The organism is Ruminococcus flavefaciens, assembly GCF_900108555.1.
Taxonomy (GTDB): domain Bacteria; phylum Bacillota; class Clostridia; order Oscillospirales; family Ruminococcaceae; genus Ruminococcus; species Ruminococcus flavefaciens_P.
Map to the genome: position 1 here is coordinate 1 of NZ_FNWV01000015.1, position 57671 is coordinate 57671.

A 57671-nucleotide genomic window follows, 5' to 3' on the forward strand; every position below is an offset into this window, starting at 1 on the left:
TTCTACCTTGCCGTTCAGGAAATAACGGAGAGAAAATTGCTGTTTACTCCTAAGCGTTCTGGGTGGAGCAAAGATAGTGAGGGCCACTTGCTTTTCGCTTCGGCTGAAATAGTGAATCCTCAGTATATGTCTTGCTATCCGACCGATGTTCGTGAAAGACAGTTGCTACCAACAGATAGGGCTATCGTGGATATTGCCAAGGATTACTCTATGGTACTTCCGAGAATTTGGCAGTACAAACTTCTTATTGCTCTTAGAATTGCAAGCTTACTGCTGTACTTTTTCGAGAAAGAAGGCATTAAGCCGGATCAGCTGATTATTGTTGAACCTGCATGTCCTTCAGCTGCAAAAACAGCGATTGCATTGCTAAAAACGCAAAATTATAGCTCACAGGTTGTTAAATCTTTAATGTCAACAAAAAGCGAACTGAAAAAGGCTTTTCGTGATTCAAACGACAGCATGGTTGTTCTATACGATGATGCTCGCATTGAGAATGGCAAAAGACACGACGAGCTGCTTAAGGTCGTGGTTGATGATCTGCAAGGAACGAATGGAATTGAGGATAGTACGAGGCATTTGACTTCGATTATCTGTGAGAATCCATGCGTAATCCCTGAAGATACGCCGGCGATGTATATTAATCTCTGCGAAAAAGTAAATATCGGAGATCCGGATAAGCTTCAGAGATTTTCAGGTGAGTTCGATTCTGCATTGATACAGGCTATCGTAAACGATCCTACAAATATGCTTGCATTTATAAAAAATGCTCTTAAGGCTGCTGACATTGAAACTCTGACAATCCAGAATTCTGAGAATATCAACGCAAAAAAAATGATAAGAGTAGCGATTTCAATAATGTTTTCTTACGGTTTGATATCCGAAGAGGAGACCAAGAGTATTCTGACATGGATGAAGTCGGGTAGTGATAACCGTGACGACTCGGTTACGGCTATTTTTAACGATTTTATTAATGTTTTGAATGAGCTTATAGCAACTGGCATCTTTAAGATTACGACACAGAAAGGTTTCCCGTATTATAAATTACAGAGTAAAACAATCGTTTACGACGGTTTTTGGCTGAATTTTGAGCCTGAACTCTGGGATTACATTTTGATGCGCATGCGAACCTGTAAGAAAAAATACAAGATTCTTAAAGCACTCGAAAAATGTATGGAAAAAAATCATAGACAGAAAGAGTACAAGCGGAATATAGATGTAGATATAGCTCCTAAGATTCAAATATCAATAAGTGTCTTTAGTATACCGAGTATAATTCTATATCCTTCCAATTTAGAAAAGGTCAGAGAGTTAAAGTATGCCGGTTATCAGTTAACGAAGGTTGAAGCGGCGAATATCAAACTCAGACCTTTGGTAATGAACCGAGCAGGTACTTGCCTGTATGGACAGAATATGGAACCGGATTTGAATTATCATCAGTTGATTTCAGGAGATTCTCGTAGTGGCAAGAGCACGTATGAAGGCGAGCAGGCTGTAGACGCTGCTATAAATGATGAACAAGTTCTAATTGTAGATAATGATGGATCATGGTCAGAGCGTGAGGTAAGGAAGCGTCTTCCAGAAAGTATAATTGATAAGTATTTTTCCTTCTGGAGCATCCCAAAGATGGGATTGCCAGTTAACCTTGCCGACGTTAGCGACTGTGATGATGTTACCGAGAAAAAGGATCGCATAAAAAGCGTTTTATCCTGTGCGGCAAGAAGCCTAGGTGATAAGCAGGGAAAAGTGCTATACAAACGCATAGGCGTAATGTTAAAGGATAAAAATGACGATATAAATATATGTGATATACTTGCTTATCTTGAAAAAAAAGATGAAGTTCAAAAGGCTTTACGCGATAAAATTGAAGGTGTCCTTGAAGATTTTGAAGAACTACCAACTCCAAAGACTTCATGGAGAGAATTCTTCTCTTCCAAGAAGAAGATAGTTGTAATTTCCACAGGCTTTGATAGTGTAGCTAAAGGTTCCTATGTGACAGATATGTTACTTGCGAGCTATTACGCCTACAAGCAGCATTTTCCTGAGACTCGTAATACAATAATTCTTGATGAAGCGCAAGATCTGGATATAAGCACTGATAGCGCAATTGACAAATTGCTGCGCAAGGGTGCAAAACATGGTATACGTATGTTAATAGCAACACAGCACTTTTCAGCTGTTAAGGAAAAACTTGGTAAAACATTCGGTAACTGCAGAACGCTGATTATCTTTCGTCCGGAATATGTTGATTTCGCGGACATCTCCAAGCTAACAGGTGTTGATTCAGCTACTCTTGCAAGTCTGGAGCAGGGGCAGTGTCTGGTTTACGGTCTGCTTTATGACAAAACGACAGGCAAAAACAAGCAGGCTACTGTCATCGGCTGGACTTATAAGAATCCGGCACCGAAGGCTGTAATGGCTAATGAGCCATGTTCCATCTTGAGAAAGCCTAAATTTAAGTAAATCTCATTGGCGCCCATCGCGGCGCTACAACTTAATCTAATTATAATAGAACCATTAATTGCTGTCAAGCATAAGAAAGTGAGGTGATCATAGTGGCTAGAGTCAAGCATATTCCGCTTTATAAGACTCTTTGGGCAAAAATAAGATTCTGGCAAGCGGTTTCAGATATTTCTGACAAAGAATTGGCGGAATGTTTGAATGTTGGCGAGCGCACTCTACATGCCTACGATCAAAATGCCAAAAACATAACCCTTGAGAGAGTGGAACTCTTTGTGACCAGGTATGGCATTGACCTTAGTTCTTTATTGTCAATGTAAATAACTATGATTAATCATATGGCGCATAATAATTAATTATTATGCGCCAAGTTATATGAAAGGAGTTTGCTATGAAAGCGACAAAATTGCCAAGCGGCAACTATAGGACACAGGTAGTAGTTGGAATAAATGATAAAGGTAAGAGGATAGTTAAATCATTTACTGCTGCGACGGAATGGGAATCATTAAAGCTTGCCGCTGAGTTTATGGAAGATAACGCTATAGGCATCGATTATAAAAATATGACAGTATATCAGGCCTTTACGCAATATATAAATTCAAGAAGCAATATACTTTCACCTTCAACAATAAGGGGATATAGAAATATTCAGCAATACAGGCTGCAAGTAATAATGGACATCAAGATCAATAATCTTAGAATAAACGACGTACAACGTGCTGTAAACTTTGATGCAGCACGACTTGGAAGAAAATCGATAAAATCAGCACTGTCACTTTTGAAATCTGTCTTAGAGCTTCAGGATATAACTATAAATATGAAGAAAATAACTATTCCAAAAGAACGTCCAAAATCAGTTGAGCTTCCCCCGGTTGATAAACTTTTTAAAGTAATAATTGGCAGCGAGCTTGAGCTCCCATGCATGTTAGCAGCATGGTTATCGCTCCGCGTTAGTGAGGTAAGAGGTTTAAAATTTTCCGATATATCTAATGATGGTAAATATATCACAGTAAGACGAGCGAAAATCTGCCTAGACAATAGAGATGTAGTTCGTGAACAAAATAAAACAGTTGAGAGCACAAGAACAATTCCTCTACCTCCCTATCTGTATAATATGATAAAAAAGGTACCGCATAATACGGAAGATGATTACATAGTACCTCTTCGGTATGAGTACATAAGAAAACATTTTAAAAAATTAATGGAAGATAATGGCTTTTCAATAACCTTTCATAAGCTCAGACATGAATTTGCTACTGTTTTAAATGATCTTGGTATCCCAGATGAATACATACAAAAACTTGGTGGATGGTCGTCGGACATTATCATGAAATCTGTATATACACATACAACTTCAAATAAAGAAATTGAATATCAAAGAATAATCGATGGTTATTTTAACGGCATAATCAATAAAGAATCAGAAAAATAGTCACACGTTTCAAAATTGCCGCTCAATAAACGGCTATAAATAGACAAAAATATTCAGAAAATGTTGTGTGTTCAAATCCCTCATGTCTCACCACTTTTTATTTATGCCAATATTTCGGTAAAACGTCGGAATATTGGCATTTTCATTTTTTTTAATTAGCCAATATATGTGACAATTATACTGTGTAATCCCAGTAGAAAAAAAGCGTATTAAGTACTGATATTATTATGTAAGATATGGCTTGTCTTGACAAAGTATAGTTAAACGAGTATAATAAATAGGTATATTATAATAGGAGGGATCAACATGAAAAGAAAACATATCCCAATTAATGCTGCATTTGCAATTGCTGTAGGAATGATTTCATGCAGCATATCTGCACACGCAACAACGGTTGATGATGTTGCAGCAGTTGCAAGATCGTACGGATATTCTGAAGAAGATATTCAGGCAGGTTATAACGAATACTATTCGCATCCAGGTGATTACCCGTCAGAGCGTCTTGATTTGGCTATTGAAAAGCTTCATGTTGCAGGCAGTCAGATAATAACAACAGGTCCGCAGGTAGTTAATCCTGAAGTAACAACGACTGTTGCTGTAACTGATGCAGAAAACAAGCAGTCTGTTTCTGATCCTGATCTTATTACACTTACTGCGTCAGACGGCTCTACATTTACAAGAATAAGCCGCGAAGCGTTTATAAAAATGTCATATGACGAAAAAATGTCATATTTACGTACATTTACACCTGTTCAGCAGCAGGCTTTTATAGATGATCTCAGCCCTGAGGAGTACAGAAGCCTTATGAAGCAAAGTCCTGCTGAGCAAAAGATACAGATAGTCGACAAACTGTCTCAGGCTGCTGAAGAAATGGGACTAAACATCACTGTTGACGAGCTTACTGATGATTCTCTTACGCTTGCAATGCGTAATGAAAAGGGTGAACTCGTTAACGTTTCTACAGCAGGCGCAACTGTTGAAGATACAGGCTATGACCGCAGAGGTATTCTTGCAGCAGCATGTGGACTTATCGGTATTGCTATAACAGCTGTTTATCTTTTGATGCGCCGTATGAGGTCCGAGGAAACGGAGTAATAGATGGAGAAAAAAACTAAAAAAGGCAGCGTCCTTGTCCACGTAATAACCCCTTTTATTTTGCTTTCATTGTGTGTCGGAATACTTCTGATCGCCATTATAAAGCCATATGACAAGCTTAAAGTATATATTAATCTTGCATTTATGGATGATTTTAAAACTAATCCCGAGTCTGCCGGTTCAGGACTTGTTTTAAGAGATAATGATATCGTTGAGGATTACAGCGGTGATACATTCGATGAGGGCGAGTTTGTCCGTCCTAAATTTGGCGAGATGTATGCTGTACTGAAATGCTCGGCGTTTGATATCTCTGTTCCTGTATACTGGGGAAGCAGTTCTGAACTTTTTGAACATGGTGCTTGTCAGTCATCAGGCTCGGTCATAATCGGAGATACCGGAAATACTGTTATCAGTGCTCATGAAGATACCTATTTCTCTGAGCTTTATAAGCTGAAAAAAGGTGATACTGTAACTCTTAATACTACCTATGGTGAATTCAAGTATAAAGTTACCGAAAACATTTCGTTCAATAAAAAGGACGGAAAGTATGTATCACCATCTGAAGAATCTAAGCTTACACTTTACACCTGCAAACGTAATGTACTCGGAAGTGCAGATGAGCGTATCGGTGTTATCTGTGAACCTACAGAAAAAAAATTCTATAATAAAGCAGGGGAGGAGATAAAATAATGAAAAAACCTTTCACCTACCTGTTTTCACTTATTTTTTCGGTTTTTCTTGTGTTTATGCTTATTGCAGGCTCGGCACTTCTTCTTGTTGATATCAATGTTTCGGAGAAAAAGCTTATTGATCTTGCTTCAAAGAAACAACTTGAGTCAAAGATCTATACTGAGATCGAAAAGTATTATTCTGACAAATACAATACCACAGGAATTCCTGCTGATGTGTATATGAGTGCGATAGATACTGTGTACATCAAATCGTGCGAAGAGGCATATATCCATAATGCTTTTGAAGCTCTTAAAAGCCGCTGTAATATGAATACGTCACCTCCGAAGAATGAAAAGCTCGAAAAAAGCATTGAGACTTTTTTCAATGATTTTGCCGATAAAAATGGATACGAAAAAGATGACAAATTTGAATTGAAACTCAGGACAAGCAAAGACGATGCTTATTCATCTATCGGTTCATTCTGTGATGTGTATAAGTTCTCGGCAATGGATAATCATGGCGTTCTTTCAAAGCTTTCAAAAGTTTATGCATACAGAATGCCTATGACAATTGCTGCGATATCAGCAACTATCATGATCATTCTGCTTCTTATTTTAATAAACCGCAAAAAGAAAATAACTACGATGTATTGGTGCGGCATTTCAGCTTTGATATCAGGTATACTCGGCAGCTGTCCAAGCATTTATCTGCTTGCAACAAGTTTTTATGATTCATTCTCTATAAAGCAAGCAGCTGTATTTACTGCGTTTACAAGCGCCATGTACAGATTTACAGAAGCTTTTATGGCTGTCCACATCGCTTTTATTGTTATCGGAATAACTCTGATCGTGATATACGGAGTTATCCATGATAAAAAAACTTATCCAGGCACAAAACCAACTGAAATATGAACGAAGCAGCTGTATTTTACAGCTGCTTTTTCATATTAAATATATATGAATTTTTTTCGCTGAAAACATTGACATTAATGTATAAAAGGTGATATAATCTACTTATCGGATAACCCATTTTAATTTATTAAGGAGGAATAAAAATGGAATCAATCAAAAAGTATATTGCAGAAGTTATAGGAACATTCGTGCTCGTACTTCTCGGATGCGGTACAGCTATGCTTGTCGGCTGTGATGCTGTTAACGGATGCGGCTATATCCTTACAGCACTTGCGTTCGGTCTTGTAATTGTAGGTATGGCTTATTGTATCGGAAACATTTCAGGCTGTCACATAAATCCTGCTGTTTCTCTGGGTGTATTGCTCAGCGGTGGAATGACGTTTACTGATTTTATCGGTTATGTTGTTTCACAGTGCATAGGTGCAGTCGCAGGTGCAGGCGTTTTAAAGGCTATATTCGATCTTGGCGATGTTGTTGACAAGACTGGCGGATACGGCGCAAACGGTCTTGCAGGTGTTAACGGCAGCGCAGGTGCAGGTCTTCTCGTTGAGATACTACTCACATTTATCTTTGTTATGACAATTCTTGGTGTAACTTCAAAGAAGGCTAATCACGGTTCATTCGGCGGACTTATCATTGGTCTTACACTTACACTGGTTCATATTTTCGGAATAGGTCTCACAGGTACTTCTGTAAACCCAGCAAGAAGCTTCGGACCTGCTCTTTTCGCAGGCGGAGATGCTCTCAGTGATCTCTGGGTATTCATCGTAGGACCTTTCATAGGCGCAATACTTGCTGCTTGTGTATACAAGTTCCTCGAATCATCAAACAAAAAAGTTCCGGAAAAGGCTGCTGCTCCTGTTAAACCGGTTTCAGCAAAGCCTGTTCAGAAGAAGAAAAAGAAGTGATCCTATCAAAGCTCCCATAACGGGAGCTTTTCTTTTTCGGCACTTTGTATCAATAAAGCAAGCTGTTTTCGTACAAAATATAGTTGACTAATAGTCGAATTTGTGATAAAATAATTGTATAAAGTCTGCTTGTTAACGGATTGGAGGATAAATTCATGAAAAAAAATACCTTTGAATATGTATGGACAGATAAAAAACGTTCTTTTTTAGGTCTGCCGCTTACATTTACTCGTTATTATCTTACTGAATCTAAATTTATAACTCGCACAGGCTTTTTAAACATTGATGAAGATGAGATAGACCTTTATAAAATAACAGATAAAAAAGTAAAGTATCCGTTTTTTCAGCGACTTGTAAATTGCGGTACTATTATAATCTACAGCCGTGATGCTGATACTCCTTCAAAGGAAGTACACTGTATAAAGAATGTCAGAAAGGTTTCTGAGCTTATTGACAAGTATCTCAATATAATGCGTGATAAATACGGCATTAGAGGCAGAGATATGATGAGTATGCACGCACACGATCATTGCGATGATAGTGATGATGTGAATGATCATGACGGAGATTATTAAGTTCAGAGGTGATTGGAAGAATGCTCTCGTTTATAACAGAAAAACAATCCAGCTGGGACAGGCTAAAAGCTGAAAAACGTCCTATTTTTATCTACGGAATGGGAGACGGTGCATTAAAGATAATGTCTGTTTTCCGTGAAAAGAATATAACTGTAGCAGGTATCTTTGCAAGTGATGATTTTGTACGCGGACATTCTTTCGAGGGTTACAGAGTCCATAAGCTTTCTGAAATAGAAGAAGCTGTCGAAGATTTCGTTGTTGTGCTTGCTTTTGCAGCAGGTTATCAGGAAATAGTTGATAAGATACACATGATAGCTTCAAAGCATACCCTTTATGTTCCTGATGTACCTGTCGTTGGCAGGGGACTCTTTACCTATGAATACTGTATGGAAAATGCTGATAAGATACAGCAGGTATATGACAGCCTTGCAGACGATTATTCAAGAAAAGTATATGCTAATATAATTAACTTCAAGATAAGCGGAAAAATCGAATATCTATCAGCTGTTACTTCTTCAAAAGCTGAGATATACAAGAAGATCATTAAGCCAAATCTTAATGAAGTTTATGTTGATCTCGGTGCATATAACGGAGATACAATAAAAGAACTCCTTGAGTTCACTCATGGTAAATATGTTTCAATATATGCGCTTGAGCCTGACAAAAAGAACTTCAAGAAGCTTGCAAAATTTGTTGACGGTATGCCTCATGTTTTCGCTTTTAATTCAGCTGCATGGTGCATAGATACAGAGCTTCCGTTCGCCGCTAAAGCAGGAAGACAGTCTGCTATCACTGCGGGTTCGGAGAATATGGTAGGTGCACTTTCTGTTGACAGTGTACTCGGTAAAAAGCCTGCGACTATTATAAAAATGGACGTTGAAGGTTTTGAGCGTGAAGCTATATGGGGAGCTGCATTAACTATTTCTCATTATGCCCCCAAAATGATGGTATCTCTTTATCATAGAAACGAAGATATATTTGAGCTCCCATTACTTATAAAGAAGCTTAATCCTTCTTATAAGCTGTATATCAGACATCAGCTGTATATACCTGCATGGGAAACAAATCTTTACGCAACAGTATAAAATAATAAGCGATAGACCTATGTGCCTATCGCTTTTGTTATTGACACAGGAGAATTTTTATGAATGTAAATGATTATCTTAAAATTATTCATACAGCCGAAAGGCTGAAAGATACTTTAAGACATTGTACAACATCAAAAAGGAGAACAGAAAGCGTTGCGGAACACAGCTGGAGAATAGCACTCATGGCGATGCTTTTGAAACATGAATTCACTGATGTTGATATTGAAAAAGTTATTAAAATGTGCCTTATACACGATATGGGGGAGTGCTTTACAGGTGATATCCCTACATTTATCAAGTCTGATAATGACAGAAGGATCGAAGATACGCTTTTGTATAAATGGATAGAAACTCTTCCTGAGAATATATCAAAGGATTTTACAGCATTATTCGATGAAATGAATGATCAGAAAACGAAAGAAGCCAAGCTCTTTAAATCGCTCGATAAACTTGAAGCTCTGATACAGCATAATGAATCTCCAATAGATACGTGGTCAGAAAATGAATATGAATTAAACAAAACCTACGCTTTTGAAACAGTTGCATTTTCAGAATGGCTTACGGAACTGAGAAAGGAAATACTTGATGAAACTCTTGATAAAATTGAACGTGAAAAGAACGATGGAATAATGTAAAAAAATCCGTACAGCATAAACTGTACGGATTTAATGTTATATAAGCTTTCTTTCGTCGCAGTATTCACATTCGAGGAGAGTTTCGTCTCGGCTTGCACGGAAACTCTTAGGAAGATATTCCTCATGGTTAGTGATGCACTTAGGATTTGAACATTTTACGCCTGCAAATATCTTGCCTTTAAGTGTTTCAGACTGCTTTTTCTCTTTAAGAATAGTCATTATAAGAGCCATTCTTACATACATACCGTATTTAGCCTGTTTAAAGTACATTGCACGGGCATCTTCATCAACTTCAACTGTAATTTCATCAACACGAGGAAGGGGATGCATAACGATCATTTCATTTCTTGCAAGCAGCATCTTTTTCCTGTCAAGCACATAGGTATTTTTCTGAGCAAGATACTCTTCTCTGCTTGCGAAACGCTCCTGCTGTATACGAGTCATATAAAGAACATCAAGTTTGCCGATAGCGTCCTCAAGAGTGTTTATTTCTTCATATGTACTTCCGTTAGCCTTGATTATATCCTTTATATATGCCGGCATTCCCAGTTCATTAGTTGAAATGAACACAAATTTGTTATCAGGGAACATACTCAATGCCTTACAAAGAGAATGAACAGTTCTGCCGTTGAGAAGATCACCGCACATACCGATAGTAAGTCCTGAAAGAGTTTTCTTTTCAATCTTTAATGTAAGAAGATCGGTGAGAGTCTGAGTAGGGTGGAGGTGTCCGCCGTCACCGGCATTGATAACGGAACAATCAGCAGTAAGTGAAGCAGCTTTAGCTGCACCGGCAATAGGATGACGAATAACAAGTACATCGGCATAATTGCTGACGATCTTAGTTGTATCCTTGATAGTCTCACCCTTTGAAACTGATGAATTAGCAGGATTATCAAAACCGATTATCTGTCCGCCGAGTCTTATCATAGCTGTCTGGAATGACATCTGTGTTCTTGTGGAGGGCTCATAAAACAATGTTGCCATTATTTTGCCGTCACATACGTGAGCAAATTTTTCAGGAGCATTGTATATCTCTTCTCCGAGCTCTACCACCTTTTTCCACCAGGATACAGGATAATCGTTAAGATCAATAAGATGCTGATATTCCGATAACATATTAAAACCTCCGTTATATTATTACAGTATTTTGCTGCCATTTATTATCATTTCAAACTGTACACCGAGGAACTTCGACGCTCTTCTGCACAGCAGCATACGCTCCATAAATATCTCAAAATACTCAAGAACAGATGATATTTCCGTATCTATTTGCAGTTCAAGAATAATAGATGTTTTACTGTCGTTAAAAACTACCTTTGAGTTTTCAACAGCATAGTTCACACGGTCATGGATATCAAATGTAAGAAGATCGTGATTACGCACTCTGCTTCTTCTTACATCTGTTTTATCTCCGATTATCATAGCCGCAGAAATAGCATCGAGCGGCTGGCCTGTTCCTTCATCATGATTGCCTATGGCAGAGATGATAGAGCATATTTCATCGGCAGGCATACTGAGGTTATCAAGGAGTCTGAAAGCCATTACAGCTCCGCTCTGTGCATGATCGACTCTGTTGATAACATTGCCGATATCATGCATGATAGAAGCTATTCGAGCAAGCTCAACTGTTCTTTCGTCGTATCCAAGTGTTTCAAGGATATAAGCGGAAGTATGAGCAACTCGTTCAACGTGCGGAAAGGAATGTTCCGTATAGCCGAGAGCTTCAAGAGCTTTGTCCGCACGCCTGATATACTCCATAATATCAGGATTTTGTTTTATATACTTATAAGTAACGATACTTGGCATATTTTCACCTTAAAATCAATATTTTCCGTCATTCTCAAAGTAGACTTTATACCATACAAGGAAAATGAATACAGTCCAGATTTTACGGCTGTTATCAGCTTTTCCCTCACGGTGATCGTCAAGAAGCCTGAGCAGGGGAGCGGTATTGAAAAACTCCTTTGCACTCTCGCTTTCAAATGTATTTTTTACTCTTTCATAGTATTTGTCCTCTTTGAGCCACACTCTTATCGGAACAGGGAAGCCCAGCTTCTTTTTTGCAGCAGTTTTTGCTGTCTGCTCAGGGGTATCTTTTTTAGCAGCAAGACGCATTGCGTATTTTGTAATATATTTGGTCTCATCTGTACCTTTATCATGAGTTACACGATATTTTGTAGGTATTTTTTCAGCGAGAGCCAATACTTCCTTATCAAGGAAAGGTACTCTGAGCTCCAGAGAATTTGCCATACTCATTTTATCAGCTTTAAGAAGTATGTCTCCAGCCATCCACATATGCAGATCAAGATACTGCATCTTAGTAACATCATCTTTATTTCTGACATTATCGTAAAAAGGCTTTGTGATAACAGTCGGGTCGGGGGCAGAGGTCGATATCTTCAAAAGTTCTTTTCTGTCCTTAGGAGTAAACATATAAGCATTGCCGATAAAGCGTTCTTCAACGTCTTTGCCTTTACGAACAAAGAAATTAACACCGCGTTTTGCAGGAAGTTTTGAAGCAACGCTGCCAATACCGCGCTTTATAAAACGAGGAAGCTTGTCATAAGCTGTACCGTTCGGATCACTGTAAACATTATAGCCGCCGAATATTTCATCGGCACCTTCGCCTGAAAGAACGACTTTGAGCTTTTCAGAAGCGATATTACATACAAAATAAAGTGCAACAGCAGAAGGATCGGCAAGAGGTTCGTCCATATGATACTGGATCATTGAAAGACTGTTCCAATACTCTTCAGGTGTTATGACCTTGCTTGTGTTTTCTTTTCCGATAGCCTTTGAGAAGTTCTTAGCCCAGCCTATCTCATTATATTTTTCATCAGAACCAAATCCGACAGTAAATGTCTTGTCGACATCAGCTATAGCAGCTACATAGCTTGAATCTACACCGCTGGAAAGGAATGAACCGACTTCAACATCGGCGATTTTATGGGCTTCAACAGAGTTATGGAAAGTATCTGATATTCTGTTTACCCAATCGTCAAGAACAGGTTGATCATCAGCATCAAAACGAACGTCCCAGTAACGCTTTGCGACAAATTTACCGTCCTTGAATTTGAAGAAATGTGCAGGCGGAAGCTTGTAAACATTTTTAAAAAACGTTTCCGAAGTAGGGGAGTACTGGAAGGTGAGATAATTCTCAAGAGCAGCAGTATTAAGCTCCTTAGTAAATTTAGGGTGATCGAGGAAAGACTTTATTTCTGAACCAAACATCAGTGTACCGTTCATATTTGCGTAGTACATCGGTTTTATACCGAAAAAGTCACGCGCACCAAAGAGTTCTTTATTATTTTTGTCCCAAATAACAAAGGAAAACATACCTCTTAATCTATTAAGAAGCTTTTCTCCGAATTCTTCATAACCATGCAGTAAGACCTCAGTATCGGTATTTGTACTGAATTTATGACCTGCATTTATAAGTTCTTCGCGAATTTCCTTATAATTATATATTTCACCATTAAAAATGATAACGAGTGAATTATCCTCATTAAAAATAGGCTGATCTCCGCTTGAACTAACGTCGATAATACTAAGTCTGCGGTGACCGAGAGCAATATTATCATCTACGTATTTACCTTCGGCATCAGGACCTCTGTGCTTGATACGATCCATCATTTTACCAAGGACTTTATCAGCATTGTCGATATTGTTCGTAAAACCTACGATTCCGCACATAAATATGCTACCTCCGAATTTTCCGTGTATTAAATCTCCCAAAATATTATACTACAAATCAATAGCTTTTGCAACAAAAAAATGATTTATTCTTTATTATCGTCAGAATTATCTGATTTGATTTTGGCAAGGGGATTGCTTTCTACAGCATTACGAACATTTTCGTCGTTAAGATGAGTATATATCTCCGTAGTGGCAATACTTGAATGTCCGAGAAGTTCTTTTAAGGTAAGTACGTCTGCATCACCATATTGATACATTAATGTTGCAGCGGTATGACGAAGCTTATGTGTAGTTATACCTTTTCCGTCAAGCTCAGCCTTTTGCAAGGTTTCTGCAACGATCTGCTGAACACGTCTTTTGGATATCCTTCGCTTTTGATTGCTGATAAAAAGAGCAGGTTCTCCCGAAGCTTCTGGGATATTATTTCTAACAGCAAGATATTTCTGCAACGCATCAATACAAGCAGGATTAAGGTAGACCATGCGTTCTTTGCTGCGCTTGCCGAGAACTTTTAAGCGATTTTCAGTAAAATCAATGTCTCGGATATTGATTCCGACCAACTCACTGAGACGCATTCCGCAGTTCAAAAATAATGTGATAATACAATAGTCGCGCTTTGAATCAGCACTATCGGCTGTTTCAAGGAGTTTTAAGCTTTCATTCAATGAAAGAAATTTTGGGAGACCTGTTTTTGGTACAGGTACATCAAGATCTTTAGTTGGATCATTTTCAATTATATGCGCAACTTTTTCGAGATACTTAAAAAAGCTTCTGAGAGATGAAATTTTACGGTAACGTGCGCGGTCTTTGTTATTTCGTTCATCAGATGTGTAAAAGATAAAATTATATATATCGGTTATTGATATTTTTCTGATGTCATCTTCGGTCATTTTGCTTATATCAATATCTTCGAGACTTTGACCTGTGTTATGCTGGCTTTCATATATATAGCGCAAAAAAAGCCGTATATCTGTATAGTATTCTTCAATCGTACGCTGAGCAAGCAGCTTAACGATTTTAACATGGACAAGATAATTATTTAAAAATTCGGGATTTGCAGGTGAATTGTAGTTATTCATAATAAACCGTCCTTTATAAGTAATTCAAGAACTTTTGCTTCGCGTTCGATCAGCATCGCATCATAGTCGGAATGATCATGTGTTCGATTAATTTTTATAGCTTCATTTGCAGTTACATATCTGAGTTCAAATCCTTCATCTAATTCGTATTCATCTAATGATTGAGAATGGATCGAGTTTTCAACATCGCACAGATAATAAAAGTTTTCCTGCTCAAATATTTCATTTTCAGTAAAACGGCTTTTTTGAATTCGTAATACAGAACCATAATCGTGTATAGAGTCTGTCAAAACGCGTAGTCCTGTTTCTTCGGAAATTTCTCTAATAAGTGTATTTACATGATCTTCATTATTTTCAATACCGCCGCCGGGAAATTTATAATAGTCATATTTATGGCTATAAACTAATGCGACTTTTTTATCCTTTATTATAATTCCGCGTACAGACGGACGCTTGAATCTTGAAAAACTATTGTCATAATCCTTTAAGTCGATTGCAAAAAGACGTTTCATAACTTTTCCCTCTTTTTATCACACAAAGTTTCACCAAATTTACATTTGGTGAAACTTTGTCTCTTTTTTCATTATAATGATTATATCACTTCTCTGTGCTATTTGCAAGTAAATCATACTTCCAATTTATAAAGCACTTCTTGACAATGTAGTCGGTAAGCTTGTAGTGGAGTGACCGACTACATTTTTATTTACTCATACAATTATATTATACTCATTGCATTTCTGAACTATTTGTGCTATAATTAAACAGTATGTTTAATTATGTTGGAGGTGTTTTTTTGAATTCTCTAAATCTTATATTATGTGCCGCAGCTATTGCCGCACTTGATATATGTATTTTTGTTCTTATTATAACAGCATATTGCGAAAAAAGATCATCAAAGCGAAACTGGCATGAACTTGCACATGACATGGAGCTTGCCGAACAGGATATAATATATGATCTCGGCTGTGATGAAGTTCTTATAGGTCGTCATGCTTCGGCAGATATACGATTGCCAGATCTTTCGGTTTCACGTTATCATGCTATGCTGACTGTTTCAAATGGTATATGGACCATTAAGGACATTGGCTCAAAATCAGGAGTTTTTGTAAATGGAAATCTGATACACGAAACTATTCTTCATGAAAATGACGTAATAAAACTCGGTAATCGTCGCTTGATTTTCAGAAAAAGGAGGCAGGAACGTGTACGCTAATCCCGTTGCATACGTATTTTCATGCATTTTTGTAATATTTGCCCACTCTGCAATGCTTGTCAACATCTGGTTCAACGGTAATTTCTCAGAACCTCGTGATATAGCTATTCTTGGTGCGGCTGTAATAATACTTGATATAGCTTATTTTGTTTTTATTCTGTTTTTTAAACAAATGTCATATGTTCTTGATTTTTTACTTGTACTTATATTAAATATGAGTGTTATTTTTCAATCATGTTTCATATGTAAATTCAATTTTAAGCACTATATTACCTGTATTGTCTGTCTTGCAGCAAGTAAGTGCGGATATATCCTTTGTAAAAATCACAAGATCTTACAGGACAAAAAGAAATATATATATGGTGGAATAGGTTTTCTGCTTCTGTTAGTACTTGTTGTTTATTTTGCAAAGCATGATATGTGGATACGTATAGGTTCGTTTACATTACAGCCTTCTGAATTTATCAAGCCTCTTTTTGTGCTTGCCTGTGCTACTTCAATTGCAGACCAGCAAAAAAAGCACAAGATACTCTGCTTTAGTGTTGTATATGAAAATATCGCACTTTTCGGATTAATGGCGGCTATATGCCTTGTTCAGGTCAAATCGCACGACTACGGCAGCCTTCCTACGTTTATAAGCATATACTGCGTAGGTTTCATACTTAGAATATGCTATCCCAAAGCTAAATTCTCAAAAAAGAAGCTGATAGCTGTTATAGCTGTTATTGTTGTATTCTTGATCATTGGTCTTAAATATGCTCCTGAATATGTCCAGCATCGTCTGCACGTTGATATATGGAGCGATAAAACTGGGGACGGATATCAGCAGTCACAGGCACTTATTGCTATCGCAAATGGCGGCTGGTTCGGAGTTGGTCCAGGAAAAGGCTTCCTTTCCAATATTTTTGCATATGATAATGATATTGTATTTGCCACTGTCAGTGAAGAGTGGGGACTTTTGTATGCACTTATGATGGTACTTACTATAATCATAATTACAGCTATTCCCCTTTTCAATCCGACAAGATCATATTATCATGCTACAATGTCGTCTTGTATCTGCGCTGCATTTATAGTACAAATGGCTCTTAATATTTTCGGTTCATGCAATCTTATACCGTTTACAGGTGTTACAATACCCTTTATTTCCTCAGGAGGAAGTTCGCTTCTTGTAAGCGGATTTATGACAGGTATGCTAATGGCAGGACAGTCCCCTGTTTTTAATGTAGCAAACAATCCAAAGTCAAAATCTAAGCCTAAAAAACAGGAACAAGCTGTTCCCGCATGGAGGTGGAAGGAATGAAAAGCATAAAAAGGACTCAGCGCGTTACAAGTCTTATTATCCTTCTGTTTATCATAGGTATGGCAATACTTGTTTTAAAAATACTGCACGAGTCATCATTTTACATGATGAATTCAGATCAGCTTCAGCTTGGCTTTGTATATGACAGAAAGGGCGATGTACTCTATGACGGTACAGGAAAAGGCTCTTATCCTGATAATTATTTCATTGATGTCGGAAATATCATTGGTGATGAAAAGGGACAAATGGATAATACTCTTGTTGCCAGAAATCTTGAAAAGCTAAACAACTATAATTTCTCTGACGGATTATTAAAAGACGGCGGAAAAGCTGCTATATATACAACGCTTGATCATGCTGCAAACCGTGCTGTATTTGATGCATACGGTTATATGAAAGGCTGTGTATCGGCTTATAACTATAAAACAGGTGAGATGCTCGTTTGTACAAGTCTCCCCTCTCTTGACGTAACAAAAGGATATGATAATATCCAGAGTTTTGAATCGGCTACGCTTCTTTCAAAAAACCTGTACGGTACTGTTCCGGGCTCTACTCAGAAGGTCTCTACGATTATTTCCGCACTTGAAATAATGGGAAGCGGACTTCTTTATTCGAAAAGCTACACCTGCAATGGAAATTACATAAACCAGACAGGCGGACAGATCGACTGCCATAACCCTTACGGTCATGGAACTCAGAATATACAGGAAGCCTTTGAAAACAGCTGTAATCCGTTTTTTGCCCAGCTTATCGAGGACAGTGACCTGCCATTTGAAAGACTGAAAAAGCAGTATGAAAAGCTCGGATACGTTCTCAATGGTGATAAGCCGAAATATCTTGATATAGACGGTATTCAGTGTGAAACAGCTTCTACAACACTTGAAAATCCTCTTGAATTCAAGACTCAATGGGGCTGTATCGGTCAGGGAGACACGCTTGTAAGTCCAATTCAGCTTATGATGTGGGAAAGTGCGATCGCAAATGAATCAGGCAAAATGACTATGCCTTATTTTATAGATCATGTAACAAATACAAGAGGTGCTGTCAAGGAAAAAGCAAAAACAAAGTACAGTGACAAGATCTTTTCTGAGAGTACTGCATCTGCCACAAAGCAGATAATGCTCACAAACGGTTCTGACAGGTATTCTTATCTTATATCAGGATATAAAGTCGGTGTAAAGAGCGGTACGGCACAGGTCCAGGAAGGTGCTAAGGAAAATTCACTGCTTGTTGGCTTTGTAGATGATCCCTCATTCCCTATTGCTTTCTGTATTCTTATTGAAGATAAGGACAGCGGCTGGATAACAACAGAAAATATTGCACAGGTACTGCTTGATAATTTAAAAAACAATTTCTGATGTCATATTAAACAAATAAAAGGATAACCTTTGTGCATTTAAACAAAATTAATAAAATTCTCTTGTAACCTCACCAATATTATGGTATAATATAACCATAAACAAATGCTTTGCTTTAGAGCAAGGCGCAAAGGAGGACCAATATGAAAACAACTATCACAGCTAAAAAAATGCAGATCCCTACTAATTTTACTGAATATGCTGAGAAAAGGATCGATTCTCGTCTTGGTAAGTTCTTTGGAGATGAAGCTGATGCAAAGATCGTAATTTCTGAGATCAAAACTCAGATCATCCTCGAGCTTACTGTTAAATACAACAGTATTATATTCCGTGCAGAGCGTTCTGCTGAAGACAAATATGTGGCTCTTGATGACGCTATCGACAAGATCATAAGACAGATTCGCAAGAACAAGACAAAAGTTGAGAAGAAACTCAAGGATACAGCTTTCAAGGAAGCATTTGCTTATCCTGTACCTGAAACAGTTGATTACGAAGTAATCAAGCATAAGAAGTTCAAGATGAGACCTATGGATATTGATGAAGCTATTCTTCAGATGAATATGCTCAGCCATGAGTTCTTCATGTTCACAAATGCAGATTCAGGACAGATAAACGTTGTATACAAGCGTGATGACGGAAATTACGCTGTTCTCGAGCCTGATATGGAATAATTTTAATTTAATGTATGCGGGACATATTTGTCCCGCATACTGATTTTATAATAGTTGGAGTGATAAAAATGGATAATAATAAGAAAACGATAATCGAAAAGCGTATCGCAAAAGTCGGCGAAAATCTCAAAAAGAACAATATGGAGTTTTACTACGCTGAGACAAAGGATAAAGTTGCTGATGTAGTAAAGTCACTTATCAAAAAAGGCGATGTTATTACAAACGGCGGAACAATGACAATGGCTGAATGTAATTTGGCGGAGCTTCTTAGCTCCCCTGATTATAATTACCTTGACAGATCAAAAATGACTCCGGAAGAAGTTGCTGAGCTTTATATAAAGGCTTTTTCTGCTGATGTATACATTTCAAGCTCAAATGCAATAACTGAGGACGGCTGTCTTTATAATGTCGACGGAAACAGCAACCGAATTGCTGCAATTGCTTTTGGACCTAAATCAGTCATAATTATTGCAGGATATAATAAAATAGTAAAGGATCTTAATGAAGCTGAGATAAGAGTAAAAAGAGAGGCTGCTCCGCCAAACTGTGTACGCCTTAATTGTCCGACATACTGTGCTGAAAAAGGTGAATGTCTATCACTTTCAAAGGCAGACAGACAGATGACAGACGGCTGCGGCGGTGACGGAAGGATATGCTGTAATTACCTTATTTCCGCACATCAGCGTCATAAGGGGCGAATAAAAGTAATAATAGTCGGAGAGGAGCTTGGCTACTAAGATATGAATGAAACTGCTCTAATGCTATATAAAACGGCGAGTTTCTTTGTAATATATGCTTTCTTTGGTTGGTGTCTCGAAGTTGTATATCAGGCTGTTGAGCACGGAAAATTCATAAACCGCGGCTTCTTGAATGGTCCATACTGCCCTATTTACGGCTTTGGCGTAATTATAGTCTATAATGCACTTGAACCACTGAAAGAAAATATACTTATCCTTTATTTCGGAGCAGTTTTTCTTACTACAGCCCTTGAACTTATAACCGGATTTCTGCTGGAAAAGATATTTGCTCAGAAATGGTGGGACTACTCGCACGAACATTTTAACTTCAAAGGTTATATCTGCCTAAAATTCTCTTTACTATGGGGAGTTGCCTGTCTTATAACTGTCAGGATCATTCAGCCTATGGTAAATAAGTTCGTTGATAAACTTCCGCATTTCATTGGCGTTCCTGTTCTTATTGTATTTTTCATAGGCTTTACAAGCGATCTGATAATAACAGTTCTTGCTATTATCCATATCAAGAAGAAGCTGAAACTGCTTGACGGTATTTCTGATGAAATGAGAAAAATATCCGACAAAACAGGCGAAAGGATTTTTGATAGTGTAGAATATGTAATGGAAATGAAGAATTCATTAGACGAAAAGACTTCTGAACAGCGTAAAAAGCTAAATGAGCTCGCTCAAAAGTATGCAAAACTGCGCGAAGAAAAGAGTTTCACCATATCACGTCTGTCCAAAGCCTTTCCTAAATTGACTATCTATCAGCCTAAACGTTTTAAAGAACAGCTGAACGAATTAAGGAACAATTTAAGGAAATAGCGTATTTCAAAGCATAAAAATACCGTACAGTTTATCTGTACGGTATTTTACTTTTATTCATCTTTGTTCTGAGGCGGACGTCTGCGCTTCTTCTTGTCATTCATCTTTGGAACGGCATATATTGGCTTCATAGGTTTTGCCTTGCTCTTAAATACTATATAGGAGTAAATACATATCAGAATATATATTGCACAAAGCAAAAATGATACCAGAAGAGCCTTATTGAACCACGTTGACTTACGGAACATTTTTGCTGCATAGATATTATACTTTGAAGTTGAACGTTCAACATTGTTTACAGCTACGATCTCAACCGTTCCAAGTTCTTCGCCTGAGTATTCGAGTGTAACTTTTCCAAGCGGTTCGCCTTTGGCAACAGGTGCTTTAAGTGTATTTTTGTACCATACTACTTTATCACGGCTTATAGTAGAAATATCAATATCATCATACCATAAAAGCGTAAATTCTTCCTTTGGTCGGGCAAGAACATAATCATTTCCCTCTGCAAGTTCTACAGGAAGCTCACCTACTTCCGCTGTATCAGCGAGTATTACCTGATATGAAAAATGATTGAAAGCCCAGTTGAAAAGTGACTTTGCATCAGTGATATGATAAAAAGTCGTTTCACCGTCAGCATCATTCAAAGGCGATTTCATAAGCACTGCAAGGTACTTATTTCCGTCACGGCTTGCCATAGTTACGATATTTCTTCCTGCAAGTTCGAGATTGGCGGTCTTTATTCCTTTAGCTCCGTTATAAGTATAGTCACCGTCAGGTTCCATCATGATATTTGAATGTGTCCACACCCATTCGGTAGCCTGATTTGGATGACTTTTAAGATTAGGAACTGACGGCGTGTATGAATACGTCGTGGAAATATTTTCAAAATACGGTACGGACAGTGCGTACATGGAAAGTGTAGCCATATCGTTGGCAGTTGTATACTGATTGGGATCATACATTCCTGTAGCATTTGTGAAGTGAGTATCGTTAAGACCGAGTTCAGCTGCCTTCTCGTTCATCATATCCACAAATTTAGCTGTACTGCCGTCCCCTACTTTATACGCAATAGTCTCAGCTGCTTCAACGGAAGAAGTAAGCATCATAGCATAAAGCAGGTCTGTCATAGTAAGGACATCTCCGTCAAGTATCTCAGCAAATCGGAGATCATCAGGATATTCTATATTATAGAGATAATCAAACACCGACTCATCTATTGTTATCTCTTTGGAGAGATCGGGAAAATTCTCAATACAGACAACAGCTGTCATTATATTGACAAGAGGTCCAGGCATCTGTTTTCTGTCAGCATTTTTCTGATGAATTATTGTTTTAGTGTCAAGATTTACAAGCACAGCCGATTCGCTCATAATGCTCATATTGGACTTGAGCGGGAAATTCACTGCCTCAGCTTTTGCTGTACACAAAAACGGTAAAACAATTATCATTGCAGAAAGTACACAAAATAATCTTTTCATATATTCTCCTTTATTTAAAGCGCGAAATGCACCATAATGTCTTTTAGAAACTCCGCATTATATTATACCAGATATTTTTGCATTTTAAAAGAGTTTTCAGAAAAATTTTTTTAAATTTCAGAAAATTTTTTCTATGGTCTTTACCTTTTCATTAAAATGTGATACAATAGTAATATACAAAACGAAAGCAGCATAGAAAAAAACAAGCTGCTATAAAATTGAACAGAAGAACGGAGGTTTTTAATGTGATCTACGTTACAGGAGACACCCACGGAGATATTACTCGCTTTAAAAGCCCTGAAATGAAAAAGGTAGGGCGAGGAGATACTCTTATAATTGCCGGAGATTTCGGTTTTTTATGGGATAATTCCAAGCAGGAGGCTGCTGCACTGAAAAAGCTGGCTGATAAGAATTTTACAATTGCTTTTCTTGACGGCTGCCATGAAAATTTTGATATGCTTGAGAAATATCCTATTGAAGAGTGGAAAGGCGGAAAAGTACATATCATCGCGCCTAATATTATCCACCTTTTACGCGGACAGGTCTACACTATCGAGAAAAGTAGAATATTCACATTTGGCGGCGGGCATAGTCAGGATATCGAATTCAGACGTGATAATGACTGGTGGGAGCGTGAACAGCCTTCACATGAGGAAATAAAAGAGGGCATCGCTCATTTACGTGAAAACAACTACAAATTTGACTATATCATCACTCATGAACCGCCTGCATCTTTAAAGGAATGCCTTGGAGTTGACGTTCTCGAACGTCTTGAAGTCCATGCATTTTTTGAGGATATTATCAAGACCTGCAAATACAGGGAATGGTTTTTCGGTAAATGCCACATTGATAAGCATATCCCCATAAAATTCCATGCTGTGTTTAATAGCGTGATCCCACTGAAATAAGTATAATATGAGCAGATCCGACATAGTATATACTATCAAACAAAAGAGGTATAGCTATGAAAAAAATCAAAATTACGGATCTGCTTATCTTTATTGTGACAGCAGAACTTGTCGGAGCATTGTCTGCTCTTCTGTCAGGAGATTATAAATCATTCTACTCAGAATATATACGTCCCCCACTTATGCCGCCTGCATGGCTTTTTCCTGTAGTTTGGGCTGTTCTATACGCGCTTATGGGAATATCAGCATATATTATATGGAACTCTAATGGCAGCGAGATAAGAAAAGCAACCGCATTAAAGCTTTATTTCCTACAGCTTGCAGTCAATTTCTCATGGAGCATAATTTTCTTCCGTTTCAGATTACTTGAGACTGCTGCAATCATAGCGGTTCTGCTGCTTGTTCTTGTTGTATTAATGGTTATTTCATTCAAAAGAATAAAAAATGCTGCGGCATGGCTGAATGTTCCGTATATCATATGGCTTATTTTTGCCTCGTATCTTGCTGTCAGCGTTTATATCCTCAACTGACATTATATGTAAAAATTACTTCCATTGTTTTAATATTGATTTAACTATCGCCCTCTGGTATAATTAAATTATCCCGAAAGGGACAATATCTACAGGAGGGAAACACTATGTGCTGCAACAATATCTGGAAGATGCTCTGCGAGTTATTCGGCATCTGCTGCAAATAAGCAAAAAACTGCACGGTCCTAAATTGCCGTGCAGTTTTTTATATACCGAAAAATCTTTTTGTATTTTCTTTCAGCGCGGAAGTAAGTTCTTTCTCGCTGACACGCATATTACGGGCAAGCTCAGCCACTACATATTTTATGTTCTGAGGTACATTTGTGCGATCAAGTCCCTTGATATTTCGTGGAGTAAGATACGGAGCGTCTGTCTCCGCCATTATCTTGTCAAGAGGAATGAGCTTTACAGCCTCACGAAGCGAACCACCTCGTCTTTCATCGCATATCCAGCCGGTAATACCAATATAAAAACCCATATCAAGATATCTTTTCAGTGTATCCTTATCACCTGTAAAACAGTGAACTACTGATCGTTTACAGATATCACCATGCTTTTTGAAACGCTGTATAAAGTCGTCTGCTGCTTCTCTTTCATGTAAAAAGAGTGGTTTATCGAGTTCTTCCGCAATTTTAATATGATGTTCAAAGCATCGTATCTGGTTTTCACGAGTTGAGAACATACGGTCAAAATCAAGTCCGCACTCCCCTACTGCAACTATTTTATCATTGCTTGATACAATTTCACGAATGCGCTGAAAATCCTCGACTTTAGCACTGTCAGCACTGTGTGGGTGAATACCGCAAGTACCATAACATTCATGCGCCTTTACAAACTTATTTACAGATTCACTGCTTTTCATATCCGAACCTGTAAGTATACAACCAACTTGTTCAGCGGCCGCATCATTTATAATTTTCTCAGGCTCTCTGAACTGCTTGCAGAACAGGTTAAGCCCAATATCGTAGTATTTCATACTGTTTCCTCATTAAAAAGTATTGCGGACAACCTCACAAAGCTGCTTAGCTGCCGCTTTTATGTCATCTGCACCAAATACAGCCGAAACAACTGCTATACCGCTGTGCCCGCAGCCTTTTATTTCGTATACATTTTCAGCTGTAATACCTCCGATAGCAACCGCAGGTATGCTGACACAGCTGCATATCTCTCTGAGTTGCTGTGGAGTTATCCTTATGGCGTTTGTTTTTGTGGGTGAAGGAAAAACTGCTCCAACTCCGAGATAATCAGCTCCCGAACTCTCGGCAAGCTTTGCCTGTTCAACTGTCTTTGCGGTTGCACCTATAATGAACTTCTCCCCTGCTATCCTGCGAATTTCAGCAACAGGAGCGTCTTCAATGCCAACATGAACGCCGTCAGCACCGCTTTTCAAAGCTGCTTCATAATCATCATTGATTATAAGCGGAACATTGTACTTATGGCATATTTTAAGCAGTTTTTTTGCTTCTTCAATTACTTCGTCCTCAGAAACATTCTTTTCTCTGAGCTGTACACAAGTAACACCGCCAAGTATAGCCTGTTCGACTGCTTCTTCAAGGCTTTTTCCTTTAAGGCAGCCTCTGTCAGTAACAGCATAAAGCAGAAGCTGGCTTTTATCTATATTCATATTATCACTTCTTTTCAAATTTTCTGATATACTGTAAAGGAGCATTGCATTTCATAAATCCGCTCATAACGCAGCCGCCTGCTGCACCGCATTCACGAACAAGCTCGATATTGTTTGGTGATATTCCTCCAATCGCATAAACAGGTATATCCACACTTTTACATACCTCTCTCAAGAAATCAAGTCCGCGCGGAGCAAGTCCTTTTTTACAGTCTGTAGCAAAGATGTGACCTGCTGTGATATAATTTGCGCCGAGTTTCTGCGCTTCCACAGCATCATCAACAGAATGACAGGAAACTCCGATACATTCAAAGCTTCCTTTTTCATCTGCCGAAATCTCCCTGAGGATATGAAGCGGAAGATGTATATTTTTGCAGTCAAGCTCAATGGAGGTCCTCCAATAATAATGCAGCATAAGTGTTGTATCATACTTTCTGCATATATTAATTACTTCTTCGGCAAGTACATGATAATCGCTTTCGGGAAGGTCTTTTTCCCTTAATATTATACGATCAGGTGAAGCTGCTGCGATCTTTTCTATCTGCTGTAAAAAGTCGCCATCACAAAGATTTCGGGCTGTAACACAGATGATATCAGACATAGAGGTAATCATTCAGCACTGGCTGAAGTCCTTCCGATGACATATCCTTATACATTTTATCGAAGCTTCTGCTGTCGTTTATCTCAAACTGTTCATCGCCTTCAGTCGCTTCACTTTCCTTGCCTGTGTACTTGCTCTCGTGGTCGCCGATACCTGTTGAAACACCTGCGGAGACTTTAGTTGCGGCTATTTTTACGATACCGTTTCGGAAAGTCTCACTTTCACGGGAAGAAACGGTAATTCCGCAGAAAGGAAGGAATATCCTGTATGCGCAGAGTATCTGACACAGCTGTTTTTCGTGTACGTCAAGCGGATTTATCTCGTCATTATTGATGATAGGGCGAAGTCTCGGACATGAAAGTGATATCTCAGCCTGTGGGTACTTCCTCTGTAAATAGTATACGTGAAGCGCACTTGCAAGAGCATCCTTTCTGAAATCGGAAAGTCCGAGAAGAGCGGAGCAGGCAATGCCTCTCATGCCGCCCATGAGCGCTCGTTCCTGAGCCTCAAAACGATATGGCCATACTCGTTTATGTCCCATAAGATGAAGCTGCTCATAGCGGTCACTGTCATATGTCTCCTGAAAAACAGTAACATAGTCAACTCCGCACTCGTGAAGATACTTGTATTCGTCAGTATTCAGCGGATAGACCTCAACGCCTACCATACGGAAGTACTTGCGGGCAAGCTTGCAGGCTTCGCCGATGTATTCCACGCTGCTCTGAGCACGGCTCTCACCCGTAAGAATGAGTATCTCCTCCATACCGCTGTCAGCGATTACCTTCATTTCATGCTCGATCTGTTCCATATTGAGTCTCATTCGCTTGATATCATTATAGCAGTTGAAACCGCAGTAAACACAGTAGTTTTCACAGTAATTTGCTATATATAAAGGTGTGAAAAGATATACGGTATTGCCGAAATGCTTTTGTGTCTCAAGCTTTGCTTTCTGAGCCATTTTTTCAAGGAAAGGTTCAGCCGCTGGAGAAAGAAGCGCCTTGAAATCCTCAACAGTGCAGGTATCATGGTTAAGAGCTGCGTTTACATCACGGGCAGTATACTGAGAATAGTCGTAATTCTTCATCTCGGTGATGACCTTATCCATGATATCGGACTTTATACGCTCCATTCCCTCCATGTACTCCATATGATCTGTACGTGAGGACGGATCTGTCTCAAGCATATGCTTCTTTTTCAGTGCAGCTTCAGAAAGCTTGTCTGAGTCCACAAAATAATGATTTTCCATTAAATTACCTTCTTTTTTCTTCTATCTTCTTATTTTCATTAATGAGAAATAGCAGGAGCAATATCGACACACCTGCATCTATATAATAATCTTTCAGGTCATAGGTAATGACCTTGTAAAAATATATGTACTCAAGTGTATAGCCGTAAAAAAGTGTGTCGAAAAGATGTGCAAAAGCACCTGCTGCAAACAAAACATACGCCTTTCTTGCTGTCTCTGACTTAAAAAGCCTGTATAAACATATAACGATCACAAGAATAGCCGCTTTAAAGATGATCATGTTCAGCTGAGAGGTCTCTATCTTAAAGTAGTTAAAGATGCCATTCTGATTGATATTATGTGAGTGCTTTATCATAAAGTATTTACCGATGATACATGTCTAAAAGCCTGTTTTGCTAAGCACAAGCTTTATAAGATGATCGATCGCAGCAAGAGCTGTAACCATAACAGCAGTAACACTTAGTTTTTTGATATCAAAGTGTGAACTCACAAGTGAAAATGCTTTCCACAGTGCAATTGAGATAATAACACTTATAATAACAAACATCAAAAGCCCTATTACTCTATCAACGCTTTTCATATATTTTATGTCGCATAATGCTATTGCTAACGGGCTGATAAAAAACACAAGATAATGCTTTAATGAAAACTTATTCTCTTCCATAAATTTTAGTATTTCCTTTTAAAGATCAATTACAGCGATGATTTCGTTAACGTCTTTCTCACCATTCGGCACAAAGCCAAATGAACTATATAACTTTTCGGCAGTAGTATTTTCTGGCTCATATGACAGCCAGCATTTTTCGGCTTTTCCGCAGGGATAAGTTCTTATAAAGTCAAGTGCAAGCTGAAATGCGGCTTTACCGTATCCCTTATGCTGAAAACGCTTATCTATCATAAAACGCCATATATTATAGTTGTTTTCGGCTACTTTAGGCGGTGACTTCCAGTATTTGTCTGTTCCATAGCCTATCATTACAAAACCAACAGGTGTTTTATCATCATATATCCCAAATGTGAAAACATTGCCGCCGCTTGAAATAGAGGCATAAGCTTCTATGATACTTGTTTTGTTATCCGCTACGAATTTTTTTTGTGACCAGAATACACTGAGTCCTACTATATCCCAGATATTACCGCCGTTTACTTTTTGCAGACGTACCATTAGTCATGCAGGAATCCTGTAAGTGTATCTGACGGTGCAGCACCTCTTGTAAGAACTCGTCCAAGACCTGCAAGATAAGCCTTTCTGCCTGCTTCTATAGCCTGCTTGAAGGCTTCAGCCATTGCAGGAAGATCACCTGCTGTAGCAAGAGCTGTATTTGACATAACAGCAGCAGCTCCCATTTCCATAGCTTCACAAGCCTGAGAAGGTCTGCCGATACCTGCGTCAACTATTATCGGCAGGTCTATTTCATCAATAAGTATCTGTATGAAATCCTTTGTGGCAAGTCCCTTGTTTGAACCGATAGGCGAAGCAAGAGGCATTACTGAGGCTGCTCCTGCATTAACAAGGTCACGGGCAGTATTAAGATCGGGGTACATATAAGGCATTACAACAAAGCCTTCCTTTGCAAGTATCTCCGTAGCACGTACTGTCTCCTGATTATCAGGAAGAAGATACTTTGTGTCACGCATGATCTCTATCTTTACGAAATCACCGCAGCCAAGCTCACGGGCAAGGCAAGCGATACGTACTGCCTCATCGGCATTTCTTGCACCTGATGTATTCGGAAGGAGAGTTACTCCCTTTGGTATATAATCAAGGATATTCTCATGATCCTTTGAGTTGGTACGGCGTACTGCAAGTGTGATTATCTCTGCACCTGCATACTTTACAGCCGCTTCAATAAGGCTGAGGGAATACTTTCCCGAACCAAGTATAAAACGTGAGGAGAACTCGTGTCCTCCTATGATAAGCTTATCATCTTTCATTTAGATTACTCCTTATATATCATATATCAAATTCGCCTGCGATTATTCTTATAACTGCGTGAGCCTGATGTCCAGCACAAATAAGGACTCTTGACGAAACAAGTCCCATTCCGTCATTAACATCGCTTACTCCGTCACCACATACATAAAAACGCTTGGTAACGCGCTTTGTAGTTATTGTATTTGAAGATGCTAAACCCGCCATTCCCGAACCTGCCACCAGATATTTTTCAGGCATTGTTTCAAGAACGCAGTTCACAAGCATTGCTTTCTGTTCTGCTTTGTCAAAAGCCTCAACGATTATATCATCATCTGCAAGAAGACGTGGTATATTATCGTCATCAAGCTTTACACAGTCTTTTTTTATTTCACAATACGGTGCAATACGTTTCAAGGTATCATATAGCGCATCGCTCTTGTACATTCCGAGCTGTTCGGGAAAATACTGCTGTCTGTTGAGATTTGATATATCAACTTTATCAAAGTCGATCATATGCAGTTTCCCAACACCTGCCCTTGCAAGGGATATAGCTATATTTGAGCCAAGTCCGCCAAGTCCGCATACAGCAACAGAAGTTTCACTCAATTTTTTCTGCAATTCTTTGCCGTGTCTCTCTTCAAGAGCAGCATACATCTCCTCTTTAGTCGGTATCATATATCAGCCGCCTCCGACAAAGCGCACTACCTCTACAGTATCGCCGCCTTTGAGCACAGTTTTACTGTATTCAGCCTTTGGAACGATCATTTCATTCAGCTCTACCGCAACGTGCTGACTGTTTATTTCCATATCGGAAAGTATTTCGGAAACAGTTTTTCCGTCCTTGTCAAGAAGCTCTCCGTTTATCTTTACCATTCAGATACCTCCTAATAAAAATCAGGGAACAGCCTGCGCAGTTCCCTGTAAAGTACATAAGAAAATAGGACTCCCTACGCTGGCATTAACCAAATCAGGTCGAAGGGTCGAAGGTATCACCTTCCTCTCAGCCTGTTCCACAAGCTCCCCTGCATGAAGTATTATAACACACTTTTTGAGTTAAATCAAGTACTGTATCAAAAAAATCGGAATAATTAATTGTATGAAAAAGTTTAAAATGTTAACGAAACTGCTCTGCCGTTTTTTATCCTAAGAGTGAGATCGCAGCACTGTTCTATAAATTCGGGATCGTGAGTCGAAACAAGTACCGTACTGCCTGAATCCGCAAGCTGGCGTAGAAGTTCTCCAACCTTTTTCATATGCGCGTAGTCGAGTCCTGACGTTGGTTCATCAAACAACAGCAGTTCTGCACCTGCCGCTATTGCGGAAGCTATAGCAACACGCTGTTTCTGTCCGCCTGAAAGTGCCATAGGGTGAGTGTCTTTATATCTGAGCAAACCAAGTGTATCGAGTATTTCGAGACATCTTTTTTCGTCCTTATCTTTCATTGAGAGCAGCACCTCTTTTTCCACACTATCGGTAAAAAGCTGATGATTAACGTCCTGCATGACCATGTATGAAAAGCCGATACGCTGTCTTTTTCTGTATTCACTGCCGCCGGAGATGATAACACCTGTGCAGTCCTTTTCCAGTCCGCAGATACATCGAAGAAATGTAGATTTGCCCGTACCGTTACTGCCGATAACTGCGGTAACTTTTCCTTTAGGGATCGTGAGTTCGGGGATACACAGGCTCAGATCTTCCCCGTCAGCGGCTGAGAAACGTTTTCTTCGCAGAATATAAGGCTTACGATGATATGAAAAATAAAAGTCCTTAAACAATATCCCGTCAGATATGTTGATACGACTCTCATGTGCATTACAATTATCCGAAAGCAGAGCAAGATAATGTTCATTGATGCTTGTGGGCCGAAGTCCAAGCTGCCTTGTCTCTTCTTCGGATATCTCAGCGAAATCCTCGGCTGACCACTCACTGACTATCCTGCCCTTATCCATATATATATCACGGTCGGCAATATCTTTAAGATACCAGAGTCTGTGTTCGGAAATGATGATCGTCTTGCCTTGTCTTTTCCAGTCACAGATAATATCATGCAGGATATTTATTGCTTCCATATCAAGATTTGAGGAAGGCTCGTCCAGAAGTATTATCTCGGGCAGCAGTGCAGCCACCGAGGCACAGGCTATCCTTTGCTTTTCACCGCCTGATAATTCAAACAAACTTCTGCACAGAAGCTTATCCAGCTTCATCTGCCGTGATATATTGTCCTTTCGCGCTTTTATTTCGTCAGGTGCAAGACCGATATTCTCAGGACCGAAAACTATCTCTCCGTCGGTATCTACCGAAAAGAACTGACTTCTTGGGTTCTGAAAGACCGTTCCTACAATGCCTGCAAGCTCATAGAGCTGCGTTTTGGCGATCTCAAGTCCGTTTACGGTCACTTCGCCTGTCATATCACCTTGATAATAATGGGGTATAAGCCCGTTTAACAGCCTTATCACCGAGGTCTTTCCCGAACCTGATGCACCGCATAAAAGAAGCGTTTCGCCCTTTTTTATCGTCAGTGAAACGCCGTCAAGAGAGTTCTCAGCCGCACCCTTGTACCTGTGCGTTACATTGTTTATCTGTGCTATCGTCTGCATCATCTGATATACTTAGAAACCACGAAAACTGCAAGAGCTGCTGTGAACAGCAGCATCAGCAGATAGTCTGCCGCCCTCATTTTCAGCATCTGCACACTGGTTCTTTTCACCTTTCCTCCGAGACCTCTTGTAACAGCGGCTGCGGATAATTCATCTCCGATATTCACGCATGAAAACAGAAGCGGTATCATACGGTATTCTATCATACCTGTAGCGTTTCCTCCGCCCAGCATGATACCGCGCATTTTCATTGCATCGTGGATTGCTGCGTATTCCTCCTTTATTGTAGGGAAAAAGCGCATGACCACTGCAAGTGAGATCGTTATTCCGTCGGGGATATGCATTTTCTGCATAGCACAGACAAATTCGCCGATCTTCGTAGTTTTTATTACATACCATGCGGTTATCATTGCAGGCATGAACTGCACGATGATACTGCAATATCCAACAAGAAATGCTGACAGAAATCCCTTTGAGTTTTCGGAAAGATATCTGAATGTCAGTAGAAGAGCTGTTCCGTAAAGTATCAGAAACCGAAACGCCGCCGCATAATGCTTTTCTGTAATAAGCAGAAGTATCGGTATCATGGTCATGATAATTCGCACTGCCCATAGAAATGGCGTTGTGGCACTCATCATCACGACCGCCGATACTACAAATATCATGTACAGCTTTGTTCTCGGGTCAAGCTTTAATGACATTACACGATACCTGCCTTCTCAAAATGCTTTTTTAACACAGCTTTGCCTATCAATGCTCCCACACAGCCGAATACAAAGCAGAGTACAAGCAACACTGCTATAGTTTTTGAGTTGATGGCACGGAAAAGGCTGTCGCAGTACTCCGCCGAATATCCTCCTTCAAGAAGATTCTTTCTGTAAGATTTTGCAGAGACCACCACGGGAAAATAATTTGCACATATCCACAGGCAGAAAACGCAATGGCTTATAACAGTCTTTTTGAAGCTCTTATATCCGCCTGATTTTGCTATCAGATCAGCTATAACGCCTGCGGCAATGATAAGCGGCGCACCGAGGTATCCCATGCCCGTTACGAACATAATGATAGCAAGCAGTACGGACATTATACTCAGCATACCAAATTTCTCAATTTTTGTATAGAACAGCATCATCGGTATAGAACCAACGATCGGTATCATCACCACATAAGACGCTACGATATATGGGTGAATAAAACCTAATAGTCCGCAGGCGAATTCCACAACGAATAAGAGTGCCGTGAAAATTCCTATGGTAATAAAATCCTTTGCCTGTAATTTTTTATCATTCATCTTAATATCTCCTCGATTATGTTTTTTATCAGTTACGCCAGTTTCCAGCTTACTGCCTGTTTTCTGCCGCTGATGAAGTTCTTGTATATGCCCTCCTGCGCCATAAGCTCTTCATGGCGTCCTTTCTGAACGATACGCCCCTTGTCAACTACGATTATCTGGTCGGCATTTCTCACCGTTTTTAGTCTGTGAGCAATCATTATTATGGTTTTATGCTTTGTAAGGTTCTCTATGGCTTCCGTAAGTTCCTTTTCGTTTTCAGGATCAACATTTGCAGTAGCTTCATCAAGTATGATAATAGGAGCATCTTTCATTATCGCACGGGCAATGGCAAGCCTTTGCTTTTCACCGCCTGAAAGTGTTGCACCACCCTCACCTATCACTGTATCATAGCCGTTTGGAAGTGACATTATGAAATCATGGCAGGAAGCTTTTTTGGCTGCTTCTTCAACTTCCTCCATATACGCTTCAGGTCTGCCGAAACGTATATTGTTGGCAATAGTATCTTCAAAAAGGTAGACGCGCTGAAAAACAAAGCTGAAGTTCTCCATAAGTGAATCAAAGCTATAGTCTTTAACATTTCTGCCGCCCAGTGTGACCTGCCCTTCCTGAACGTCCCAGAAGCGTGAGATAAGAGAAGTGATCGTTGTCTTGCCTCCACCTGAAGGTCCTACGATAGCGGTTGTAGTGTTTTCTTTTATTTCAAGTGAAACATCGTCAATTATCTTTCTGTTATCGTATGCAAAGCTGACGTGTTCAAGGCGAATGTCCCTGTTTTGGGGTGTAATATCTTCTCCTGCGGTTTCCATCTGCTCGATGCTGAGTATCTCAGAAGCCAGATCAACACATTTTCCAATAACACGGAGAAGTGCACTGTAAATACCTGCCGAATCCAGTGACTCAAAAACCATGAATGAGCACAAAAGCATTGTTATGGTGTATACAAGCTCCATACTTCCGTTCAGGAAGAAATATACTGATGCCCCTGCTATGGCAACGCCTATTAGCTTGCAGATAAGATTTTGAAGCCCTACAGCAGGTATCGCAGCCAGTTCAGCTGAGATATCAGCGTTTTTCTTACGCTCGATCGAATTCTTTATCTTTGACTGATTGAGACCTATGATGTTGTAGTTCCTTATCTCCGAGATGCCCTGAATGTATTCGAGTATCACTCCTACCATTTCCTTATCGGCGGAGATCTTTTCATCTGCGACCTTTGCAACACTTCGGTTTGTCCACTGATTAACAAGAATAAAAACGCCTATGCCTGCAAGTGAAATAAATCCGATGCGAACGTCAAAAACAAACATGAAAAGAGCGATGACAGCAGTCGTTATGCCGCCCTGTAATACAAGCATTATTGCACGGGTTGCGATATCACCCATTTGCTCCATTGTGTTTGTAGCGACCGAGGTAATATGTCCGAGGCTTGTATCATTGAAGTAGCCCATAGGCAGATAACGTAAATGCTCACCTATTTCAATTCGTTTGAGTGCAGCAGTATCATATCCGCCCTCTGTTTGCATCATTGTAGAAAAGCGGCTTATCACCGTCTTTCCGAGTGTACTTATCAGCATCAGCGCGATGACTGTAAGGATAGCTTTTGTGTCGATATTATCGTCAAGAACTGCCTTGATCGCAACAAATGCAGCAGGTATTTTCATGGCAGTGAACATAGCTTCTATCACACCGAGCACGATAGACTTGTGGAATTTTTTTCTGTTCCTGTCATTGCAAAAGCCAAAGAATTTTTTTATCATTTCAAGCATATGCGTTCTCCTTTCCGTTATCGTTATCCTTGACAAGACTGTGTGCTTCCCACATTTTACGATAAAGCCCACATGAGTTCAGAAGTTCTTCCTGTGTGCCGCAAGCTTCGATATTTCCCTTGTTGATGACAAATATCTTATCTGCATCTACGATAGTAGAAAGTCGGTGAGCGATAACGATAAGTGTTCTTCCTTGTATCAGTTTTGCAACGCTTGACTGCACAAGTGCTTCGTTTTCGGGATCAGTGTAAGCGGTAGCTTCATCAAGTATTACCACGGTAGCATTTTTGAGCATTGCCCTTGCAATACATATCCTCTGACGCTCTCCTCCGCTAAGGTGTTCGCCTGCGCCGCCGACCACTGTATCATATCCGTTTTCAAGTCCCATGATGAACTCATGACAGCCTGTAGCTTTTGCCGCATTGATAAAGTCCTCGTCAGTTGCTCCTGATCTGCCGAGCCTGATGTTTTCCTTTACCGACATATCGAAAAGGTAGTTATCCTGTGCCACATAGGATATCTGTCCCATATAGTAATCAAGAGGCAGCTCTTTGATGTTTACGCCTCCGTATGTAATATCACCTGAATCAGTATCCCACAGTGAGTCGATTAGTCTCGCGATAGTACTCTTTCCCGAACCCGAAGGACCAACAATTGCTGCGACCTCCCCCTGTTTTATCTCCATATTGATACCGTGCAGAACTTCCTTATCCATGTAGGTAAATCTAACATCCGAGAGCCTTATGTCAGAACCAACCGGCTTCTTTGTCAGCTCAGCAGGTCTCACCATGTCCTTACGTTCGATGATCTCGGTCACTTCACCGAAGATCGTTTTCATATTTAATATATCGTCAATGTAAGAAAACGCCACAACAAGGGGTGTTATAAGTCCTGCCGAGAGAATGATGCCTGTAATGAAGTTCACAGCAGTCAGTGAGCCGTTCTTTACCAGCAGCAGCCCTATAGGCAGAACGCCTAAGAAAGTTGCAGGCAAAAATGACATCGTTCCAGCCTGCGGCCAGATGCATCTGCGCATCCAGTCGATGAAAACATCTGCTCCTTCTCTTGCAGCTGTTACGAATTTCTCATACGAACTGCCCGTCTTTCCGAATGCTTTTATGACTTCTATGCCATTGATATACTCCACAGCGGTATCATTGAGCTTTTTTGTCTTTTCAATGGATAATTCATAACAGCCATTGCTTTTGGCAAACATGATCACAGCGCAGACAAGACCGATCGCTGCACCTACAAGATTAGCTGATCCTAAACGCCAGTCAAGCGTAAGCAAGTAGATGAACATAATGACAGGCAGCAAGAGATTTGCCGTAAACTCAGGTACAATATGTGCCAGAGTCGTTTCCATTGAGTCAACTCTTTCAACAATGATGTTCTTGTAGCTTCCGCTGTTGTCATCAAGCACCGAGCCAAGCGGTATCCTTGAAAGCTTTTCACATAGCTGTTTTCTGATGCTTCCCAATACGGTAAATGTTGCTGCATGAGATAAGGAAGTTGATAAAGAGTGCAGAGTGATCCTTATCACCCAGAATATGCCCATAAACAATGTCTGTTTCAGGTAATAGTCCCAATCTCTGTTGCCGTCCAGCAGCTTTTCAACAATATCAGCCATTATAAGATATGGGATAAATGATGCTGCCACGCCAAAAACAGCGAGTAAAACACTCCCTCCGAAATATCCTTTCTTACTTCCTGCAAATTCAAGTATCCAGGATAATAGACTCCGTTTCTTTTTCATTATGATGATCCGCCTCCATTTTATTGTTGTTTGTAACAACTAACGCATATGCTTTTTTATAGGGAAACGCAGATACAGCGCTTCCCTTGATTATTAGTATTAAAGATCAAATAAAGCCTTCCACGCCGGAAGATAGAATTTTTCAAGTGTATGGGCGTAGTGCATGGCTTCATCTTTTGTAAAATCATGAACGACTGCCTGAAGAATTGCTTCAACACTTGCTGTCACAAGAAGATGAAATTCCTTTTCGTCTACGTCATTGACAGCTATCCCACTTTTCTTCAACTCGTTCATATATATTATTGTTACTTCTTCCTCAAGCTTTGCTATGTCATGAGTGAAGTTTTCGTATTTTGTCCCCTGTGATCTGCAAACTATCAGCTTGAACTCGTCGAAATGGTCATAGATGTATCCCATAAATCTGACAGTTTCCATCTGATCTTTCCATATAGATTCAGCTGCTACCTTGCCTATCTCATCAAAATAGTCGTTTTCTATTCCGTGAAAGCAATCCATAAGTCCTGCTATCGTTGGCTCTACCAGCGATGCAAACATTTCCTCCTTGCTTGAGAAATGCTTATACAGACCGCCGACCTGTATGCCTGCCTCAGTCGCTATTCTTCGCAGCGAAGCATCTGTAAAGCCGTACTCCATAAACTCTTTTTTTGCAGCCTCAATGATCCTTTCATGGCTCTGTGTCTTGTCTCTTGGCATAGACTCACCTCCCGAAAAAAGTAAATGAACAGTGTATACTAACATTAATAGTATACACTGTTCTCTTTCGCCTTGTCAAGTGTTTTTCAGAGCGTATTGCGTTTTTAAGTTATTTTTTCCTATTTTAACACTTTTCAAATAGAGAAACTCTTATCTTTCGTGTGTTTTTACCTGTGAACAGATAAATGTATATAAGAAAGCCGATATTTCATCGAAATACCGGCTTTCAATTCTGGCGGACAGAGAAAAATTCAAATATAAGTGACAGACCTTTACTATTCAGCTATAACAGTATAATTCCTGTCAAGTACCTTCAGCATAATTTCGTTAAAACGCTCCTTCTGTACTATGTTGCATACATGACCGCAGGCTGCCATCTGTATCATTCTGCCGCAGGTACTCTTAGCTTCCCGTACTGTACGACGCAGAAAACATGAATCAAGCTTACCTGAAATGTATATGTTTTCAGGATGATATTCCTTTTCAAATAATTTGCTGAAACGAAAAGCCTGATTAAAAATATGCATATATAACTTAAATTCTTTTTTATTCAATGCAATAGCACATTTACGAAAGATGCTTCGGCTTTCTTCATTACGCTTTCCGGGCATAATTATCCAGCTGAAAACATGGTAAACTGTAGCAAACGGAAGTTTGTCCCCTATTTTTGAAAAAAGACGTGCGCAGCCGTGAAGCAGAGTATTTACAGTTGCGACTGCGCCCACAAGAATTCCGAAGTCAACATATTCAGGATAAAATGCTTGAATATACTTTACAAAAATCGTACCAAGCGATACTCCCATGAATATAGAGTGACGTATAGAATGCTGATCACATACCGCAAGTATTTCTTTGCTTATTGCGTCTAAACTGACTTCGAGCTGTGACAGCCTAAGATTACCTTCATTATGACTTGGAAGATCAATAGTAAGAACATTGTAATGTTTTGAAAGTAACGGCAGCTGATATTTCCAAATACGTGAATTGCCTCCAAAACCATGCAGCAGAACGATAGTTTCCGTATTGCCGTCCTCGGCAGGATAAAATGTGTTATGCAACATTTATATACCCCTCCTACGCATTTTATATACACAATGTATTCTCTATACCGTTATTATATCATCAATCATTTAGCTCGTCAATACGAAGTTTGCAACATTTACAGTTTGTTTAGTTTTTCAAAACAGGTAATATGGTTCTGCCAATAAAATACTATTTGTATATTAAAAGTTTTTAAAATACATCACTTTATAAATTATTTTGCTTTTTTGTTTTAATGACACCTGTCTTAACCTTCTCACATTTACTCAGATTAAAATCTGTGAAGGACTGTAAACACAAGCTGCTGTCAGGCTGTTCACATAACGGTATCCTCAATATCCTTGACCTATACAAGGATATTGAGGATACATTCCTGATTATGTTATTACAGGTAAAAAATGAATTATTAAGCTAAGTAGTCTCTTATATTAAAGCTTTCTTCTGTACGCTGTTCCTCATCTATTATTCCCGGAACTAACTCGGTAACATACGTTTCTCCTGAAACAGGATCAATATAATAGCGTGTTTGTGCAGCAGTATAAGATCTGTACAATACTACTATTTCATTAGCGTCATTTGTATGAACTTCCCAATATATATTATATTCGCCCGAATCCACCATGTTTTTTAAATTAGGATTTCTAATGAAACAATAATTTTGGATTGCATCAAATGCCTGCTTTTCTGTAATAGTATCTGATTTGCTTCCATTCTGCTCAACGGTTGTATCATCAGTTTTATCTGTCTGAGAGGGTTCAGTTTGATCAGTCAGAGCCGTCTCAGTTTGAGTCTGCTGAATAGCATCTGTTATATCAGCCAAATTCGTGACAGTGGTCGAACTGCTTTCTGAAGTTACCAATGCAGTCGTTAAAGCGGAAGTAGTCGTGTTCTTTTTTTCGTCATTTTTGAAGTCTGAATCAGTTTTTTCGCAGCCTGCCAGTGAGCATACTGCAAGTGTAAAAGCCAGTGTAAGTTTAAATGTTGTTCTTTTCATATTTTATCAAATCCTTCCCAAAATTACTTTGCTAAAAACAACTTTAAAATTATATCATGTTTTGTAAATAAAATCAAATACACATCATTTCAGTTTTCAAATAGACTGAAAAAACTTAAACTGATATGTTTGACATTTACATTCCATTTATAACAAACGAACAAAAAAATATAAATGTCACATCTGCATATAAAAAACTCCGCTTTGTTTGATATACAGCGGAGTTTTTTATATGGCAGTTCAATTATGAAGCATTATGCGATATCAAGAGAAGCCACCTTATTGAGAAGGTACTCCTGTATGCGGAGAGCGTCATTTGCTGTGATACCCTCGCTGGACTTGTCAACATCACCGTTTGCAAGTCCTTTTTCAGTGATATGCTTGACGTCTGAACCATTCAGACCGTACTTGTTCGGATTTGCAAGGTACTGCATTATGAGTACAACATCTGACATATCTATGTCACCGTCGCAGTTTACATCGCCGTACTTGTCTGCCTTTACAACTGTATCATTAGTGATAGTTGTTGTTGTCACAGGCTCTGTAACAGTGGTTGTCGATGTAGTCGAAGTTGAAGTAACAGTTGAAGTTGTAGTTGTTGTCGATGTTGTAGTTGCGGAAGTAGTTGTAGTAGTTGTTGTCTGCTGTGAGCCGTTTGAGGATATAATAAATGCCTTTATGCTCTCGGCTCCCGAAGCAGGAGGAGTGATCTCCTTGCCTGATTTGTCAGAAGCATACCAAGCCTGTAAGAGTGCGGACTTTTCTTTCTTTATCATCTCGATAAGCTGCTTCTTTACATCAGCATCTGTAACAGCCTCGGCAGGGTCAGTGGATACATCCATTACCTGCTTTGGATTGTTCATGTCAAGAGTAATAGTGCCAGACTTCTTAGCCTCCCAAACGTATGATACCCAGTAATTCTTACCGTTGAGCTGTGGTGAGAAGCCGAGACAGCCGTTCATGAAGTTTGTATTGCCTGCGAACTGAACGGCTACAAATGCTGTTTCGCCGATACTTGTACCGAAGTTTACTGTGCCGCTTCCGTTGTCTGTACCGTAGATCTTTTCGCTGTCGGAAACATTTACAGATGTAGTCGTGGTCACTATCTCATTCGGATTTGTAACAGAAGTAACGATAGTAGACTCAGCTTCTCCTCTTGCGTACTTGTTGATAGCAGCAACTATTTCGGGACGTTTCCATGTGCAGTTTGATCTGTCAAGAAGCATGAAGCTTATATCGTCCCACCAGCAGCAGGTAACGCCTACAGATGAAGCATATGCTGTGAAATATGCAGCGCAGTCAACTCTGTCCTGAACGTTGTTGCCTTTTTCTCTTGCGCCGTACTCACCAACGTAAACAGGGATACCCTTTGATGTGTACTTCTGGTAGACCTTATCGAACGCCTGATTTATCTCGCCTGTGTCTGTATTGATATTGAAATTGCGAACACTCTGGGAATCGCTTTCCTCAGCAAGAGCGAAACCGTATGGCAGATATGCGTGAACAGCTACGATAAGTCTGTTCTGTACACTGTCGTTAGGTATCTGGAAATTCTCATTGGTAGCACCGTCGACTGAACAGTCATAACCGGGAACTGCAACGTATCTTGTGCCGTTGTTTCCGCCTGACTTACGAATAGTGTCAAGACAGTCCTGATTGAGCTTGTTGATGGTCTTTATAGCGTCAATACAGTCAGCGTTTGACGGATTGATCCACCATTCGTTCTGATGACCTATAAGACGCGGTTCATTCATGGTCTCAAAAATGAGCTTGTTGTCATATTCCTTGAAGCGGTCTGCTATCTGTGACCAGACAGTTGTCATGTACTTCTTAGACTGATTGTAATGAGCAGTATCAGGGTACATATACTTTGCGTCGTTATCATGATGAACGTTGAGGATAACGTACATACCGTCATCTATAGCGTAGTCAACGATCTCCTGAACTCTGTCCATCCACTGCTTTGTGATCTGGTAATTGCTGTCAACGTGGTTGTGCCATGAAACAGGGATACGTACGGTTCTGAAACCTGCCGCCTTTACGGTGTCTATCATCTTCTTTGATGTCTTGTAGCCGCCGTTCCAACAGGTCTCGATACCCATTTCGCTGCCTACCCAGCCTGTATCGTCAATAGCGTCCATTGTATTTCCAAGGTTCCAGCCAAGACGCATATCTTTTACGAATTTGATGCCCTCAGTCTCAGGAACAGACTTTGTAGGGATATTGAGATCAGGGATATTGTAGCTCGAAGCTCCTACCTTATTACTTGTAAGAAGCGGAACAGAAAAATCGCCGATATCTGTTACACTGATTTCTGAGCTCAATACCTCAGCAGGAATAGTGAACGCGCTATCTGTGCTTTCGGCCGCGAACTGCTGAATGCTTGAGCTGACAGCAGATGTGCTGAAAATGGTGCTTCCCATAGTTGAGGAAACAAGAGTAACTGCTGCAAGAGCAGCGGAACAGCCTTTCTTAAAGAAACTATTCATAATAAAAACTTCCTTTCTATACAGTTTAGAATTTGCAGGGAAAGCTGTCCCCTGCTTCAGTTCATGTTAGTATTATTATAGAACAAATAAATGTAAATTTCAATGAAAATTCCAACTGAATTTATGTACATTTCAGCTTTTTATGGTTGATTTCCGACGATTTATGTGCTATAATCAGATAAAAGAGGTGACACTCATGAGAAAACGAATAGCATTCATAACCGTAAATGTGGAAAAACTCTACCAGACCAGTCTTATAGAAGCCATGTATCAGCAGTCTGCCGCTCTCTGCTATGACTTTATAGTGCTGACACATTTCGTAAACTTCGATAACGAGACCGAACACCTTAAAGGCGATGAAAATATCTACACCCTCATCAAGCAGCTCAGCTTCGACGGAGCTATCATTGACTTAGGCTCATTCTACAGCCGCTCTCTGTCAAAAAAGTTAGAGGATATGCTCTTTGAAAAGGGTATACCGGTAATTGCTCTCGATTATGTAAGTGACCGCTTTGAGAGCTGCCTGCAAAACAACAGAGAGAATTTTCAACATCTCACAGAGCACTTCATAAGAGTACATAGCTTTAAAAAGATATACTGTCTCGGAGGTCCGGAGCACGTGATACATACCACCGAACGAATAGAAGGCTACAAGGACGCTCTCGCCGAAAATGGCATACCTTTCAGACAGGATCATGTGTTCTACGGCGACTTCTGGGTAGACTACGCCAAGAGCTTTGCGGCACGAATCGCAAATGGCGAGATAGAACGTCCGCAGGCTATTGTTTGCGGAAATGATTACATGGCTTTACAGCTCTGTCTTTCACTTGCAAAAAATGGTATTAATGTTCCCGATGATATCGCCGTGGGCGGTTATGACGGAAATCCTGATGTCAGCAGCTATCACCCGTCACTTACCACTTTCGGCAACGGCTTCAAGGAAAACGGTATAGAAGCTGTATGCCGCATACATAAGCTCATAAGCGGTGAAAGCCCCTGTAATCCCATAGAGGTTCGCCCTGGCGTTAAAGTTGGAGCAAGCTGCGGCTGCAAGGCAGATACTTCCGATGATGCAGTCATCAGTGATAAAATGTTTGCAAGGGACATGACTATGAGCATATTTATGCACAGCAATTACTCTTCCATGATGAACAATGTCAAGAACATGGAAGAGTGCGCAATAGTCCTTGCACAGAATGCATATCTCCTATATCCGAAAAGCGACTTCTTCCTCTGCCTTTGCAGCGGCGATGAGGAGAACTCGGGCAGCGTCTACACAGATAAAATGTTCTGCCGTATGAAGTACTGCAATGGCAGGTGCGACATATCTCAGCAGGAATTTACACTTGATACGATGATACCTCAGCAGGAGCTTTCAAACCAGCCTTCCGCATATATCTTCACTCCCCTGCACTATCTCGACAGGAATTTCGGATACTGTGTCCGCAGGTATTCGGACAGCATAGTTTTTGAGCAGTACTACGGTGAATTCTGTCAGGTTGCTGCAAACACCATAGAGCGCGTTCGTATGCTTGACTATGAAAGATACCTCAACGATAAGATACAGCGTCTCTCTGAGCGTGATATCCTCACTGGACTTTTCAGCCGTAAGGGACTTATATCACGTACCGACTCACTTGCTTCTGACCGTCACTATTACGGTGTTCTCTATTGTATCGAGGGAGCTGAGCAGTACCGTGGGCAGTACGGCAATGAGTATGTCCGTCAGATAATAGTCTCGTTTGCACAGGCAGTAAACCTTTCGTGCGCAAGGGGTGAGCTTGCTGCAAGAACAGGCAGTGAGGAGTTTATAATCATAGGCGAATGTGACGATTACGACTTCCCAGAGCAGCTCTTCATAAACTCACTGAAATCTAATCTGAAAATGATAGAGATGCAGCAGAACATTAGCATATCGGCTATGCTCAGGCATTTATCTGTAGTAACCGACAGCAATACAGCTCCAACTGATATGATTGCGCAGCTTGAAAAAAAGCTTGAGGATATGCGGAGTTCCTCCACAGAAAACACCAGTGAATTTCTTGGGAAGCTACGCGAGCTGCAATACAATATCTACGAAGAGCCGCAGCTTGATTGGACCGCGAAAAAAGCTGCCTCAAAAATAGGCATAAGCGTTTCTTACTTTCAGCATCTCTACCGCCTGTTCCTCAATATAAGCTTTAACGCAGATGTTATTTCCGCTCGTCTTGCACTTGCAGAAAGGTTACTTGTTAACACATCTCTCAACGTCAGCGAAATAGCTGAGAAATGCGGTTACCCCGATGCTTCACATTTTATGAAGCTCTTCCGAAAGAAAAAAGGTATGACTGCCTCGGACTACAGAAAAATCATAAAATCTGAAAAAGCCTGAAAACATCAAATACTGTTCTCAGGCTTTTTTATAAATCGTCTTTATATTTTAAAAAGCAAGCGTTTCTTGGATAATAATTACGTTGCCGCAGTTGTATTGATACTTTTTATCAACAGGAACAAGTCCTCCACCGTAATCGACCTGATTTGACTTTACTGTAACATCACTGAACCAGCCGTCAACCACGTACATACGGCAGTTGATGTTCTCAGCTCCATAAGGCTGATATGTATCGTGGAGTATTAGCAGCTGCGCAGATGCACACAGATAATATCAAACTTATCCTTTTTTACAAAAACAAGACGAAATACGGTTTCGATGTAGTCAAATACTTGGAGGAATAGTGTTAATGCATTTTCACAATATAGAAGTTAGTTCCATTATGGGAGCTAACTTCATTCATATAGTTGCTATATTATCCTTAATATCTTTTTTCTTGTCTCGCAGAAGTAATATTATAAATATCACTGCTATGATGAGCGTAGGGATATATCTCAAAATATCTGTCCATAATGGCAGTGATATATCTTCGGAGATATTGCCCATATATAAAAGCTCTGTCAAAGTAAACTGACTTTGATTATACATAAAATGAGCAATCACCGCAGGAAAAACACTATCTGTCTTTTTTGTCAGCCAAATCAGAAACGTCCCGAAGCAGGTAAGCATTGCAAGCCTGCCGAATGTTGAAACGAGCACTTCTGAGAACGTGCTGTTTCCATCAAGATAGCCTGAGATATCCATAGGAAAATGCCACAGTCCCCATACGATACCGCCGACCAGACATGTACCTACCGTACCGAGTAGCGGCTCCATTTTCTGATTCATATATCCACGCCAGCCAAGCTCCTCACCGAGCAGACCAATAGACTGCACAGCGGAAAATGAAATGAGTAGAAATGCATTTGATAGAACATTGCCGAAAGTGAATCCCCCAAGCCAGTCAGCATGACCGCTGACAATTACAGGGAGCAGAAACATCGAAGAAAGACATATCAGAGGGAGTCCGAATGAAAGCAGATAATACCTGATATTGCCTGTAAGGTGCAGATGCAGTTTCATATCGCGGAAGCCTTCTTTGGTAACGGCTCTTGTGATAAGGCTTGCTATCGCAGGAGAAAATGAAAATATCATGTATATGATGTAGTATACCGTATGTGATTGGTGCATGAGCTTGGCGCAAAGAATGTAGAACAGCATGAAAGCAAACACTATCAGCAGATAGATACCGAGCCGCTTTGCACACTCTTTTTTAGCGGTCATACTGCTCCACCCCTTTCAGATACAGCCTGCAAGTGATACGGTAGGAGATGTAATACAACGCAAGACACAACACCAGACCGACTGACAGTATCAGCGGACTGTTCTGCACACTGAACACCTTTTTGCAAGAATCAAAGAATGTATCAAGACGGTCTATATTCAGAAAAAGCAGTGCCAACAGAATAATAGTAAGCACGATCATGCATATCAGTTTTACAAAGCTGCCCTTCTTACTGCCGAAGCGATATACGAACGGAATATCTATCGCACGGAGAAGTATCTGCACAAAGCACAGCAAAACGGCAATGCCGCTTATCTCTGCAACCTCTGTATTCCCCATATCAGCGGCAAAAGCACAGTACCCTCTGTCCACACATTGCAGCGTGAACAGAAACAATACTATCATTGCAAATATCATCTCATACTTCACACGCAGAAAGCCATTGTAGCCGTCTGGTGTTGCGGTTATCCAGTAGCCCCACAGCTTGCGGTCATCGCCGCGGAGTACCAGCATTTGCAAAGCTCCTGCTGTAAGAAAGCCTGCTATCAGTCCGCCGATACGCAGCGGAGCTTCGCCGATGTCTGATATTTGGCTGTGAAAAAACAAGAGTACGAGCAGCGGAGCAGCTCCGCAGAGTATCATAGAGAGAATATACCAGCGGTTCTGCTTCCATTCCTTGTAAACAAGTCCCGTCATTACGGCTCTCTCCTTTCGTGCGACCGCCACATCACAAGGAAGAATAGTACACATATCACAGCAAATGCAGCTGCTAAACATAATGTTGTTTTCCCCGAGCATAACACAGCCTCCAACCTATTGATTGCTTCCTCCGATATCATAGCACCGTCCTCAGCAGTCTGCTCAGTTTTATTAAAGCCAGGGAACAAGCCGAAAACTTTAAAAATGGCTCCTGCACCGACAAACGCAAGGATACCTATCAGCTTCATCTGATCTTTATCATTTGCATACATCATGATATAGCTGTATGCGAGGTCGACCAGCATCGTCGCACAGACTGCTCCGAAATAAACATTCAGCATGACAGCAATGTTGTTATAATCCGCTATGGTGGTGTATATGAATGCAAAAGCCGCTGACAAAAATCCGAATAACAGGACATAGCACAGCTTTGTCAGCAAATCTGAAAGCGCCTGCTGTCTCGCTGTAGGCGGAAGAATAAAGGAATACCGCTTCCAGCCTGAGCTGATGTCCGCCTTCTGTACGCCGTTATTTGTGCCTGCCAGTATACCGCCTGTTAGTGCGATTGTCACCACGAAAATAGGTATCACATCCTTAGGTGAATCCTCGCCTTCGACAGCCATAGAGAAAAAGCCGAAGAAAATTGGTGATATCATCAGCAGCGCCAGCAGCAGAAACAGTATCAGCATCAGGAGACCGCGTTTGCGTGTCAGCTTCAATTCACGGTATATAAGCGATCTGTATAGTTTCATTACGACCACTCCTTTGCGTCACGGTGAACATAGTATAGCATGATATCGTCAAGGCTTGCAGGATCTATCACGCAGTCACGGTACTTGCAGCCTGCATTCTCACGGTCGTTCACCATGACCTCCGCACCGAAATTGTTTGTGCGTATGCTGACGATGTCCTCATCGTCTATCTCCGCGAGCTTCTCCTTGCCGCATTTGAGGATACCGTGGATCTCGATAATTTCGTCCTTGTAGCCTGTCAGCAAAATCTTTCCCTTGTCGATGAACGTCACCATATCGGCTATCTTTTCAAGGTCGGAGGTGATATGCGAGGACATCAGGATAGAACGCTCGCCGTTTTGCATATACTCCATGAAGATGTGCAGTATCTCGTCACGTACAACAGGGTCAAGTCCTGTAGTTGCTTCGTCCATAACAAGAAGCTCTGCATTATGGGATAGGGCGCAGGCTATCTGTAATTTCATTTTCATACCTTTGGAGAATTGTCCTATTTTCTTTTTCTCTGGCAGCTGAAAACGCTTGATATACTTTAAATATGCGTCATTATCCCATTCAGGGTACATACCCTCGAAGATTCGTGCCATATCCCTTGCATTGAATACATCATGAAACGGCAGCTCGTCAAATACTACGGTAATACGCTTTTTTATCTCCGTTTCGTCCTTTATATGGTCAAGACCGAGGAGTTTTATCTCACCGCTGTCAATATTGGTGATATGAAGCATACTTCGTATAGTCGTGGTCTTGCCAGCACCATTTTGCCCGATAAAGCCCATGATACAGCCCTTAGGTATATCAAAACTTATATTGTCAAGAGTAAAGCCGTCATATTTTTTTGTAACGCCCTTGATCTCAACAGCGTTTACATAGTCATTCATATTATTCCCCTCCGTTAACAAGGTCAAGCAATTCATGAAGTTCCTCCATTGTAACGCCTATCTTGCGTGCTGAATCGCCTGCTTCCATGAGTAGAGATTCTATACGTTTGATCTGCTCTTCACGATAAAGCTCTATGTTCTGCGCCTTTACGAAAGAGCCCTTTCCAGTATAGCTTTCAATAAAGCCATCACGTTCAAGCTCCTCATAAGCGCGTTTAGTCGTCATGAAACTGATACGGAGCTCAGTTGCGAGTATCCGCATAGAGGGCAGAGCTTCGCCCTCTTTGAGTTTTCCCTCCAGTATCATAGTTTTTATCTGGTTTGCTATCTGTATATAGATAGGCTCGCCAGATGAGTTGCTAATGTTGATATTCATTTCAGTGTACACTCCTTGTGGTTATATAACTTTACCTGCTTTCCGGATAGCAAAGTCTAAATTGTATAACTACCTTTTATACAATTATATCAACTGCGTTACACTTTGTCAAGTACTTTTAAAAATTATTTTGATAATTCCAAGTGAATAGACGATTTAACTTTTTTCAAAACCAAAATTTACAGCATAAATCAAAACCACCCTTTCAACGGGTGGTTTTGATTTGATCTTTTCGTTTTTATGGATCTGTAACTATCTCTCCGTCCCAGTCGATGATACCGCCGAATTCGTAGATATTCGTATAACCCATATCAACAAGTTTCTGAGCTGCTTCTTTGCTGCGGCGACCGCTTCGGCAATATATCAGAATGATCTGATCAAGGTCAGGCAGTTCTTTAGGCTGATATATATCTATTGATTCATTCGGTATAAGTATCGCATCAGGGATATGCCCACTGTCATATTCGTCCTGACGACGCACATCTACAATAATATGACCGTCGTCAGCCTGCATCATTTCCTTGGCTTTTTCCTGAGTTATATGCTTATAGCTTGCTGCTGAAGTTTGAGATGTTGTATTCTGAACGTTATTCTCGGTAGTTGTTGCAGCAGTAGTAGTTGTATAAGAAAAAGAGGTCGTTGTTGAAATAGTAGTTGGTGGTGTTGCAACAGCAGATCTCTCAATGCCAAGAATAACCCTTTGCAGAAATACAAGATCTGAAATACTAACTTCTCCGTCACAGTTAACATCTGCACTGAAATTATAATACTCTTCGCCTTAAAAAACATCAAGGATAATTATTCTGAGAGGAATAATGTTAAATACGTCAACGATACCGTCTGAGTTTATATCGCCTTTTTGGCTTTCAGCTGTACTTTCTTCAATAAGTTTATTCATATAGGAGCGAACTCCGGCTTCTGCAACATAAGCATTGTCAATGTAAAAATCCGTATTGCTTTCCTTTGTTTCAATACGTATAGTTATTATCCGTTCATTTCAGATGACATCAAGAGTCTTGTTAGAGCAAGTAAAAATCAGGAATATATCGTTGAACATAAAAAAGAGTATATCAAGCTTTTTTTTAGAATTGGGCATTGCCAATCCAAACCTTTACCTTGAAACATATGTCAATCAGACATACGGCTATTGGTACCCTGATTCTCCATACTGGGTATTTGCTGTTAACAGAAATGATGATCAATTTGATTTTTCTGAAACGGTAGCTTCAAATACTTACAACAATTTTATGGATAGTTACTCAAACGCGTATAAACATACTCCGTTTTTAGGACTATTCTGGAGTATAGGCATGAATGTGTAGATATTTTTATTTATGATCTGTGTAGCATCATTACGCCATGAAAAACTGTTCTTCTGGCGTATTTACCTGTATTCGGAGTATGGGCGACTCTTCTGATAGCCACGCCCGTATACTCTGAGTTCAGATACATATATTCTCTTTTCGCAACAATGCCATTGCTGTTTATAATACCATTTATGAAAAGTACAAAACAAGCCAGCCGTGGTTAATATCAAGGACTTGTAACTATTTCGCCCGTCCAGTCAATGATTCCGCCGAACTCATAGATATTCGTATAACCCATATCTGCCAGCTTTTGAGAAGCCTCTTTGCTGCGGCGTCCGCTTCGGCAGTATATAAGAATGACCTGATCAAGGTCTGACAGTTCCTTCGGCTTTTCAGTGCCAATAGACTCATTTGGAATCAATATTGCATCGGGGATATGACCGCTGTCGTACTCGTCCTGCCGCCGCACATCGACGATAATATGTCCGTCGTCAGCCTTCATCATTTCCTTGGCTTTTTCCTGCGTTACCTGCTGATAGGTCATGGTTTCAGCAACAGTAGTTGTCTGAACTTCCGACTGAACGTTTTCAGATGAGCTTATCCTATTGCCGCAGGCTGACAGTAACATACACAAGGAAGTAACTATTATCAATATTTTACTATTCATTTCATCCCCCATAATCCATAAGGATCTGTTTTCAGTTCGTTCTCATATATGGACACAACCGACAATATATCAAAGAACATCGCTTTGCAGCTGCCTATATATGCTTCTTTTATTAAGCCTTTTTCGTATGCCTTTTTTTGTATGGTATACCATGCCTTTACAGGAGGATGCCCTGCTTCAATGAACCATTTATCAGGTGGGTATAAATTATCAATTTCTTTATTTGTTGCAAATTTTTCTGTGATATCTTTTGGAGTTATTGCTTCAACATAGTGCATAGCTGTAAACTTGTATATATCCACTCCAAGAAGTAGTGCTTTTCCGCCGTTCTTTATGGCATGATCAAGTCCGCCTGTCAGAGCCTCTTTACCATGTTTTCCCCAACCGGATGTACTTATAGTATCACGTCCGGTATACACATCAGTCATTTTTCTGAATGTATCTGCAACTATTCCCATAGCAGTACGTTCAGCGTCTGGATCGAGTATCTTTATTTTTACGGTGATACCAAGATTTTTATCAGCTTCAGAAAGTTCAAGCTCTCTGCTCAATCTGAGAGCGGGCATAAATATACTTCCCTCTTCACTGACCACTTCTTTCAGAGTTTCAATAACCGTATCCGCCCCACCTTCAAGTTTACCAAAGCTGCTGAGCGAACTGTGAACTTCCAATATCATACCATTTTCAACGCCCAGTTCAATCAATGCTTTTTTTAATTCCTCCTTAGTTACCATTATACATTTCTCTCCCTGTAGATAATCTCTTTCTGTCCCATATATATCCTTTTTCGTTTCTTGTAACCTATTATATCATATCACTTATACAATGTAAATACAAAAACGGAAACTCAACTATAGCAAAAGAAATTCAATATTGTAACAAAAGAGACCGCCTGTGCAGGCGGTCCTTATAGTTATATCATTAATTCTGAGCCTTATGTTTTGGAAGATTACGAATTATTATAGCGAATAGCATCAAAGAATTCATCCGGTGTCATATTGCTTCTTGATACCATTTTATCATAAGAATGAGTCATACTGATATGGTTTTTTGATGTATCATATCCATAGTCAAGATAACGTTTACAATACCAGCTTCCGTCCGAGAAGTTGACATAGCAATAATCATAACTGCTATGAGACGGTCTGTTCACATCATATATCAGGAACCTTGCGTCCCAGCCGTTCCATTTGGCTGTGTTCTTGTCGGAGGCATAGTCTTTGAACTCCAGACCGAAGCATACCATAGCGTGTCCGGCTTTATCGAAAGTACCATCTATAACGAATATTGCTGCGTCAGCCCCGTAGGTGATATTTTCCGCATACTTCATCATTTCCTTGCCAAAATGATTAGTGGACCATTCTGTGTTGTAATCATCTAAATATACATCTGAATTTGCCCATACTGTTGTAGCATAAGACTTTACGAAGCTCGGCATTGTGTCGCCTGCGGATATATCTTTGATTCTGTCAAACAGTGGTGCATAGTCGGATACCGAAAGATATCCCTGAGATGTCAGAGCACTGATAACAGCCAAACCGTTGCAGATGCCTTTAAACTGCTTGTTGATATATCCATTTGCGTAGGGGTTATGATACGTACCAAAGTAGTATTTGTTGTTTGAGCCCCACGCAGATGCATTATTGGATTTTGCCCACTCGTAATTTTTGTAGCGTGTTGATGCTAAAGATGCTGCGTCGCTGATATCGTGGTAAGTCAGACCGTTATTGGCGGCATAGTTCTTTACTCTGCCGTTTCCGGTGCTCCAGACAACGAAATCATCATTTGCTACGGGCATACCGTTATCAAGAAGATGCCAGCCTACGGAATAATCTCCGAGAAAGGCGTTGGGATTCTTGCTGACGAAGTATTTCATATTCGGGCACAGGAAGAAGGCATGGTCACCTACTGAAATGATACTATCCGACATAAGGACATTTCTCAGCGAATCGCAGCTCATAAAGGCTGCCGAGCCAATTGTTGTGACATTATCGGGGATATTAACCGTGGTGAAATTTGTACAGCCTGCGAAAGACTGTACGCCGATCTCGTAGATATTCTCGGGCAGATGTATCTCCTTGGCACTGCTGCAACCCCAGAATGCATGATCCGGTATCCTTGACAGCTCCTCCGAACGTGACAGTTCGATCGTATCTGCTCCCGAGCAGTTATAAAATGCAGCGTTTCCGAGTGTCTTTATATCATAAAGATAAATATTATATAAACTTGTGCAGCCCCAGAATGCATGAGCTCCTATCTCGTCGGTATAACTTGCAAAGCCGAGGCTTAAAAGTGAAGAACAGCCCTCAAATGCGCAGGGACCTATGTATTCAACAGAGCTGTAGCCACCGCGGTTGTTGATGTAAAGATCTGTCAGATTGGTACATCCATAAAAGGCACCCTGACCGATAGAGGTGATATGCTCGCTGCTGCCTCGTATTGAACCGAGATTGGTCTGATTGTAGAATGCGTGGGGGCGTATAGCTGTAACGGTGAATTCCTCGCCGTTGTAGGTGAATGTGTCAGGGATATTTACCTCAACATTATCTCCCGTGATCTTACTTCCCCATACCTCCATGTGGTGATTTTCCATATCGGGGTAAAAGTAGAGCGTTACTTCGTCAGAAACTTTGTATTCGATACCGATCTGTCCCGACGTTATTGTGGCTGCTGCAGCTGTTATCGGTGTTATGAGTTCTGATGTTCCGATTCCCGCTGGAAGTGCCGTTATCATAGTGAGTGCTACTGCAGATACTGCGATAAATTTTCGCAAATAGTGTTTCATAGTATTCCTCCTCATTTTTTACATTTTGGGTAAATCATTTTATAGTATTTTCTTCATAAAAACATACACAAATTAAGCTCGACAGTATCCCACCTTTGAGGCGGTGCGCGCACAGATTACTGTAGAAATAGTAAACTTGTGTTTTATATATTAATGATAACACGTTTTTTTTAAATCTGTCAATGCAACTTACCCCATGAAAAACACAACTTACCGCCCTAGAAATGCAACTTACTTCGTCACTCGTATTATCATCACTATTACAGTATAAAGCCAGTGAGGCACGGTATCAAAAATCAACACTTCCTTCACGGGAGCTGTTTTTTATTTTTAGACATAAAAATTAGTGAGGAATAATTGAGTTTAATTTAATAATTCTGATAAAAACGTTATTTGCGATGCTATCACAGAATATTTACAGATATGATATTGACAAACTTCTATATTCGTGTTATACTGTATATACGGTAATATATACAGTATAACGAAGGAGTGCACTATGAAGATCGTTATAAAAAATAAATCAGAGCTGCCTATCTACGAACAGATAGAGCAGCAGATAAAAGCTCAGATACTTGAGGGAAGCGTCACAGAGGACGAGCAGCTGCCGTCTATCCGCCAGCTTGCCAGAGATCTGAAGATAAGCGTTATCACCACTACAAGAGTTTACAACGACCTTGCCGAGGAGGGGTTTATTATCTCCGTCACAGGCAAGGGGTACTTTGTTGCTCCGCGCAACAATGAACTGCTGCGCGAGCGAATGCTCTGTGAAATGGAAGAAGGCTTCGAGAAAGCCGTACTTAACGGCAGAAATGCCGGACTTTCCGATGACGACATCATCGCCGCACTAAAAAAATTCATGGAGGAATGATTTATGGAGAACATTCTGGAAATAAAAGGACTCAACAAAGCTTACGACAACTTTGCACTTAAAGATGTCAGCTTTTCCCTGCCTAAGGGTTATATAATGGGATTTGTAGGCGAAAACGGCTCGGGTAAGACCACTACTATCCGCTCAATACTCAATATGGCAAATATAGACAGCGGAAAGATCAGCGTTTTCGGTCTCGACAGCGTTACAGACACAATAGCCATAAAGGAAAAGCTGGGTGTGGTCTTTGACAGCCTTTACCTTGCAGACCACCTCACTGCAAAACAGATAGAAAAACAGCTGAAACCATTCTACAAGGACTGGGACAGCAATGAATTCACAAACAGACTGAAATCCTTCGGACTTCCTGACAACAAACGTGTCTGCGAATTCTCAAAGGGCATGAAAATGAAGCTGATGATAGCCATTGCACTGTCACACAAGGCTGACTTCATGATACTTGACGAACCTACAAGCGGTCTTGATCCCGTTGCTCGTGACGAACTCCTTGATATACTTGCGGAATACATCGAGGACGAAAACAGAAGTGTCCTTTTCTCTACACATATCACATCTGATGTGGAGCGTATTGCCGATTACGTTACCATTCTCCACAACGGCAGAGTTTGGTTCACTGGAACTAAAGACGAACTCAGCGAAAAATACGTTATCCTCAGAGGTGCTGAAGAGGACATCTCCTCTGCCCTGCGTGAAAAGTGCATAGGCTTCCACGGCTACAGAAACGGCTTCGACGCACTTCTCAGCACCGAGCATCTCAGCGATGTCACCGACAAGCTTGAGACTGAAAAGGCTAACATCGACGAAATACTGGTCTATGTTGCAAAGGAGGACAGATATGAACGACATAATGAAAATGATAAGATTTGATCTTATCTCCGTCAGCAGGCTCACTGTGCCGTATGTAGCCATATTTACTGCTGTATGTATCATAGCCGCACTGTTCAGCATACCAATTGGTATTTTCTGTATCGTTAGCTTTGTAATGATAATCGCCCCCGTACAGGGGATCAACAATTCAAGCTGTAAAAGACTCTACGGTATGCTGCCTGTTCGCAGAAGTGCTGTAATAAAGGCTCTTTTCATTGAGATAACCGTTACCATGTTCGCTGGTGAGCTTCTCGCGTTTCTGTGCTTTCTCATTACAAGAAACTCGTCACTGTATAAGATCCTCCCCGAAAAACTAATGAGTTTTGCAGAAGATCTTACAAAAATGCCGGAGAATAAATTCGGATCTCTTTATCTTATTGCCGCTGCGGCATTTGCCTTCATAACCATAGTTCTCTGCTTTGCACAGATGCGCGCGGAGATAAAAAACATTGAGGCTGCCATACGTGAGCTTATAATAGTCGTGGCTGTATTTGCTGCAATAGCAACTTTTATCTCTGTTATGATATATACCAAAATGCTCTACGCATTAAAGAATATACTTCTGCCACCCACTACGGCAGGCAAATGGCTGTCGATCGCTGTACTCAATGCGGTCACCTTAGCCGCAGCCTATCTTTTATGCACGATCACAGTTAAAAAATCATCAACCAAAGAACTGTAAGGAGGGACAATATGAAAAAGATAATCGACCTTATGCGAGTCGATCTCATATCGGCAAAGGGCAGAAATAAAGGCAAATTCTTCCTTATTCTCGGGCTTACTGTTATATTCGTAGCTATTGGAATGCTCTCGGAAGCCATATTCATGGTATTCAGCATCGTTGTACTTGGAGTCATGCTCGTGCCCTTTATTACCATGGCAGAAAAGACTCATAATGCAGGAAAAATATTCTCAGTTATCCCTACCGACAGAAAAAGCATTGTCATTTCGCGCTTTGCTCTGACTACCGGAATATATACCGTTTTTTCGGCAATTATTTTTATCCTGTATCTCATAATGGAGAAATTCAGCGATTTCCACGGAACAACTCTTTCAAAAGACGTTAATGAATTATACGAAAAATCAAGCGGTTTCGGTACAGGTATTCAGATGAAAGCTCTGGAAAACTCCATATTCTGGTTTATTTTCGCTGTTACCCTCATGGTCATGGCAGGTCAGCACAGAAGATACTTCAAAAAGGGCATTTCAAGCAAGAGCAACTCCCTGATAAGAAGCTTCCTTAAATTCTTAGGTGGTATCGCACTGGTCTGTGCCGTATCAGCTGCCATTATTTTTATATTCAATATAAATATACTGAAGCCTACATTTGTAGTGTTTATAAATATGATATTTGCACTGGCAGCTCCCATGAACGGTATGCTGCTAAGTATCGCACTTATATTTATTGGCTTCGGCTTCACCATCTATCAGCTTGTGTGCTCGGTAGTGGATTATGAAGCACGTGAGCTATGAGGAGGTGGATATACATGAAAAAAATACTGCACAAAACTGCCGCTCTTGTTGCTGCGGCTGTACTTACAGTATGCACTCAGCCATTCAGTGCCTTTGCAGAAGATGATGACGAACTAAAATGCCCGTCAGGAGCAACGGTCAGCTCGGTTATAAGCAGTCAGAAAAAAATAGACGCACATCCATACAATACCGAACATAGCAAGACCGACAGTGCTCGTGTGGAGCTTATTTTTCACGACAACGAGATACTCTATACACGTTACTACGGCTGCACAAATATCGAGGAGCACACCCTCGCGGACGAAAACAGCGTATTCGAGTGGGGAAGCATCTCCAAAACCTTTGTATGGGTAAGCATCATGCAGCTCTGGGAACAGGGAAAGATCGACCTTGGAGAGGATATCCGCACATATCTCCCCGATGATTTCTTTCGCCACCTCAAATATGACGATCCCATTACACTTATGGACATAATGAACCACAAAGGCGGCTGGTGTGAGAAGTTTTACGACTCCACATCAGAGGATATGGCTGAAATGCCGTCACTTGAAGAAGCTCTAAAAAATGTCGAGCCTGCTCAGACCTACCGTCCGGGAGAGGTGGCTTCTTACTCAAACTGGGCTGCTTCTCTTGCAGGACTTATCGTTCAGCGTGTCAGCGGTATGGACTACGTTGACTACGTACACAAGAATATATTCGAGCCTCTCGGTATGGAACACACGTCGGCAGGACCTGACTTCACTGATAATCCGTGGGTAAGAGAGCAGCGTCTGAAAATGAACTGCTATGAAATATCCACGCATAACAACTATCAAGAAAATGCAGACGGAACAACAGAGGAAGAGATGATCGAAGAATTCAAGTCCAAGGGCACCTGCCTTTTCAATGATCAGTTATATCCCTGCGGCTCAATAACGGGTACTCTTGGCGATCTTGCCACCTACGCACAGGCTTTAGTCAACGATGACCACCCACTGTTCAAGAATGCTGAAACACAGGAGAAGCTGTTCTCAGGCTCCTCATTCTACGGAAACACAGATATCCCCAGCTTCAGCTATGGCTTTGACGTTAAGGAATATAACTATACCCGTACCTTCGGACATACAGGAGCTACTTTTGGCTGCGTTGCTAATATGGAATTCGATCCCGTATCAAAATTCGGAGTTGTAGGTCTTTCAAACTGCGGTGATGATTTCCCGAACTATTTATGTCAATTTGTTTTCGGCAGATTGAAGGCAAAAAAATATATCGGTGAAAACTATGAAAAATTTGATCTGACGCCCTACAGTGGATACTATTCAGACACTCGTACCCATGCAGCAGGCTTAGGTAAATTCATACTATACATGGATGCATTCTCAATTGACAGTATAAACGCTGCGAAGGTCGCTGACGGTGTATTTCTTGAATATCATTCCGAAGAATATTACGATGATACTATTTACAGCATAGTTGAACATTCTGACGGCAGACACGGTATTGTAAACAGCTGCTCGGAATACCTTGAAATAAAGCATTATGTGCCTAAGCTCTGTCTCCTTGCTGGCTTTATGCTCTGCGGAGTTGCTTCACTGTTCATACTCCTTGCAAAGCGCAAACTCAACAAAGCACGCAAGGCTTCTCCCCTGTCCTTTGCACACATCATCACCGCAGGACAGTTTGCAAAGATAATATCACTTGCAGCAATGATATCCATTGTGATATTCCGCATAAATGAAGAAAACACTGACGG

The 57671-nt window shown here is 40.3% G+C and carries 59 protein-coding genes and 1 riboswitch (1 of these 60 running past the window's edge); of the genes, 24 read left to right on the forward strand and 35 right to left on the reverse strand.

Annotation, left to right across the window (positions count from 1 at the left end):
* The 10 genes from BLW60_RS14510 to BLW60_RS14555 all read left to right on the forward strand — a co-directional run.
* On the forward strand, nucleotides 1-2460 hold a 2460-nt coding region (locus BLW60_RS14510), incomplete at its 5' end, for a TraM recognition domain-containing protein (RefSeq protein ID WP_139283435.1).
* A gap of 92 nt (nucleotides 2461-2552) precedes the next feature.
* Nucleotides 2553-2777 (forward strand): penta-EF hand family protein, encoded by a 225-nt coding sequence (locus tag BLW60_RS14515; protein WP_074718638.1) that lies wholly within the window; start codon nucleotides 2553-2555, stop codon nucleotides 2775-2777.
* A gap of 71 nt (nucleotides 2778-2848) precedes the next feature.
* Nucleotides 2849-3889, forward strand: coding sequence for a tyrosine-type recombinase/integrase (locus BLW60_RS14520; protein WP_074718640.1), 1041 nt, complete (start codon nucleotides 2849-2851; stop codon nucleotides 3887-3889).
* A gap of 306 nt (nucleotides 3890-4195) precedes the next feature.
* Nucleotides 4196-4984, forward strand: coding sequence for a hypothetical protein (locus tag BLW60_RS14525; protein WP_074718642.1), 789 nt, complete (start codon nucleotides 4196-4198; stop codon nucleotides 4982-4984).
* 3 nt (nucleotides 4985-4987) lie between these two features.
* Nucleotides 4988-5674, forward strand: a complete 687-nt coding sequence (locus BLW60_RS14530; protein ID WP_074718644.1) for a class D sortase — start codon at nucleotides 4988-4990, stop codon at nucleotides 5672-5674.
* Nucleotides 5674-6567: a hypothetical protein gene (locus tag BLW60_RS14535; RefSeq protein WP_074718646.1), complete on the forward strand. Its 894-nt coding sequence runs from the start codon at nucleotides 5674-5676 to the stop codon at nucleotides 6565-6567. Before BLW60_RS14530 ends, BLW60_RS14535 begins: the two co-directional genes overlap by 1 nt.
* 143 nt (nucleotides 6568-6710) lie before the next feature.
* Nucleotides 6711-7475: an MIP/aquaporin family protein gene (locus BLW60_RS14540; RefSeq protein WP_074718648.1), complete on the forward strand. Its 765-nt coding sequence runs from the start codon at nucleotides 6711-6713 to the stop codon at nucleotides 7473-7475.
* Nucleotides 7476-7630: 155 nt separating this feature from the next.
* The gene (locus BLW60_RS14545; RefSeq protein WP_074718650.1) at nucleotides 7631-8050 is read left to right on the forward strand and encodes a PH domain-containing protein; all 420 of its coding nucleotides are present in this window, start codon (nucleotides 7631-7633) and stop codon (nucleotides 8048-8050) included.
* A 20-nt stretch (nucleotides 8051-8070) separates the two neighbouring features.
* Nucleotides 8071-9135: an FkbM family methyltransferase gene (locus tag BLW60_RS14550; protein ID WP_074718652.1), complete on the forward strand. Its 1065-nt coding sequence runs from the start codon at nucleotides 8071-8073 to the stop codon at nucleotides 9133-9135.
* A 59-nt stretch (nucleotides 9136-9194) separates the two neighbouring features.
* Nucleotides 9195-9773, forward strand: a complete 579-nt coding sequence (locus tag BLW60_RS14555; protein ID WP_074718654.1) for an HD domain-containing protein — start codon at nucleotides 9195-9197, stop codon at nucleotides 9771-9773.
* A 36-nt stretch (nucleotides 9774-9809) separates the two neighbouring features.
* Here the strand turns inward: BLW60_RS14555 and pyrB are convergent, their stop codons facing one another.
* The 5 genes from pyrB to BLW60_RS14580 form a co-directional block, all read right to left on the reverse strand.
* On the reverse strand, nucleotides 9810-10892 hold the full coding sequence (gene pyrB / locus BLW60_RS14560) for an aspartate carbamoyltransferase (RefSeq protein WP_074718656.1): 1083 nt from the start codon (nucleotides 10890-10892) through the stop codon (nucleotides 9810-9812).
* A 21-nt stretch (nucleotides 10893-10913) separates the two neighbouring features.
* Complete coding sequence (locus tag BLW60_RS14565) at nucleotides 10914-11582, reverse strand: HD domain-containing protein (protein ID WP_074718658.1); 669 nt, start codon at nucleotides 11580-11582, stop codon at nucleotides 10914-10916.
* A 15-nt stretch (nucleotides 11583-11597) separates the two neighbouring features.
* Nucleotides 11598-13469 (reverse strand): asparagine synthase (glutamine-hydrolyzing), encoded by a 1872-nt coding sequence (gene asnB, locus BLW60_RS14570; protein WP_074718660.1) that lies wholly within the window; start codon nucleotides 13467-13469, stop codon nucleotides 11598-11600.
* Nucleotides 13470-13555: 86 nt separating this feature from the next.
* Entirely contained in the window at nucleotides 13556-14551 is a 996-nt protein-coding gene (locus tag BLW60_RS14575; RefSeq protein ID WP_074718662.1) for a tyrosine recombinase XerC, read from the reverse strand.
* A complete protein-coding gene (locus BLW60_RS14580) occupies nucleotides 14548-15063 on the reverse strand; it encodes an NUDIX hydrolase (RefSeq protein WP_074718664.1) in 516 nt (171 codons plus the stop codon). The genes BLW60_RS14575 and BLW60_RS14580 overlap by 4 nt, the downstream gene beginning before the upstream one ends.
* A 281-nt stretch (nucleotides 15064-15344) precedes the next feature.
* Here BLW60_RS14580 and BLW60_RS14585 point away from each other — a divergent pair, with 281 nt between their 5' ends.
* The 6 genes from BLW60_RS14585 to BLW60_RS14610 all read left to right on the forward strand — a co-directional run bounded on the left by BLW60_RS14585 (nucleotide 15345) and on the right by BLW60_RS14610 (nucleotide 20655).
* A complete protein-coding gene (locus BLW60_RS14585; protein WP_074718666.1) occupies nucleotides 15345-15764 on the forward strand; it encodes an FHA domain-containing protein in 420 nt (139 codons plus the stop codon).
* A gap of 172 nt (nucleotides 15765-15936) precedes the next feature.
* Nucleotides 15937-17067, forward strand: coding sequence for an FtsW/RodA/SpoVE family cell cycle protein (locus BLW60_RS14590; RefSeq protein ID WP_278289929.1), 1131 nt, complete (start codon nucleotides 15937-15939; stop codon nucleotides 17065-17067).
* The gene (locus tag BLW60_RS14595; RefSeq protein WP_074718670.1) at nucleotides 17064-18425 is read left to right on the forward strand and encodes a penicillin-binding transpeptidase domain-containing protein; all 1362 of its coding nucleotides are present in this window, start codon (nucleotides 17064-17066) and stop codon (nucleotides 18423-18425) included. Before BLW60_RS14590 ends, BLW60_RS14595 begins: the two co-directional genes overlap by 4 nt.
* Before the next feature lie 143 nt (nucleotides 18426-18568).
* Nucleotides 18569-19096, forward strand: a complete 528-nt coding sequence (hpf, locus tag BLW60_RS14600) for a ribosome hibernation-promoting factor, HPF/YfiA family (RefSeq protein WP_028516578.1) — start codon at nucleotides 18569-18571, stop codon at nucleotides 19094-19096.
* A 68-nt stretch (nucleotides 19097-19164) separates the two neighbouring features.
* Entirely contained in the window at nucleotides 19165-19833 is a 669-nt protein-coding gene (locus BLW60_RS14605) for a lactate utilization protein (RefSeq protein ID WP_074718672.1), read from the forward strand.
* A 3-nt stretch (nucleotides 19834-19836) separates the two neighbouring features.
* Nucleotides 19837-20655, forward strand: a complete 819-nt coding sequence (locus tag BLW60_RS14610; protein ID WP_081348287.1) for a putative ABC transporter permease — start codon at nucleotides 19837-19839, stop codon at nucleotides 20653-20655.
* Between the two features lie 53 nt (nucleotides 20656-20708).
* On the opposite strand, the gene BLW60_RS14615 is transcribed toward BLW60_RS14610, so the two are convergent.
* A complete protein-coding gene (locus tag BLW60_RS14615) occupies nucleotides 20709-22133 on the reverse strand; it encodes a D-alanyl-D-alanine carboxypeptidase family protein (RefSeq protein ID WP_074718674.1) in 1425 nt (474 codons plus the stop codon).
* A 245-nt stretch (nucleotides 22134-22378) separates the two neighbouring features.
* Between BLW60_RS14615 and BLW60_RS14620 the strand changes: the two genes are divergently transcribed.
* Nucleotides 22379-23041 carry a metallophosphoesterase family protein gene (locus tag BLW60_RS14620; protein ID WP_074718676.1) on the forward strand — a complete coding sequence of 221 codons (663 nt, stop codon included), beginning with the start codon at nucleotides 22379-22381 and terminating at the stop codon, nucleotides 23039-23041.
* 56 nt (nucleotides 23042-23097) lie between these two features.
* On the forward strand, nucleotides 23098-23571 hold the full coding sequence (locus tag BLW60_RS14625; RefSeq protein ID WP_074718678.1) for a TspO/MBR family protein: 474 nt from the start codon (nucleotides 23098-23100) through the stop codon (nucleotides 23569-23571).
* Nucleotides 23572-23776: 205 nt separating this feature from the next.
* Here the strand turns inward: BLW60_RS14625 and BLW60_RS14630 are convergent, their stop codons facing one another.
* The 19 genes from BLW60_RS14630 to BLW60_RS14720 all read right to left on the reverse strand — a co-directional run bounded on the left by BLW60_RS14630 (nucleotide 23777) and on the right by BLW60_RS14720 (nucleotide 41608).
* Nucleotides 23777-24547 carry a TatD family hydrolase gene (locus BLW60_RS14630; protein ID WP_074718679.1) on the reverse strand — a complete coding sequence of 257 codons (771 nt, stop codon included), beginning with the start codon at nucleotides 24545-24547 and terminating at the stop codon, nucleotides 23777-23779.
* Between the two features lie 12 nt (nucleotides 24548-24559).
* The gene (gene thiE / locus BLW60_RS14635) at nucleotides 24560-25195 is read right to left on the reverse strand and encodes a thiamine phosphate synthase (protein WP_074718768.1); all 636 of its coding nucleotides are present in this window, start codon (nucleotides 25193-25195) and stop codon (nucleotides 24560-24562) included.
* 4 nt (nucleotides 25196-25199) lie between these two features.
* The gene (locus tag BLW60_RS14640) at nucleotides 25200-25796 is read right to left on the reverse strand and encodes a thiamine phosphate synthase (RefSeq protein WP_074718681.1); all 597 of its coding nucleotides are present in this window, start codon (nucleotides 25794-25796) and stop codon (nucleotides 25200-25202) included.
* Nucleotides 25789-27042, reverse strand: a complete 1254-nt coding sequence (gene thiH, locus BLW60_RS14645) for a 2-iminoacetate synthase ThiH (RefSeq protein WP_074718683.1) — start codon at nucleotides 27040-27042, stop codon at nucleotides 25789-25791. The genes BLW60_RS14640 and thiH overlap by 8 nt, the downstream gene beginning before the upstream one ends.
* 4 nt (nucleotides 27043-27046) lie before the next feature.
* A complete protein-coding gene (locus BLW60_RS14650; RefSeq protein WP_074718685.1) occupies nucleotides 27047-27397 on the reverse strand; it encodes a signal peptidase II in 351 nt (116 codons plus the stop codon).
* A gap of 24 nt (nucleotides 27398-27421) precedes the next feature.
* Nucleotides 27422-27706, reverse strand: a complete 285-nt coding sequence (locus tag BLW60_RS14655; protein WP_074718687.1) for a hypothetical protein — start codon at nucleotides 27704-27706, stop codon at nucleotides 27422-27424.
* An 18-nt stretch (nucleotides 27707-27724) separates the two neighbouring features.
* Entirely contained in the window at nucleotides 27725-28207 is a 483-nt protein-coding gene (locus BLW60_RS14660) for a GNAT family N-acetyltransferase (protein ID WP_074718689.1), read from the reverse strand.
* Nucleotides 28207-28977, reverse strand: a complete 771-nt coding sequence (locus tag BLW60_RS14665) for a thiazole synthase (RefSeq protein WP_074718691.1) — start codon at nucleotides 28975-28977, stop codon at nucleotides 28207-28209. The genes BLW60_RS14660 and BLW60_RS14665 overlap by 1 nt, the downstream gene beginning before the upstream one ends.
* 19 nt (nucleotides 28978-28996) lie before the next feature.
* On the reverse strand, nucleotides 28997-29632 hold the full coding sequence (gene thiF, locus BLW60_RS14670; protein WP_074718693.1) for a sulfur carrier protein ThiS adenylyltransferase ThiF: 636 nt from the start codon (nucleotides 29630-29632) through the stop codon (nucleotides 28997-28999).
* Between the two features lie 3 nt (nucleotides 29633-29635).
* On the reverse strand, nucleotides 29636-29830 hold the full coding sequence (thiS, locus tag BLW60_RS14675) for a sulfur carrier protein ThiS (RefSeq protein WP_074718707.1): 195 nt from the start codon (nucleotides 29828-29830) through the stop codon (nucleotides 29636-29638).
* Nucleotides 29831-29883: 53 nt separating this feature from the next.
* Nucleotides 29884-29991, reverse strand: a riboswitch (TPP riboswitch).
* 72 nt (nucleotides 29992-30063) lie between these two features.
* Nucleotides 30064-31557: an ABC transporter ATP-binding protein gene (locus BLW60_RS14680; RefSeq protein WP_074718709.1), complete on the reverse strand. Its 1494-nt coding sequence runs from the start codon at nucleotides 31555-31557 to the stop codon at nucleotides 30064-30066.
* A complete protein-coding gene (locus BLW60_RS14685; RefSeq protein WP_074718711.1) occupies nucleotides 31554-32255 on the reverse strand; it encodes an energy-coupling factor transporter transmembrane component T in 702 nt (233 codons plus the stop codon). Before BLW60_RS14685 ends, BLW60_RS14680 begins: the two co-directional genes overlap by 4 nt.
* On the reverse strand, nucleotides 32255-32845 hold the full coding sequence (locus tag BLW60_RS14690) for an MptD family putative ECF transporter S component (protein WP_074718713.1): 591 nt from the start codon (nucleotides 32843-32845) through the stop codon (nucleotides 32255-32257). The genes BLW60_RS14685 and BLW60_RS14690 overlap by 1 nt, the downstream gene beginning before the upstream one ends.
* A gap of 32 nt (nucleotides 32846-32877) precedes the next feature.
* The gene (locus tag BLW60_RS14695; protein ID WP_074718715.1) at nucleotides 32878-34614 is read right to left on the reverse strand and encodes an ABC transporter ATP-binding protein; all 1737 of its coding nucleotides are present in this window, start codon (nucleotides 34612-34614) and stop codon (nucleotides 32878-32880) included.
* Entirely contained in the window at nucleotides 34607-36370 is a 1764-nt protein-coding gene (locus BLW60_RS14700) for an ABC transporter ATP-binding protein (RefSeq protein WP_074718717.1), read from the reverse strand. The genes BLW60_RS14695 and BLW60_RS14700 overlap by 8 nt, the downstream gene beginning before the upstream one ends.
* 99 nt (nucleotides 36371-36469) lie before the next feature.
* Entirely contained in the window at nucleotides 36470-37084 is a 615-nt protein-coding gene (locus BLW60_RS14705; protein ID WP_074718719.1) for a TetR/AcrR family transcriptional regulator, read from the reverse strand.
* 275 nt (nucleotides 37085-37359) lie between these two features.
* Nucleotides 37360-38145: an alpha/beta fold hydrolase gene (locus BLW60_RS14710; RefSeq protein WP_074718721.1), complete on the reverse strand. Its 786-nt coding sequence runs from the start codon at nucleotides 38143-38145 to the stop codon at nucleotides 37360-37362.
* A 386-nt stretch (nucleotides 38146-38531) separates the two neighbouring features.
* Complete coding sequence (locus tag BLW60_RS14715; RefSeq protein WP_074718724.1) at nucleotides 38532-39119, reverse strand: hypothetical protein; 588 nt, start codon at nucleotides 39117-39119, stop codon at nucleotides 38532-38534.
* Between the two features lie 254 nt (nucleotides 39120-39373).
* Complete coding sequence (locus BLW60_RS14720; protein WP_074718728.1) at nucleotides 39374-41608, reverse strand: cellulase family glycosylhydrolase; 2235 nt, start codon at nucleotides 41606-41608, stop codon at nucleotides 39374-39376.
* Between the two features lie 196 nt (nucleotides 41609-41804).
* Between BLW60_RS14720 and BLW60_RS14725 the strand changes: the two genes are divergently transcribed.
* On the forward strand, nucleotides 41805-43979 hold the full coding sequence (locus BLW60_RS14725) for a substrate-binding domain-containing protein (RefSeq protein WP_074718732.1): 2175 nt from the start codon (nucleotides 41805-41807) through the stop codon (nucleotides 43977-43979).
* Between the two features lie 48 nt (nucleotides 43980-44027).
* Here the strand turns inward: BLW60_RS14725 and BLW60_RS16895 are convergent, their stop codons facing one another.
* The 10 genes from BLW60_RS16895 to BLW60_RS14775 all read right to left on the reverse strand — a co-directional run bounded on the left by BLW60_RS16895 (nucleotide 44028) and on the right by BLW60_RS14775 (nucleotide 52707).
* Complete coding sequence (locus BLW60_RS16895; protein ID WP_175460949.1) at nucleotides 44028-44171, reverse strand: hypothetical protein; 144 nt, start codon at nucleotides 44169-44171, stop codon at nucleotides 44028-44030.
* A 207-nt stretch (nucleotides 44172-44378) separates the two neighbouring features.
* A complete protein-coding gene (locus BLW60_RS14730; protein ID WP_074718734.1) occupies nucleotides 44379-45242 on the reverse strand; it encodes a type II CAAX endopeptidase family protein in 864 nt (287 codons plus the stop codon).
* On the reverse strand, nucleotides 45232-45939 hold the full coding sequence (locus tag BLW60_RS14735; RefSeq protein WP_074718736.1) for an ABC-2 transporter permease: 708 nt from the start codon (nucleotides 45937-45939) through the stop codon (nucleotides 45232-45234). The genes BLW60_RS14730 and BLW60_RS14735 overlap by 11 nt, the downstream gene beginning before the upstream one ends.
* Nucleotides 45939-46694 carry an ABC-2 transporter permease gene (locus tag BLW60_RS14740; RefSeq protein WP_074718738.1) on the reverse strand — a complete coding sequence of 252 codons (756 nt, stop codon included), beginning with the start codon at nucleotides 46692-46694 and terminating at the stop codon, nucleotides 45939-45941. The genes BLW60_RS14735 and BLW60_RS14740 overlap by 1 nt, the downstream gene beginning before the upstream one ends.
* Nucleotides 46694-47572, reverse strand: coding sequence for an ABC transporter ATP-binding protein (locus BLW60_RS14745; RefSeq protein WP_074718740.1), 879 nt, complete (start codon nucleotides 47570-47572; stop codon nucleotides 46694-46696). The genes BLW60_RS14740 and BLW60_RS14745 overlap by 1 nt, the downstream gene beginning before the upstream one ends.
* 1 nt (nucleotide 47573) lies before the next feature.
* On the reverse strand, nucleotides 47574-47948 hold the full coding sequence (locus tag BLW60_RS14750; RefSeq protein WP_074718742.1) for a GntR family transcriptional regulator: 375 nt from the start codon (nucleotides 47946-47948) through the stop codon (nucleotides 47574-47576).
* Between the two features lie 238 nt (nucleotides 47949-48186).
* A complete protein-coding gene (locus tag BLW60_RS17360; RefSeq protein WP_347496697.1) occupies nucleotides 48187-48672 on the reverse strand; it encodes a rhodanese-like domain-containing protein in 486 nt (161 codons plus the stop codon).
* 809 nt (nucleotides 48673-49481) lie between these two features.
* The gene (locus BLW60_RS14765) at nucleotides 49482-49922 is read right to left on the reverse strand and encodes a rhodanese-like domain-containing protein (protein WP_074718748.1); all 441 of its coding nucleotides are present in this window, start codon (nucleotides 49920-49922) and stop codon (nucleotides 49482-49484) included.
* A complete protein-coding gene (locus tag BLW60_RS14770; RefSeq protein WP_074718750.1) occupies nucleotides 49919-50656 on the reverse strand; it encodes an AAC(3) family N-acetyltransferase in 738 nt (245 codons plus the stop codon). Before BLW60_RS14770 ends, BLW60_RS14765 begins: the two co-directional genes overlap by 4 nt.
* A gap of 215 nt (nucleotides 50657-50871) precedes the next feature.
* The gene (locus BLW60_RS14775) at nucleotides 50872-52707 is read right to left on the reverse strand and encodes a leucine-rich repeat domain-containing protein (RefSeq protein ID WP_074718752.1); all 1836 of its coding nucleotides are present in this window, start codon (nucleotides 52705-52707) and stop codon (nucleotides 50872-50874) included.
* Between the two features lie 499 nt (nucleotides 52708-53206).
* On the opposite strand from BLW60_RS14775, the gene BLW60_RS14780 reads away from it, so the two are divergent.
* The 5 genes in view from BLW60_RS14780 to BLW60_RS14800 are tightly spaced (at most 14 nt apart) and all read left to right on the forward strand, a layout consistent with a single transcriptional unit that may run on beyond the window.
* The gene (locus tag BLW60_RS14780; RefSeq protein WP_074718754.1) at nucleotides 53207-53578 is read left to right on the forward strand and encodes a GntR family transcriptional regulator; all 372 of its coding nucleotides are present in this window, start codon (nucleotides 53207-53209) and stop codon (nucleotides 53576-53578) included.
* Between the two features lie 3 nt (nucleotides 53579-53581).
* Nucleotides 53582-54466: an ABC transporter ATP-binding protein gene (locus BLW60_RS14785; protein ID WP_074718756.1), complete on the forward strand. Its 885-nt coding sequence runs from the start codon at nucleotides 53582-53584 to the stop codon at nucleotides 54464-54466.
* Nucleotides 54435-55148, forward strand: coding sequence for a hypothetical protein (locus BLW60_RS14790; protein WP_074718758.1), 714 nt, complete (start codon nucleotides 54435-54437; stop codon nucleotides 55146-55148). The genes BLW60_RS14785 and BLW60_RS14790 overlap by 32 nt, the downstream gene beginning before the upstream one ends.
* A gap of 11 nt (nucleotides 55149-55159) precedes the next feature.
* The gene (locus BLW60_RS14795; protein ID WP_074718760.1) at nucleotides 55160-55939 is read left to right on the forward strand and encodes an ABC-2 transporter permease; all 780 of its coding nucleotides are present in this window, start codon (nucleotides 55160-55162) and stop codon (nucleotides 55937-55939) included.
* 14 nt (nucleotides 55940-55953) lie between these two features.
* A protein-coding gene (locus BLW60_RS14800) for a serine hydrolase domain-containing protein (protein WP_074718762.1) crosses the window boundary here: on the forward strand, nucleotides 55954-57671 show its 5' portion. The gene runs 211 nt beyond the window's last position; only the first 1718 of its 1929 coding nucleotides appear in the window; it begins with the start codon at nucleotides 55954-55956; its stop codon lies beyond the right edge, outside the window.

Bases quoted from the DNA above. Each gene is read 5' to 3' on its own strand.
- BLW60_RS14520 (WP_074718640.1), top strand. From the start codon at position 2,849: ATGAAAGCGACAAAATTGCCAAGCGGCAACTATAGGACACAGGTAGTA.
- BLW60_RS14525 (WP_074718642.1), top strand. From the start codon at position 4,196: ATGAAAAGAAAACATATCCCAATTAATGCTGCATTTGCAATTGCTGTA.
- BLW60_RS14530 (WP_074718644.1), top strand. From the start codon at position 4,988: ATGGAGAAAAAAACTAAAAAAGGCAGCGTCCTTGTCCACGTAATAACC.
- BLW60_RS14535 (WP_074718646.1), top strand. From the start codon at position 5,674: ATGAAAAAACCTTTCACCTACCTGTTTTCACTTATTTTTTCGGTTTTT.
- BLW60_RS14540 (WP_074718648.1), top strand. From the start codon at position 6,711: ATGGAATCAATCAAAAAGTATATTGCAGAAGTTATAGGAACATTCGTG.
- BLW60_RS14545 (WP_074718650.1), top strand. From the start codon at position 7,631: ATGAAAAAAAATACCTTTGAATATGTATGGACAGATAAAAAACGTTCT.
- BLW60_RS14550 (WP_074718652.1), top strand. From the start codon at position 8,071: ATGCTCTCGTTTATAACAGAAAAACAATCCAGCTGGGACAGGCTAAAA.
- BLW60_RS14555 (WP_074718654.1), top strand. From the start codon at position 9,195: ATGAATGTAAATGATTATCTTAAAATTATTCATACAGCCGAAAGGCTG.
- pyrB (WP_074718656.1), bottom strand. From the start codon at position 10,892: ATGTTATCGGAATATCAGCATCTTATTGATCTTAACGATTATCCTGTA.
- BLW60_RS14565 (WP_074718658.1), bottom strand. From the start codon at position 11,582: ATGCCAAGTATCGTTACTTATAAGTATATAAAACAAAATCCTGATATT.
- asnB (WP_074718660.1), bottom strand. From the start codon at position 13,469: ATGTGCGGAATCGTAGGTTTTACGAACAATATCGACAATGCTGATAAA.
- BLW60_RS14575 (WP_074718662.1), bottom strand. From the start codon at position 14,551: ATGAATAACTACAATTCACCTGCAAATCCCGAATTTTTAAATAATTAT.
- BLW60_RS14580 (WP_074718664.1), bottom strand. From the start codon at position 15,063: ATGAAACGTCTTTTTGCAATCGACTTAAAGGATTATGACAATAGTTTT.
- BLW60_RS14590 (WP_278289929.1), top strand. From the start codon at position 15,937: ATGTCATATGTTCTTGATTTTTTACTTGTACTTATATTAAATATGAGT.
- BLW60_RS14595 (WP_074718670.1), top strand. From the start codon at position 17,064: ATGAAAAGCATAAAAAGGACTCAGCGCGTTACAAGTCTTATTATCCTT.
- hpf (WP_028516578.1), top strand. From the start codon at position 18,569: ATGAAAACAACTATCACAGCTAAAAAAATGCAGATCCCTACTAATTTT.
- BLW60_RS14605 (WP_074718672.1), top strand. From the start codon at position 19,165: ATGGATAATAATAAGAAAACGATAATCGAAAAGCGTATCGCAAAAGTC.
- BLW60_RS14610 (WP_081348287.1), top strand. From the start codon at position 19,837: ATGAATGAAACTGCTCTAATGCTATATAAAACGGCGAGTTTCTTTGTA.
- BLW60_RS14615 (WP_074718674.1), bottom strand. From the start codon at position 22,133: ATGAAAAGATTATTTTGTGTACTTTCTGCAATGATAATTGTTTTACCG.
- BLW60_RS14625 (WP_074718678.1), top strand. From the start codon at position 23,098: ATGAAAAAAATCAAAATTACGGATCTGCTTATCTTTATTGTGACAGCA.
- BLW60_RS14630 (WP_074718679.1), bottom strand. From the start codon at position 24,547: ATGAAATACTACGATATTGGGCTTAACCTGTTCTGCAAGCAGTTCAGA.
- thiE (WP_074718768.1), bottom strand. From the start codon at position 25,195: ATGAATATAGATAAAAGCCAGCTTCTGCTTTATGCTGTTACTGACAGA.
- BLW60_RS14640 (WP_074718681.1), bottom strand. From the start codon at position 25,796: ATGTCTGATATCATCTGTGTTACAGCCCGAAATCTTTGTGATGGCGAC.
- thiH (WP_074718683.1), bottom strand. From the start codon at position 27,042: ATGGAAAATCATTATTTTGTGGACTCAGACAAGCTTTCTGAAGCTGCA.
- BLW60_RS14650 (WP_074718685.1), bottom strand. From the start codon at position 27,397: ATGATAAAGCACTCACATAATATCAATCAGAATGGCATCTTTAACTAC.
- BLW60_RS14655 (WP_074718687.1), bottom strand. From the start codon at position 27,706: ATGGAAGAGAATAAGTTTTCATTAAAGCATTATCTTGTGTTTTTTATC.
- BLW60_RS14660 (WP_074718689.1), bottom strand. From the start codon at position 28,207: ATGGTACGTCTGCAAAAAGTAAACGGCGGTAATATCTGGGATATAGTA.
- BLW60_RS14665 (WP_074718691.1), bottom strand. From the start codon at position 28,977: ATGAAAGATGATAAGCTTATCATAGGAGGACACGAGTTCTCCTCACGT.
- thiF (WP_074718693.1), bottom strand. From the start codon at position 29,632: ATGATACCGACTAAAGAGGAGATGTATGCTGCTCTTGAAGAGAGACAC.
- thiS (WP_074718707.1), bottom strand. From the start codon at position 29,830: ATGGTAAAGATAAACGGAGAGCTTCTTGACAAGGACGGAAAAACTGTT.
- BLW60_RS14680 (WP_074718709.1), bottom strand. From the start codon at position 31,557: ATGATGCAGACGATAGCACAGATAAACAATGTAACGCACAGGTACAAG.
- BLW60_RS14685 (WP_074718711.1), bottom strand. From the start codon at position 32,255: ATGTCATTAAAGCTTGACCCGAGAACAAAGCTGTACATGATATTTGTA.
- BLW60_RS14690 (WP_074718713.1), bottom strand. From the start codon at position 32,845: ATGAATGATAAAAAATTACAGGCAAAGGATTTTATTACCATAGGAATT.
- BLW60_RS14695 (WP_074718715.1), bottom strand. From the start codon at position 34,614: ATGCTTGAAATGATAAAAAAATTCTTTGGCTTTTGCAATGACAGGAAC.
- BLW60_RS14700 (WP_074718717.1), bottom strand. From the start codon at position 36,370: ATGAAAAAGAAACGGAGTCTATTATCCTGGATACTTGAATTTGCAGGA.
- BLW60_RS14705 (WP_074718719.1), bottom strand. From the start codon at position 37,084: ATGCCAAGAGACAAGACACAGAGCCATGAAAGGATCATTGAGGCTGCA.
- BLW60_RS14710 (WP_074718721.1), bottom strand. From the start codon at position 38,145: ATGTTGCATAACACATTTTATCCTGCCGAGGACGGCAATACGGAAACT.
- BLW60_RS14715 (WP_074718724.1), bottom strand. From the start codon at position 39,119: ATGAAAAGAACAACATTTAAACTTACACTGGCTTTTACACTTGCAGTA.
- BLW60_RS14720 (WP_074718728.1), bottom strand. From the start codon at position 41,608: ATGAATAGTTTCTTTAAGAAAGGCTGTTCCGCTGCTCTTGCAGCAGTT.
- BLW60_RS14725 (WP_074718732.1), top strand. From the start codon at position 41,805: ATGAGAAAACGAATAGCATTCATAACCGTAAATGTGGAAAAACTCTAC.
- BLW60_RS16895 (WP_175460949.1), bottom strand. From the start codon at position 44,171: ATGTACGTGGTTGACGGCTGGTTCAGTGATGTTACAGTAAAGTCAAAT.
- BLW60_RS14730 (WP_074718734.1), bottom strand. From the start codon at position 45,242: ATGACCGCTAAAAAAGAGTGTGCAAAGCGGCTCGGTATCTATCTGCTG.
- BLW60_RS14735 (WP_074718736.1), bottom strand. From the start codon at position 45,939: ATGACGGGACTTGTTTACAAGGAATGGAAGCAGAACCGCTGGTATATT.
- BLW60_RS14740 (WP_074718738.1), bottom strand. From the start codon at position 46,694: ATGAAACTATACAGATCGCTTATATACCGTGAATTGAAGCTGACACGC.
- BLW60_RS14745 (WP_074718740.1), bottom strand. From the start codon at position 47,572: ATGAATGACTATGTAAACGCTGTTGAGATCAAGGGCGTTACAAAAAAA.
- BLW60_RS14750 (WP_074718742.1), bottom strand. From the start codon at position 47,948: ATGAATATCAACATTAGCAACTCATCTGGCGAGCCTATCTATATACAG.
- BLW60_RS14765 (WP_074718748.1), bottom strand. From the start codon at position 49,922: ATGAATAGTAAAATATTGATAATAGTTACTTCCTTGTGTATGTTACTG.
- BLW60_RS14770 (WP_074718750.1), bottom strand. From the start codon at position 50,656: ATGGTAACTAAGGAGGAATTAAAAAAAGCATTGATTGAACTGGGCGTT.
- BLW60_RS14775 (WP_074718752.1), bottom strand. From the start codon at position 52,707: ATGAAACACTATTTGCGAAAATTTATCGCAGTATCTGCAGTAGCACTC.
- BLW60_RS14780 (WP_074718754.1), top strand. From the start codon at position 53,207: ATGAAGATCGTTATAAAAAATAAATCAGAGCTGCCTATCTACGAACAG.
- BLW60_RS14785 (WP_074718756.1), top strand. From the start codon at position 53,582: ATGGAGAACATTCTGGAAATAAAAGGACTCAACAAAGCTTACGACAAC.
- BLW60_RS14790 (WP_074718758.1), top strand. From the start codon at position 54,435: ATGAACGACATAATGAAAATGATAAGATTTGATCTTATCTCCGTCAGC.
- BLW60_RS14795 (WP_074718760.1), top strand. From the start codon at position 55,160: ATGAAAAAGATAATCGACCTTATGCGAGTCGATCTCATATCGGCAAAG.